This is a genomic window from Sphingomonas sp. (genome assembly GCF_039595165.1).
In the GTDB taxonomy this organism is placed as follows: domain Bacteria; phylum Pseudomonadota; class Alphaproteobacteria; order Sphingomonadales; family Sphingomonadaceae; genus Sphingomonas.
Genome location: NZ_JBCNMA010000016.1, coordinates 1 through 49,151, shown reverse-complemented (window position 1 = coordinate 49,151; position 49,151 = coordinate 1). Strand labels below are relative to the sequence as shown.

Genomic DNA, 49,151 nt, shown 5'->3' with positions numbered 1-49,151 from the left:
TACCCGTTCTATGGCGTGAGCCGCGCTTCGCGCGCGCCTCCTACGAAAGCTATTCGCGCCGCGGCGTGCTCCCGCCGCCGGCCGCGCAGACCGCGCTTTCCAGGGCGCTCGACTTGATCCCGCGCGTGCGCACCCTGCGCTAAATGGTCGCCGCCGACTATGAGGCGCGGGGAATGATCGAGGACGCGATCTCGACGAGCGCGCCCGACGCCTATGGCATCGCCGACGAGACCGAGAAGGACAAGCGCCGGCGCGAGCGGGCGCAGAACCAGTATAAGGAGGCCGAGGATGAGGAGGATCGCGAAACCCCGCGCGAGATGCTCGTCCGGCTGCTCAAGAAGAAGACCGACACATCGGCCGTGAAAGAGGCCGAATAGCGCGCCTCCGGCTTGCCTCCGCGGCGCGCTTTGGCGAAGAGGGCAGCGCAAGCCGGAGAGTGTCAGAGTGAAAGAGCTATCGACCCGATTGCTGCTGGCGCTTGCGCTGCTCCTCGGCGTCACGGCGCCCGCGCGTGCCGACGACATCTCCGCCGCAGGGCGCGGGGTGGTGCGCATCGTCACCATCGCGGTGGTCGAAGGCGAGGTGGTCGGCTTTGGCCATGGCAGCGGCTTCGCGGTCGCGCCCAACCGCGTGATCACCAACGCGCATGTCGTCGAGGCGGCGGAGCGCTACCCCGGCGACGTGGTGATCGGCGTGGTGCCGTCGGAGGGCGACAAATCCTATCAGGGCCGACTGGTCGCGATCGACGCCGATCGCGACCTCGCGCTGATCGAGTTCGGCGGCATCCGTCTGCCCGCGCTCACCTTCTACAACGGCCCGGTGAGCGAAGGCGATGCGATGATCGCGCTCGGCTACCCCGGCAATGTCGATCTCGCGACGGCGCGCTCGGCCGCGGATTTCATCACCCCGCTCTCCCCGGTGCGCTCGCAGGGCGTGTTCTCGGGCCGGCGTAATCTGCAGGGCGTCAACGTGCTGCTCCACACCGCGGGGATCGCGCGCGGCAACTCGGGCGGGCCGCTGCTCGACCCGTGCGGCCGCGTGCTCGGCGTCAACTCGGCGGTCACCCGCGCCGACGACGGCGATGCGAGCTTCGGCTTCGCGATCGGCAATGACGAGGTCGCGGCATTCCTGCGTGAAGCCGGACAGACCATGCCGGCCAACGGCGTCGCCTGCACCAGCATCGCCGACCGGCTGGCGCAGGACCGCAGCGAGGCCGAGCGCATGCGCGCCGCGGACGAGGCGCGCATGCGCGAGGAAGCCGCCAAGGCCGCCGCCGATCGCGAGAGCGCGCTCGACCAGGCACTGGTCGACAATTTCGCGCTGCGCGAGAATTTCATGGCAGCCGCCGCTTTGCTGCTCGTACTCGGCGCGATGGGACTGGGCGCGGGCGCCGTGCTCTACACCGGCGGAAAGCAGCGCGAGGCACTGTGGGCGGCGGGCGGCGGCGGGGTACTGGTGCTCGCGTCCCTGATCACCTTCTTCACCCGGCCCGCATTCGACCCCAAGACGATCGAGAGCGCCGCGCGCGTCGCCGTCCCGCCGCCCGCGCAAGCCGGCGGACTCGGCAAGCTGGTCTGCACGATCGAGCCGGCCCGCTCGCGCGTCACCGTGTCGAGCACGCAGGACGTGAACATCGACATCAACGCCGACGGCTGCGTCAACGGCCGCACCCAATATGCCGAGACCGGGCAGCAGAACTGGCAACGCATCCTGGTGCCCGACGACGAGCAGACCGTGTCGGTGCTCGAATATGCGCCCTCGACTCGGACTTACTCGACCACACGCTACCTGCTCCCCGCCGGCCAAATGGCGGATGCTCGCAAGCTGCGCAGCGACGTGAAGATCAAGGCTTGCTCGACCGACCAGGCGGCGCGCGCCGACCTTGCCGCCAAGCAGCAGGCGATCCGCACCGCCTTGCCCCAGGTGTTCAACGAGCGGCTGGTCTATAGTTGCAAGCCGGCAAGTTAGCCGCGATCGACTCGCGCCGCGAAGCAGCCGCGGCGGCCATTATGGACGTGGAGACAGGCGGCCGCGGGATCGTCGAACATGCACGCGATCTCGGCGTCGAGGCCGGCGCCCTCGAGCACCTCGGCGTCGATCATCATCCCTTCCGCGTCGAATGCGCGGACCGAGAGCAGCCGCGTGCGAAGCTGCTCCGGCACGGCGCCGGCATGGCGCGCGGGCCGCTTCGCGCCCTCCGCGACGGGCGCGGGGTCGAGGCCGGTGATGACGTAGCTCATTCCGCCACGCCTTCGCGCCGGCGCAGTACCTGCTTGCGGTCGACGCCATAGGCATAGCCCCCCATGCTCCCGTCGCTACGCTGCGCGCGGTGGCATGGGATGATCACCGCAACGTTGTTCGAGCCGCACGCCGTGCCGGCGGCGCGCACCGCGCCCGGGCTGCCCGCCGCGACCGCGAGCTGGGCATAGCTCACCGTCTCGCCCTGCGGCACTTCGCGCAGCGCCTGCCACACCGCCTCCTGGAAGGCCGTGCCGCGCACGTCGAGCGGCAGGTCGGTGTGCCGCCCCGGCTGCTCGACCTCGGCCACCACCCGCGCGGCGAGCGCCGCCAGCGCCGCGCCGCCCGGCACGATCTCGGCGCGGGGGAAGCGAGTCGCCAGGCTCAGGCTGTCCTCGTCGAAGGCGACGCGGCACAGCCCCCGGTCGGTCGCGGCGATCAGCAGCGGACCGAGGCTGGTGTCGGCGATGGTCCAGCGGATCGTCACCCCCGCCCCGCCGTTGCGCCACGCGCTCGGCGTCATGCCCAGCCGCGCGTTGCTGGTCTCATAAAAGCGGCTCGGCGCGGAATAGCCCGCCTCGTAGATCGCACTCGTCACATTGTCCTCCGCGGTCAGCGCCTCGGCGGCGCGGCGCGCGCGCAGCGAGCGGGCGTAGGCGGCGGGCGTGACCCCGGTGGCGCGCTTGAACAACCGCTGGAAATGGTGCGGGGCATAGCCGACATGCACGGCGAGTTCGTCGAGCGTCACCGGCTCCTCCGCCGCCTCGAGCAGCGCCACCGCCTCCGCCACCGCGATCCGCTCGCGCCCGATCTCATCGGGCTTGCAGCGCAGGCACGCACGGAAGCCGGCGGCGCGAGCGGCGTCGGCATCGGGATAGAAGGTCACATGCTCGCGCTTGGGATGCCGGGCAGGGCAGCTCGGCTTGCAATAGATGCCCGTGGTGCTCACCCCCGCGATCACCCGCCCGTCATAGGCGCGGTCGCGGCGGTCAAACGCCGCCCAGGCTTCGTCGTCGGAGATCATGTTGCTCATCATGCTGCCGATATAGGCGCTCGTGCCAGGCATCGCTTCCCGGCTTTTGCGCCCAAACCATGGGCAAAGCTTGATGCCGCGCCCACAGCCCATTAGGGGGGCGCTTTCCCGTTCGAGAGGGGGCATGAATGGCGGAAACCCCGCTGGTCGGCATCATCATGGGCAGCACGTCCGACTGGGAGACGATGCGCCACGCCGCTGACGTGCTCGCCGAGCTCGGCGTGCCGCACGAGACCAAGGTCGTCTCTGCCCACCGCACCCCGCAGCGGCTTTATGACTATGCCACCGACGCGGCCGGGCGCGGGCTCAAGGTGGTGATCGCTGGCGCGGGCGGCGCGGCGCACCTGCCCGGCATGACCGCATCGATGACGCACCTCCCGGTGCTCGGCGTGCCGGTCGAATCCAAGGCGCTGAAGGGCATGGACAGCCTGCTGTCGATCGCTCAGATGCCCGGCGGCATCCCCGTCGGCACGCTGGCGATCGGCAAGCCCGGCGCGATCAATGCCGGCCTGCTCGCCGTAGCGATCCTCGCCACCTCCGATGCGGCGCTCGCCGAACGGCTCCAGACCTGGCGCGCGCGCCAGACCGACAGCGTCGCGAGCGACCCGGAGTGACCCGACCCGAATGAGCGCGATCCCCCCCGGCAGCACCATCGGCATCCTCGGCAGCGGGCAGCTCGGCCGGATGCTCGCGGTCGCCGCGGCGCAGCTCGGCTATCGCTGCCACATCTACGCGCCCGAGAGCGGTCCGGCGTGCGACGTCGCGGCGGCGTTCACGCAGGGCGCCTATGACGACTCGCCGGCGCTCTACGCCTTCGCCGGACAGGTCGATGCGATCACCTTCGAGTTCGAGAATGTCGAGCCGGTCGCCATCGCGCAGCTCGGGGCGCGCGTGCCGACGCGGCCGCACAGCCTGTCGCTCGACATCGCGCGCTACCGCGTCGCCGAGAAGGAATGGGCCGCGCAGATCGGCGGACGGACCGCGCCGTGGCGCGGCGTGTCCGACCTGCCCTCGCTCGAAACCGCGCTCGCCGACGTCGGGGCGCCGGCGATCCTCAAGACCACCTTGTTCGGCTATGACGGCAAGGGCCAGGCGCGGATCGACAGCCCAGCCGACGCCACGGCCGCTTGGTCGGAGATCGGCAGTCCGGTGCTCGAGGGCGGTTTCCCGGCGATCCTCGAAGGCCGTGTCGATTTCTTCGCCGAATTCTCGGTGATCGTATGCCGCGGCACCGATGGCGCCACCGTCGCCTGGGACGTGCCCGAGAATCTGCATCGCGAAGGCATCCTCGCGACATCCTCAGTTCCCGCCAGCGCCCCCGTGCTGGCGCAGGCGGAGGAAGCCACCGCCTTCGCCGTCGCGATGGCGAACAAGCTCGGCCATGTCGGCGTGCTGACCTGCGAGTTCTTCGCCACGCCCGACGGCCCGGTGTTCAACGAGATGGCGCCGCGCGTCCACAATAGCGGCCACTGGACGATCGAGGGTGCGGTCACCTCCCAGTTCGAGAACCATATCCGCGCGATCTGCGGCCTGCCGCTCGGCTCGACCACGCTGACCGGCGCGGCGGTGGAGATGACCAATCTGATCGGCGCCGACGCCGGCAGGTGGCCGGCGCTGCTCGGCGAAGGCGACGCGCATCTCCACCTCTACGGCAAGCACGAGGCCCGCCCCGGCCGCAAGATGGGGCATGTCACGCGCGTCCGGCGCTGAGGAACATCAGCGTTTTTTCGTGAACCTTTTCGCCGCGGCCGCGACTACCCCTGGGAATGCTTCGGGGTGAACGATGCAGCGACCGCAGGACGATGGCCGGGGAACGGTAGAGGACGCACGGCTTGTCCTTCGCTGCCAGCTGGGCGAGCGTGCGGCGTTTGACGCACTGATCGAACGCTGGGCCGCCCCGATCGCGGGCTATGCGCGGCGGGTGACGCAGGACGGCGACGCCGCGGCGGAACTGGCGCAGGACGTGTGGCTGCGCGTCTTTCGCGGGATCGGCCGGCTGCGCGAACCGAAGCGCTTCCGCGCCTGGCTGTTCGGCATCGCCCACCGCGCCTTCGCCGACAGCCTGCGGAAGCGTTATGCGGCGCGCGCCATCGCCGAGGCGAGCGAACTGGCCGACGCGCCCGAGCCGGACCATGTCGATGCCGAGCTGGTGGAGCGCGGCCTGGAACGACTTCCGCCGATCGAGCGCGAGATCCTGACCCTCTTCTACCTGCAGGAGCTGTCGATCGCCGAGGTCGCCGAAGCGCTGGGAATTGCGTCCGGCACGGTCAAGTCCCGCCTCCACCGCGCCCGCCACCAGCTCCGCCAGGAACTCGAGACGCAAGGAGAGTTGTCATGAACGTGAGGACGGATCGGGACGCGTACGACGCCGTGCGGCGGCTTGCCGATGCGCAGCTGGCGCCCGCCTCGCGTATCGCGCACGGCGCCCTGCTGGCGGCGGCGCTGGCGATGACGGTGGTGATCGCCTCGCTCGGACTGACCGAGCCCGACCTGCCGCCGCGCGCGGGACTGGCGTTCGCGGTGCTGGCCGCGATCGGCGCGGGCTGGACAGGCTATGCCGCGTGGGTGCTGACGCAGCGGCGCGTGCTCTACGTCCGGCAGCGCATTGTCGCCGGCTGGCTCGCGGTGACGTTCACCTCGATCTTCACCCTCGGCGCCTTCGCGTTCGGAGTCGCTGCGGCACAGCCGGCCGGGCTCGTCGCCGGAGGGCTGGGGCTCATGCTGATGGCCGCCGCGCTGCTGCTGCTGGCGCGCGCCCGGCGGCGGCTCGCGGCACTCACCGCCCGCTTGCGGCAGCTCGAAGCATGATGAGCACGTTTCGCTTTCTTTACGCCGCGCTCGCACTGGCGGCCGGAATCTCTGCCGCCAGCGCGCAGGATGCCGCACCCGCGATCCACCAGGCCGCGACTCGCATCATCGCCGCGCCGGACGGTCGGCAGATGGAGATCGCCACCGGCTTCGTTCGAGTGCCGGAGCAACGCACCGGCGCCAACGCCGGCGCCCGGCAGATCGAGCTCGCGGCGATCCGGCTGCGCTGGGCCGGCGCGTCGGCATCGACCGCGAACATGCTGCTGGCCGGAGGCCCGGGCGATTCGGGCACCCGGCTGCTGTCCGGCCTGCCGCCATCGCAGACAGCCGCCTTGCTCGAGCTGATGGGCGGCGATGTGATCGCCTTCGACCAGCGCGGCACGGGCCGCTCGCAGCCGAGCCTCGTGCTGCCCGAGGCGGTGCCGTTACCGCTCGATGTCCCGGGATCGCCGCAGGCATGGCTCCCGCTCATCGACCGCGCCGCGCGCGTCGCCGCCGCACGGTTCGCCGCGAAGGGCGTGCGGCTCGAATCCTACACCACGGTCGAAAGCGCGGACGATGTGGAGGCGGTGCGCCGCGCGTTCGGCTATGCGCGGCTGAACCTTTGGGGCCGCAGCTATGGCTCGCATCTCGCCCTCGCGACGGCCCGGCGCCACCCGGGCGGCATCGCGCGCATGATCCTGGTGAGCCCGGAGGGCCCCGATCACACGCTCAAGCTGCCCACGCAGACCGACGCGGTAATCGCCCGCATCGCCGCGCGCGCCGGCATGCCCGAGCTGCCCGGAACGATGCGCACGGTGTTCGATCAGCTCCGCCGCGCCCCGGTCACCCTTTCCGTCACCGACTCAGCGGGTGACGCGACGCGGCAGGTGACGATCGGCGAATTCGACCTGCAGCTGCTCACCGCGCAGGCGCTCGGCGATCCCCGTCTGCTCGCGACCCTCCCGGTCGCCTATCGCGAGATGGCGGCCGGCAAGTTCGCACGGATCGGCCCGGCGGTGCTGGTGCTGCGCACGCGGTTCCGCCTCGGGTCAGCAATGAAGTACATGATGGACCTGTCCTCCTATGCCAGCCCGGCGCGTCTCGCCCGCATCCGCGCGCAGGCCGGCAGCGCGTTGCTCGGCAACGCGATGAACTTCCCGGTGATGGATCTTCGCGCGGCATGGCCGGATGCCGATCTCGGCGAGGCATATCGCAGCGACGTCCGCAGCGACGTCCCGACGCTCATCCTCGCCGGCGACCTCGACGCGCGCACCCCGGTCGAGAACGCCCATGAGATCGCCGCCGCCCTTCCCAATGCGCAGGTCGTGGTGGCCGAGAACGCCGCGCATGAATTCGACCTGTTCGGCAATCCCGCGATCCGGCCATTGCTCCAGGATTTCCTGGCGGGCCGCCCGCTTCGCATGAAGCGGATCACGCTGCCGCCGATCCCCTTCCAGCGCTGACGGCGCACACCAATGAAAAGGCCCGCCTCCCTCGTGGGAAGCGGGCCTTGTTCGCGGCATCACCCGATCAGGCGCGCACGCCCTCCATCGGGAAGCTGCCGAACGCGCCGGCGGTGACGGTGCCGGTGAGCTTGTCGCCGTCGACCGTCGCCTCGATGCTCAGCGTCATCGGCATGGGCACGGTGATGTCCACCGTCCAGGTCAGCTTGTCGCCATCGACCCGGCCGCTGACCGCGGTGGTGCCGAGCGCGCCGGCATAGGTGCCGGTGAAGGTGTCGCCCGCGCTCACCACGCTCAGCGTCGCCTTCTGGTCGCCCATCGGCGAGTGGGTGACGGTATCCCAGGTGCCATCGACATTCGCCATGCTCGTCTCTCCTGTAGTCGGGTTACGTCAAAATCCGGCCCCTAGTTCGCGGCGGCCCTGGCGGCGGCACCGACGGACTCGGGCTTCACCACCTCGACAGGCAGGCCGAGACTGTCAAGCTGCCCGCGCACCTTCGACGCGTCGCCCACCACTACCCAGATGAAGCGTTTCGGGTCGATCGCCTCGCGTGCCGCAGCGTCAACCTGCGGCATGGTGAGCGCGCGATATTTTTTCGCGAGCCCGTCCTGATAATCGTCGGGACGGCGCAGGAAGTCGTTGGCCTGCATCGCGCCGAGCACCGCGCCCGCCGTCTCATACTGGCCGGCCATCTTGCGCACGTTGCTGATCACCGAACGATCGAACTCGGTGCGGGTCACGCCCTTGCTGCTCAGATAATCGCCGACCTCCTTCTGGATTTCGGCGATCGCCGGACCGGTCTTGTCGGCCTGGACCGGCGCGGAGACGGTGAAGGGCACCGCATGCTCCATTCGCGCCACGCCGCCGCGCGCGCCGTAGGACCAGCTCTTGTCCTCGCGCAGGTTCATGTTGATGCGCGACAGGAAGTCGCCGCCCAGCACTTCGCTCGCCGTCCCGAGCGCGATCGAATCAGCGAACGGATCCACCGGCGTCATCTGCGCGGCATAGATCAGCGACTGCGGCGAATCCGGCCGGTCGATCAGCACGATCTTGGGCGTGGTCTGTTCGGCCTTGGCGGCGAAGCTCTTGGCGCCCGCCGCGCCCTCGCCCTTCCAGTCGCCGAAGCGCGTCTCGAACGCTGCCTGTATCTCCGCCAGCGGACGGTCGGAGACGACGAAGATCTTCGCCTTGTCGGGCCGGATCCACGCCTTGTAATAGCCGATCAGGTCGTCGCGGCTGAGCTTCTTCACCGCCTCGGGATCGCCGCCGATCGCCGCCGTCTTGGCATAGGGCGACTCCGCGCCGTACAGCAAAGGCGGCATCGCCATCTGCGCGAGGCCCGCGGGGTTCGCCTTGATCTGCGCGATCTGCGCCAGCATCTGGTTGCGCACGCGCTCCAGCTCGGCGGCAGGGAAGCTCGGGTGGCGCGTGATGTCGGCCATCAGCTCGAGCGAGCCGGCAAGGTTGGGGCTCGGCGTGAACATCGAGACATAGGCGCGGTCCGCGTTACTGCCCGCGCTCACCCCCGCACCGAGCCGCTCCTGCGCCTCGGCAATACCGATCGAATCGCGCGTCGCCGTTCCCTCTTCGAGCAGCGCGAGCGCCATGCTCTCGGTGCCGAGCGCGGTCGGCACGTCCGATGCAGCGCCCGCATCGAAGCTGATCACCGCCTGAGTCACCGGCACCGCGTCGCGCTGGGCATAGACCAGCTCGATGCCGTTGGAGAGCTTCGTCCGCGTCACCGCCGGGAAGTCGATGTCCTTGACCTCGGCGACCGCCGGCAGCGCGCCGCGCGTACCCTTGAACGGCGCTTCGGCCGCCGCAACCGGCTTCTTCGCCGTGCCTGCCGCCTCGGCATAGGCGTCGCGCGGCCCCGGCTCGATCGTCAGCGCATAGGCCGGGCGCGACAGCCACTTCGCCGCCACGTCGCGCGCCTGCTGCGGCGTCACCGCCGCGAGGTCGGCGAGCTGCTTCTTATAGAAACCCGGATCGTTCATGTAGAGCGCGCCCGAAGCGAGTGTCACCGCCTTGCCGCCGAAACCGCCCACGGACTCCAGCCCGCGGATGCGCGACGAGGCGGTACGCGTCTTGTAGCGCTCCAGCTCCTCGTTGGTCGGGCCGTTCTTGAGATAGTCCGCGATCAGCTCGTCGAGCCGCTTGCCGACCACCGCCGGGTCGACACCCGGCCGCACGTCGGCGGAGATCAGCACCATCCCCGCCTGCGCCAGGCTCTGGTTGAACGCGCCGACGCCGACCGCGAGCTTCTCCTTCTTGACCAGCGCATTGTCGAGCCGCGAGCTGGCGACGCCGCCGAGCACGCCGGTCGCGATGTCGAGCACGGTCGATTCCTTGTCGCGCATCCCCGGCACCGCCCACATGCGATAGATGCGGGTGACCGCGACACGGTCCTTCATCACCTCGGCCTTGGCCGCGGCGAGCGTCGGCACCTCGACCTTGGGATCGCTGATCGTCGCGCCCCTGGGAATGGCGCCGAAATATTTCTCGACCAGCGGCCTGGCCGTTGCGACGTCGATATCCCCGGCGAGCACCAGCACGGCGTTGTTCGGCCCGTAATATTGGCGGAACCAGTTCTTGACGTCGTCGAGGCTGGCGGCGTCGAGATCGGCCATCGATCCGATCGTCGAGTGGCGATAGGGATGGCCCTCGGGGAACAGCCCCTCGCTCACCTTGTAGCGCAGCAGGCCATAGGGCTGATTGTCGCCCTGGCGCTTCTCGTTCTGGACCACGCCGCGCTGCTCGTCGAGCTTGCCCTGAGTCACCGCGCCGAGCAGATAGCCCATGCGGTCGCTCTCGAGGAACAGCGCGCGGTCGAGCGCCGCGCGCGGCACGGTCTGGAAATAGTTGGTGCGATCCGAATTGGTCGTGCCGTTGTAATCGGTCGCGCCGACTTCCTTGAGCGGCTCGAAGAACTCGCCCGGCGAATTCTCGGAGCCGTTGAACATCAGATGCTCGAACAGGTGGGCAAAGCCGGTCTTGCCCTTGGGTTCGTGCTTGGAGCCGACATTGTACCATACCGCGACGCCCACCACCGGCGCCTTGCGGTCGGTATGCACCACCACGCGCAGGCCGTTGGCCAGCCGGAACTCCTCGTACGGGATGTCGACGCGCTTCACGAGCTCCGACACCGGAACCGGCGCGGGCGCCTGCTGCGCATAGGCGGGCGCGCAAAGGACGACCGCAACCGCGGTCAGGCTGGCAAAGGCTGGCTTCATGGAGAGTGCTTTCCGGAAACTTGTATCGATGGAAACAGCATAGCCGCGCCGTCTTCCCGTGCAACGGACTTGTAAGCGGTTCCGCTTTGGTTACGCTGGCGACAACATAGGGGAATTCATGCGCCATATCCTGCTCACCGCCGCGGTGCTCGCGGCTGCTTCGCCGCTTGCCGCCCAGCCCTCCGACGAGCCGACCTTCTCGCCCGAGCAAGTGCGCGCGCATGTCGAGTTCCTCGCCGACGACCTGCTCGAGGGGCGCGACGCGGGCACGCGCGGCTACGACATCGCCGCGCTCTACGTCGCCGGCCGTTTCGACGCGCTCGGCCTGACGCCCGGCGGCACCAAGGGCTGGTACCAGCCGATCGAGTTCGTCCGCGCCAAGTTCAAGGAAAGCGCGCCCGCGACCGTGACGATCGGCGGAAAGCCGTTCGCGAACGGCGGGGACGTGATGATGACCGCCTTCCCGCGCGAAGCGGACCAGATCGTCGAGGCGCCCGCCATATTCGTCGGCTATGGCCTCGACTCCCCCGAGCACGGGTTCGACGACTATTCGGGGCTCGATGTGCGCGGCAAGATCGTGGTGCTGCTCTACGGCACGCCCGAAGGCAAGGTGTCGAGCGAGATCGCCGCACATCTCAACTCGGAAAAGAGCCGAATGGCGGGGCGACGCGGCGCGGTAGGAGTCATCACCCTCGCCACGCCCAAGCTCACCGCCCAGATGCCGTGGAAGCGGCTCGCCGCGATGTCGGCCAATTCGCGCTATGTGTGGGTCGGCACCGACGGCAAGCCCTTCTCCTCGGCGCCCGAGATTCGCGCCACCGCCTATGCGCATGGCCCCGCCGCCGAGGCGCTGTTCGCGGGCGCGCCGATGAGCTGGAAGCGCGTGCTCGCCGCCGCGTCGCGCAAGGGCACGATGCCGCGCGGCTTCGCGCTCGAGGCGCCGGTGCGGAGCGAACGGCACAGCGTGGTCGAGAAGATGATCAGCCCCAACGTGATCGGCGTGATCCCCGGTTCCGATCCCGTGCTGGCCAAGGAAGTGGTGATGCTCACCGCGCATCTCGATCATGACGGCGTCGACCCCAAGCTCGAGGGCGACAAGATCTATAACGGCGCGATGGACAACGCCGCCGGCATCGCGACGATGATCGAGGTCGCGCGCGCCTTCGCGCAGGGTAAGCAGCGCCCGAAGCGCACCGTGATGTTCGCCGCGGTGACCGCGGAGGAGGACGGGCTGCTTGGCTCGCAATATCTCGCCAAGCACCCGCTCGCGCCTGCCGGTGGCAAGCTCGCCGCGGTGGTCAACCTCGACATGCCGGTGCTGACTTATGACTTCAGCGACGTGATCGCGTTCGGCGGCGAGCATTCGACGCTCGGCCCGATCGCCGGTCGCGCGGTGGCGAAGGCGGAGATCAAGGTCTCGCCCGATCCGCTGCCCGACCAGGGCATCTTCACCCGCTCGGACCATTACAGCTTCGTGGTCGAGGGCGTGCCGTCGATCATGCTCGCCACCGGCTTTGCCGGCGAGGGGCGCGAGAAGTTCATGGGCTTCCTGGCCAAGACCTATCATCGCCCGCAAGACAATCTCAGCCAGAACTTCAACTGGCAGGCCGGCGCCAAGTTCGCCCGGATCAACTATCTGATTGCACGCGAGATCGTCGACGGTCCCGAGGCGCCGCGCTGGTATGCCGGCGACTTTTTCGGCGACACCTTTGCCAAGGGCGCGCCCAAGGCGCTGAAACCGGCAGAGACGGGCGCGCGGAAATAATCCCGCGCGTCCGCCCCGGCCTTTCGATATCGCGACATTCGCCGGATCACGCTGGAGAACTCCCGAGTTTGCTATTCCGGCCGCCCCGGCCCTAAGGTGCGATGCAGCGAGAAATCACCCCCTTGCGTGACAAAAATACAACACCATCTCGCGCGGTGACCAAGCAACAGGGACGTGCATGAACCTCGAGAAATTCACCGATCGCGCCAAGGGCTTCCTCCAGTCGGCGCAGACCGTCGCGATCAGGCTCAACCACCAGCGGATCAGCCCGGAACATATCCTGAAGGCCTTGCTCGAGGACGAGCAGGGCATGGCTGCCGGCCTGATCCAGGCGGCGGGCGGCGACGCCAAGCGCGCGTCGAGCGAAATCGACGCCGCGCTCTCCCGCGTGCCCGCGGTCACCGGAAGCGGCGCGCAGCAGGCGCCCGGCCTCGACAATGACAGCGTCCGCCTACTGGATTCAGCCGAGCAGATCGCGAACAAGGCGGGCGACAGCTTCGTCACCGTCGAGCGTATGCTGCTCGCGCTCACCCTCGCCTCCAACACCAATGCCGGCCGCGCGCTCGCCGCCGCCGGGCTCAAGGCCGAGGCGCTCAACGCCGCGATCAACCAGCTGCGCGGCGGCCGCACCGCCGACACCGCAGGCGCCGAGGACCGTTACGACGCGCTCAAGAAGTTCGCGCGCGATCTCACGCAAGCGGCGAAGGACGGCAAGCTCGATCCGGTGATCGGCCGCGACGAGGAGATCCGCCGCACCATCCAGATCCTCGCCCGCCGCACCAAGAACAATCCGGTGCTGATCGGCGACCCAGGCGTCGGCAAGACCGCGATCGCCGAGGGCCTCGCGCTGCGTATCGCCAATGGCGACGTGCCGGACACGCTCAAGGATCGCCGGCTGATGGCGCTCGACATGGGCAGCCTGATCGCGGGCGCCAAGTATCGCGGCGAGTTCGAGGAGCGCCTCAAGGGCGTGCTCGACGAGGTGAAGGCCGCCGAGGGCGATATCATCCTGTTCATCGACGAGATGCATACGCTGATCGGCGCGGGCAAGTCCGAGGGCGCGATGGACGCCGGCAATCTGCTCAAGCCCGCGCTCGCCCGGGGCGAGCTGCATTGCATCGGCGCGACCACGCTCGACGAGTACCGCAAGTACGTCGAGAAGGACCCCGCGCTGCAGCGGCGCTTTCAGCCGGTGTTCGTCGGCGAGCCGACGGTCGAGGACACGATCTCGATCCTGCGCGGGCTCAAGGAGAAGTACGAGCTGCACCACGGCGTGCGTATCACCGACAGCGCGCTCGTCTCCGCCGCGACGCTCAGCAACCGCTACATCACCGACCGCTTCCTGCCCGACAAGGCGATCGACCTGATGGACGAGGCCGCGAGCCGCATCCGCATGGAGGTGGAGAGCAAGCCCGAGGAGATCGAGACGCTCGACCGCCGCATCATGCAGCTCCAGATCGAGCGCGAGGCACTGAAGAAGGAAAGCGACCAGGCGTCGAAGGACCGGCTCGCCACGCTCGAATCCGAACTCGCCAATCTCGAGCAGCAGTCCGCCGAGCTGACCCAGCGCTGGCAGGCCGAGAAGGACAAGATCGCGGGCGAGGCGAAGATCAAGGAGCAGCTCGATCATGCCCGGCTCGAGCTCGAACAGGCGCAGCGCGCCGGCGATCTCGCCAAGATGGCCGAGCTCAACTACGGCACCCTCCCAGCGCTGACCAAGCAGCTCGAGGAAGCGCAGGCCTCGACCGGCCCGGCGATGCTGCGCGAGGAAGTCACCGCCGACGACATCGCCGCGGTGGTCAGCCGCTGGACCGGCATCCCGGTCGACCGCATGCTCGAAGGCGAACGCGAGAAATTGCTCGCGATGGAGGAACAGCTCGGCAAGCGCGTGATCGGCCAGCAGGCCGCCGTGAAGGCGGTCTCCACCGCAGTCCGCCGCAGCCGCGCCGGGCTCCAGGACCCCAACCGCCCGCTGGGCTCCTTCCTGTTCCTCGGCCCCACCGGTGTCGGCAAGACCGAGCTGACCAAGGCGCTCGCCGAATTCCTGTTCGACGATCCCCACGCGATGGTGCGCATCGACATGAGCGAGTTCATGGAGAAGCACAGCGTCGCGCGGCTGATCGGCGCGCCGCCGGGCTATGTCGGCTATGAGGAAGGCGGCGTGCTGACCGAGGCCGTGCGCCGGCGCCCCTATCAGGTCGTGCTGTTCGACGAGGTCGAGAAGGCGCATGGCGACGTCTTCAACATCCTGCTTCAGGTGCTCGACGACGGCCGCCTGACCGACGGCCAGGGCCGCACGGTCGACTTCACGAACACGATCATCGTGCTCACGTCGAACCTCGGCAGCCAGTTCCTGACGCAATTGGACGAGGGGCAGGACGTCGCGACCGTCGAACCGCAGGTGATGGAGATCGTCCGCGCGCATTTTCGCCCGGAGTTCCTCAACCGGCTCGACGAGATCGTGCTGTTCCATCGCCTCGGCCGCAGCGAGATGGCGCCGATCGTCGATATCCAGGTCGCCCGGCTCGGCAAGCTGCTCGCCGATCGCAAGATCAAGCTCGACCTCACGCCCGAGGCGCGCGACTGGCTCGGCCGCGTCGGCTACGATCCGGTCTATGGCGCGCGGCCGCTCAAGCGCGCGGTGCAGCGCTACCTCCAGGATCCGCTCGCCGATGCGATCCTGCGCGGCGACGTCAAGGACGGCAGCACGGTCAAGGTCGGCGAAGGGGATGGCGAACTGGTACTGACGCCAGGAGGATGATCGGACGAACGCTGCCCGAACTCTCCCCGTTGCCATGTTCCACGCTGCGCAATAAGCTCCGGCATCAATCGCTTACATCTGGAGTAAGGGGACGCCGATGAACGTCTCTTTTCCTGGATCAAGCCACAGGGAAATGATGTCGTGTCGAAGCTTCTGATGCTGTTGCCGCTCCTGCTCGCTTCACCTGCCATGGCAGAATCGAAGAAGGAGCCGGCTGATCCGAACAAGAAGATCTGCAAATACGAGCGCGAGACGAGCAGCCGCATCATCAGCAAGAAAGTCTGCATGACTCGCGCCGAATGGGATGAGCAGGCCCGTCAGGCGGCCGAGGTCATGGAGAAGAGGAACCGGGTGTCGCTCGGCGCCAACCGGCCGTAAGCAGCCGTCGCCTGGGCCGGACGGTCGCTAGCCGATCACGCCGGGCGCGAAGTTCCGCGGCAAGCCGACCTGGTCGGCGATGACACCGGCCCATTGGCCCACCATTGCGATTTCCTCGCCATGCGCGGATTCGGCGCGCGCGCGGTTGGCGGCACGCGCGTCCTCGTCGAAATGTTCGTCGGCGCGCTTGGCGTTGCGCTGGAAGACCGGCCCGTCAGCGATCGCGGCGATTTCGGCGGCGGACATACCCAGCTCGAACCAGTCCGAAATTGCGGTGAGCGCGCGCGCGCGATTCGCCAGCAGATCCTCCGCTAGCAGCCCGCGGTAACGGCCGGGGGCGATGCGCGATAGCTCCGCGAACTGGCCGCGATGCGCGAGCCAGACCAGCGCCGCGATCTGAAGATCGGTCTGCTGGAGCAGGTCCGAATCGGAATAGCCTGGATCGCGCGGCTGGAACGGCCGAAGCCCGGCATAGACGCGGCGTCCCCACAGCCGGCCCCACATCCCCTTGTTCGCGACCGAGCCGAGAAAGCCCTCGATCGGCGAAGACATCAGCAGCGCCCGCGCCGCCGGCAGGCGGGTGAGCAGCGACGGGATCGCCGTGTTCGCCTCGTTGCCGGGCTTCGCGACCATGATTTCACCAGGCGCGAACGGGCGCGCGAGCAGCGCGAGGATGCGGTCGAGGTCGCGTGGATCGAGCCCGCGCCGCGCCACCAGCGCGACGTCGTTGAGGATGACCGGCTCCTTGAGCGCGAACACTCGGCCGGGCACGTCCAGCGCGGCGGCGAGCAGCGTCGAGCAGCAAAAGGCCGAGTGGAAGATGAAGTGAAGGCGGCCGGCCGGCACCGCGTCCGCATCGATCGCGTCGATCGACACGGCCCTGCTCTCCAGCCCTTCTCCCAAATGACGATCGTCGAGAAATGCCGCGGCGCGGTGTTGCTCGCGGGTCAGGCGCACGAACAGGATCTGGCGCCGGGCAGCGTCGAATCGATGGGGAAACCACTGGGGATCGCGGATAATTGCCTCGGTCATCGCCCCCTCCTATAGCCGATGCGCGCAGCTAGGTTAGGGATATCATGCAGCTCGAACTCTCGCCGGAGCACGACGCAAGCGAGCTGAATGCGCGATATCGCGAGCGCGGCAGGCTGCAAATCCGCGACGTGCTGACCGAGTCGTCGGCCGAGGCGATCCTCGCTGAACTCAAGCGCCTGCCGTGGGGCGTCGCGTTCAACACCGACCAGGGCGTGGTGGAGCTCGACGCGGGTCAGTTGTCGCGGCTGTCGCCACAGCAGGCACAGCAGATGCTGGCGCAAGTCCAGCGCCGGGCGCAGAGCAACTTCCAGTTCCTCTATTCCTATTTCCCGCTATTCGCCGCCTATTTCCGGCCGCAGCGCGAGGACATGGCGATCTTCCGCGCCTATGAGTTTATCAACAGCCCCGCGGTGCTGGAGTTCGTGCGGTCGGTCACCGGCCTGCCGACGATCCGCTGGGCGGACGCGCAGGCGACGCGGTTCCGGGCCGGCGACTTCCTCAAATATCATACCGACGAAGCGCCGGGGCTGAACCGCGTTGCCGCCTATGTCCTCAATCTGACCAAGGGCTGGGGCCGCGACTGGGGCGGCTATCTCCAGTTCTTCGACGAACGATATGATGTCGAGCAGGCGTTCCGGCCGGTGTTCAACGCGCTCAACATCTTCACCATCCCTGCCGATCACTCGGTGTCGATGGTCTCCACCTACGCGCCCGAGAACCGCTATTCGATCACGGGCTGGTTCCGCGAAGATGATCCGCCCGGGCCGATCGGGCGATAAAATCAATCGGGAACAAAAAAGGGCGGCCGCGAGGCCGCCCTTTCTGTTTGAGATCGCTACCGGATCAGAAGCGCAGACGCACGCCCGAGAAGAAGCGGCGGCCGAACACGTCATAGACATCCGCAGCGGTGTCGGTGCCCGTGGTGTTGAAGCCCGAACCCGACAGGATGTTCGGTGCATCGTTATCGAGCAGGTTGTCGATACCGAAGAAGAACTCGAAGTTCCGCGACGCACTCCAGTTGATCTGGGTGTCGAGGTAGAACTCCGACGGGATCTTGATCGTGTCGAGCGCTTCGCCAGGGCTATAGATCTGATCGTCCTCGAGCGACTGGCCGATATAGGTGCCGGTAAACGTCCAGCGGAAATCGCCGGTCGAATAGACGGCCGTCGCGGTGAAGCGGTCCTTGGCCGAGCCGATCTCACCCGCGAACGGATCCTTCGGCGCGCCGGGGATCGGCGTCAGAAAGCCTTCCATCAGGCGCGTGTACGAAACCCGCAGACCCAGGTTGGCAGCGTCGCCGAACACGTTCACCGGGGTGCTCCAGTTGAGCACCGCGTCGAGACCGCGAACCTTGAAGATACCGCCATTGACCAGCGGCGCATCGACGAACTCGAGGCTGCCCGCGCTGTTGACGGGGGTCGCGGCGGCGCGGCGATCGACCAGATCGCAGAACTCGTCGTTACCCTCGACATAGCACTGGTTGAGGATGAAGTTGCGCGGCGGCGCAACGATCGCGTCCTCGATCGAGATGTTGAAATAGTCGACCGAGAGCTGCAGCCGGCCCAGGGCACCGCCCATGTGGCGCGGTGCGACGACCACGCCGACCGTCCACGAGGTCGACTTTTCTTCGTTCAGGTCGGGGTTGCCGCTATTGAAGCCGCTGACACCCTGCGCGTCGAGCTGCGTGACGGTGAACGCACCGCCGTTCGCGGCGATGTTCGCCGAGACGCCCGGCGCCGCACGGCAGCGGTCGCCCAGCGCGCCGCCACCCGTCGCGCCGACGCCTTCGCAGGGATCCTGGATACCGGTCGGGAAGGTCTGCGACGGACCCGTGAACAGCTCACCGATGTTCGGCGCGCGGACCGATCGGGCATAGGTGCCGCGGAAGCGCACGCCCTTCACCGGCTCCCAGTCACCGCCGACATTGTAAGTGTAGACCGTGCCGACAGTCGAATAGTCCGAGATACGGCCCGCCGCACGCAGGTTCAGCGACTGGAAGAACGCGGTGTCCGCCAGGATCGGGATGTTGAGCTCGCCGTAGAGCTCCTTCACGTCGAACGCACCCGAGGTATCCGGGATGGCGTTGCCGGCATTGAGGCCCGCATTGGTCAGCGCGTCATTGTCCTCGCGGCTGGTCTCGCGGCGATACTCCGCACCGACCGCGATGCCGACCGGACCGGCCGGCAGATTGAACAGCTCACCGGAAAGGTTGGCCTGGATCTGCTGCTGCGTGATCTCGGTCTGGAAGGTCTGCTCCGCCGCCACATAGGCCGCGGCCGCCGGCGAGATCGAGTTGAAGCCGAACACGTTGATCGGCACGCAGCCCTGCGCGCGCGCATTCGCATCGGCGCAGATCACCTCGCTGGTGTTGCCATCCTGGTCAACGTCGTTGAGGTCGGGGATCGCACGCAGCGCATTGGCGAAGTTGAGCACGTTCACCTGGCCGTTCGACGACTGCGACTCGGTGGTCCGGCCGTAGTTGTAGCTCACGTCCCAGCGGAACTTGTTGTCGAACAGGTCGCCCTCGAGGCCGACCACGAAGCGGTACAGGTCGCGGTTGGTGCGGCCGTTGCGCGTCGCGATGTCCGACAGGCGGCGGGCGAACGCATAGTCGCGCAGGCCGTCGCCGTCGCCGTCCGTGGCGCTGTTGATCACCGCCGTCGGGACGAACGGGTTCGCCACCAGCACGCCATTGACCAGCGTCTCGAGCGGAATCAGGCCGCCGGTCGCCGGCGAGATGTCTTCCGACGCCAGCGCGAACGGCTCGATCTCACGCGACGAACGCGTGTTGGCGTAGGTGCCCTCGGCGAACAGGCGGATCGAGTCGGTGACGTCGAAACGGCCACGCGCCGCGAACAGATAACGCTCGACCGGCACCGCGATGGTGCGGAACGCCTGACGGTTGAAGCCGTTGACCGCCGAGCTGGTCCAGTTGGTCAGGTTGTTGTTGCGGTCGAAGGTGAAGTCGCCATTCTCGGTCGTGAAGCGGCCCTGCGGCGCGAAGCCCGACAGCGCACCCTCGAACGGCACGCCATAGTCCTTCGGATCGCCGGTCACGAAGAAGAAGGTGTCGAGATCGTCGAGATAGGTGTTGCGGCGCTGCGACGACTTGACGCCCTCTTCCTTCGAATAGCCGAAGTGGATCATCACGTTGCCGCGGTCGTCGGCGAAGTTGCCGCCGGCGGTCAGGCTCGCCTGGTAGCGCGCGTCATCGCCGCGCTCGGTGATGCCGTACTGGCCGGTCGCCTCGATACCTTGGAAATTGTCCTTGTAGATGAAGTTCACGACGCCGGCGACGGCGTCCGAACCGTACAGCGACGAGGAGCCGCCCGTGAGGATGTCGATGCGCTCGATGAACTGGGTCGGGATGACGTTGAGGTCGACCGTGGCGGTGCCCGGCACGCCCGCGACGACGCGGCGGCCGTTGATCAGCACCAGCGTGCGATCCGAGCCGAGGTTACGCAGATCGACCGTGGCGACGCCGGTGCCCGAGGTCAAGAACGCCGAGTTGGTGCGCGACAGCGCCGGCGTACCGAACGCCGGGTTCTCGAGCAGCAGCTCCTGCACGTTAGTGATGCCCGAATCCTGGATCTGCTCCACACCGACCGACTGGACCGGCGCGACCGACGTGATGTTCGGCGAAAGAATGCGCGAGCCGGTGACAACGACCGTCTGTTCGTCAGTGGGCTGCTCTGCCGTCTGCTCCGCCGTCTGCTCGGCCGGCGCGGCCTCCTGGGCATGAGCCGGCACGACGAAAATCGCGCCGCTCAGCAGCAGCGTCGACGTCAGCAGACGCGTACGATTGAGTGAAAGCATGTCTGAGCACCCCTTGGTATGGCCATCGCCCCTGCCGGGCGATACGCAGCCTCGTTGGCGATGCGCAGGAGAAACCTGACGCAACATCGCGCCTGCATAAATGCGACGCACCTCGGTCTTCAATCATATTACTGTCATGATGACTTGTTTGCCGCGACCCGTGGCAAAATCGTCACACTTGGAACGTCTTTGCGCTACGGCGGCGATCGTCTAACGTGGTGGCGCGCGTTGAGGGGTTGTGATGTTCAAGACGACAGGCACACTGATTGCGGCGACTGTGATCCTAGCAGCCTCGCCCGTTGAGGCACAGGAAAGTGGGAGTAATGCCGCCGATGCGGTGGCAGGCTGCCGCAACATCACGGACTCGGCTGAGCGCCTCGCCTGTTTCGACCGCGCCGCCGCCGAGTTCGTTGCCGCGCGTGAGCGAAAGGATCTGGTCGTGCTCGACCGGTCGGACGTGCAGAAGACACGGCGCTCGCTGTTCGGGTTCGCATTGCCGCGGATCAAGCTGTTCGGCGGCGGGGACGAAGCGGAACGGGAACAGGTCAGGGAAATCGACAGCAAGGTCGTGAGCGCCGCACAAGTCGCGCCGGATCGCTGGTCGGTCACGCTCGACGACAAGACTCAGTGGGTGACCTTGGAGGGCGCGCGCGGTTTCCCGCCGCGGGCCGGCGAAAGCGTGAACATCAAACGCGGCGCGCTTGGGAGCTATCTCGCGATGTTCGACAAGCGGCGTTCAATCCGGGTGCGTCGCACCGAATGACGCGCACCGCGGTCGGGCGCCCGCCGTGGTCAAACCGGACAGGCAACGTCGAACGCCACCGTTAGGCGTTCGCCCCGATCAAACGGAAGGGTTCCGTGCCACATCGTCGAGGGAAAGAGCACCAGCCGCCCTCGTCTCGGCTCGATCAGCCGCAATGCCGGCAGGTCGATGCCAAGCTCATGCGGCGCCTGCCCGAGCGCCAACCAGCCCCGGGGCGCCGGGCCCATCTCGATTTCCGACGGCACGTGCACATAAAAGGCGGAGCTGAGCCAGCCGAGCGGATGGACGTGGTTGCTATGTCTTCCACCGCTGGTCAGGCGCACCGACCATGCCCCGGCGAAGCGAAGCCGCGCGGGCCGGTGGCGGAGCGTGGGATGGCGCGGATCGGGCGGCGGGAGTTGCGCGACATGCGTGGCGACGGCATCGAGAACCGCAGCACGTAGGCGTCGAATCTCGGGCTCGGCGCGCGCGAACAGCGGACCGTCGGTCTGCGTGCCGCCGCGCACCGACTGGCCGAGCGGCGGCGCTCGCATCCCGTGCAGCGATCGCAGACAGCCGGCGAGCGCATCGAGATCGCCGACCGCTTCGCCCAGGTCATAGACGCCCACCAGCCGGGCGTCGCCTTCCAGCCATTCGGCCCGGGCGTCGCCGGTCAAGCGCCAAGCCAGCGCCGCATAGGGCCAGAGCTGGTCCGCATCCGGCCGGTCCAGCAGCGGCTCGATCCGGGCGGCCGCCAGTTCGGGCTCCCCCATGCGCAACAGGTGCCTGACGTGGCGCACAGCATGCGCGGTATCGGCCACGTCGGCCAGCGCGGCGAAAAGCCGGTCGGCGCGCGCCCCGTCGCCGAGTTCGGATGCGATCACCGCTTCGAACCGTTCGAAGCCGATGCCCGTCGCGGGCTCTGCCCTGCGCAACGCCGCGTCCGCTTCCGCGAACCGCGACGCCTCGATCAGGACGTTCAGCAGTTCGGTCCACAATGCGGCCTCGCGCGGCAGCCGGGCGACCGCGGCTTCCAGCGATTGGGTGGCCGTCGCCCCGCCGTCCAGCATCACGCTGATCCGCGCAAAGGTGGCGTGCCCCGCGATCCACAGCGGATTGTTGGCAAGGATCAGCGCAAGGTCCGCGACGGCGGCATCGCCCCGCCCCTCCGCAAGCTGCGCCGCGGCGCGGCCGATCAGCAAATCGGCATCGGCGGGTGCCAGCAGGCGCGCACGCTCGAACAGCTCGAACGCGGGATAGCCCGCTTCGAGGCTCGCCTGGGCAAGTCCGTGCGCCGCTTTGAGATCATTGGGCGCGCGCCGCGCCGCCTCGCCGAACGCGCGCGCCGCCTGCTCGGCGTCGCCGAGCGCGCGATGCATCAGCCCAAGAACATGCCACAACCGCGCATTGTCGCGATGCCGCGCCAGCGCAGCGGCGAGGATCGGCACGCCTTCCTCCGCCAGGCCCGCGTCGCGCGCCCTGAGCGCGGCATCGATCGCCAGTTCAGGGTCGTGCGGAGCCATCGTGGTTTTCTGCCAGTCTCCCGCCCGCCATGCAAAGAAAAGGGGGCGAACCGAAGTTCGCCCCCTTCCCCGCCGTTTCGAGTCGTTCGATTCAGAACTTCAGGCGACCGCTGATCGTGAAGGTCCGGCCGACCGCGTCGTAGAGCGACGGGAAGGTGTTCGCGTTGTTGAACGCGGTGCCACCGATCGTCGCGCCCACGACGGGCGGATCCTTGTCGAACAGGTTGTCGACCGAGAAGTTCAGGGTGAAATGCTCGTTGACCTCCGTCGCGATCGCCAGGTCGAAATAATCATAGGCTGGGATCCGCTCATACGCATCGAAGATCCCTGCGGGATTCGGACCACCGGTCATGGTCGCGCCCGGAACCAGCGTCGCATTGAACGGCTCGAGCTTGACCGCCGAGAGGTGCGTCCAGCTCAGCGACACGTCGAACGGCCCCGACGAATAGGTCAGGCGGCTGTTCCACTTCCATTCCGGACGCGGGTTGGTGCAGCTCGTGCTGTAATAGCCCGTGCAATCGCGGTTGATCGAAACCGGCGGGAGCGTCGATGCCTGGAAGTGATAGTAATCGAGCCAAGTGCCGTTGAACGAGAAGCGCAGCGAGCCGGCCTCGTTCAGGCCGAGCCGGTCCAGATCGAGGCGATAGGTCAGGCCGAGGTCGATACCCGCCGTCTCGATCTTGCCCAGGTTCGAGCCCGCCAGGATCACGCCCGGCGTCTCGCCCGCGCCGTTGAGCGAGCCGTTGTTCGGGCTGCGGCGGATCAGGTTGCACAACGGGCTCGGTGCGGCCGCGGTCGAGCTGTAGCAGCCGGTCAGGACGTCCTGCACGGTCGCGTTGCTGATCGCGTCCTTGATAACGATGTTGAAGTAATCGACCGTCAGCGCCAGCCCCGGGATGAAGCGCGGCTGGAAGACGCCGCCCAGCGTGTAGGTGTGAGCCCGTTCGACGTCGAGGTTCGGGTTGCCCGAAGTGGTGACGTTGATCTGGCCCGACGTCGGCGTCGGAATGCTGCCGATCGTGCCCGCCGGAGCGCCCGTCAGGATGCAGAGCGCCGTCAGGTTGGCATTGCCGACCGGGAGCGCGCCCTGGCAGGGATCGGGGTTCAGGTTGTTGAGCGCCACCACCGGAGCCTGGAACAGCTCCTGGATGTTCGGCGAGCGCACCGCGACCTGATACATGCCGCGCAGCTTGACGCCCTCGACCGGCTCCCAGCTGCCGCCGGCTTTCCAGGTCAACGCGTCATATTGCGTCCGGACCACCGGCGTACCGCCCTCGTTCTTGTAGTCCGAGTAACGGATGCCAGCTTCGATCGTCAGGTTGTGGAAGAACGGCTTGTCCGTCACCAGCGGCACGATCAGCTCGCCAAAGACTTCCCTGGTCTCGATGCGGCCGCGGTCGGGCGGGGTACGCGCGCCGGTGCCCAGCACCTCGCCCTGGATCTGCGACGGGTTGTCGGGCAGGCTCTGCGCCGAAAGCACGCGGCGCTCGACGCCTGCCGAGAACGCGATATTGCTCTCCGAGAACGGGCTGGCGAGGCCGAACAGGTCCCCGCTGAGGTTGGCGCCGACGACGCTCAGCTTCACGACGCGACGGATCTGCGCGTCGAGGTCGATAAAGGTCAGCATCTCCGGCGTGATCGAGCCCTGGGGGCCGAACAGGTTGATCGGAACGCAGCCGTTGCTGGTGTCGTAGCAGACCGGGTTGCCGGCAGCGTCGCGATACGAGCGGATCGCCTGCTGCAGACGGGTGTTCGAACCCCAGTTCTCGCGCGTCTGGTTCTGCGTGGTCTCGCCATATTGCGCGAACACATTGTAGTTCAGGCCAGGCAGCGCCTCGCCGCGCAGGCCGAAATCGATCTGGAACTGGTTGGTGTCGACCTGGTTGCCGCGCGCGCCGAACTCGGTCATGCGCCGGCCGGGCGACAGGACCTTCTCGCGATAGTTCGGATCGGTGCGCGACGTCACCGTCGCCGCAGCGGCGCACTCCGCCGCGCTGAGCGGCTGAACGCCGGCGACAGCGGCGTTCCAGTCAAGCATGCAGAGCTGGTTGCGCGCCGCGGGGGTCAGGTAGGCGTTGCTCAGCGGAATCGCGAACGGGTTGCTGAACGTGCCGGTGGAGGCGAGCTGGATGCGCGCCGAGTTCCGGGTGAACATGCCCGACATATAGGCTTCGACGCCATCGGTGATCTCGTAGCGCGCCTTGGCATAGGCGTTGAAGCGCTCGAGCGGCGCCTGGATATACTGGAACTCGTTGGTGTTGTAAGTGTCGGACTGCAGCGCGGAGCGGAACCGTCCGAGCGCGGGATCATAGACCGCGCCGAAGGTGCTGGCGGGCAGGCCCATCGCGGCGTTGTCGTTGCCCTGCAGGATCGTCGGCACCGCGGCGGTCGCGCCCTGGAAGTTGCCGTTGGCGATCGAGCGCGGGAAGCGGCCGACTTCGCGGTTGGTCGAGAAGACCGGGCGACGGTCGGTATAGCCGAGCGCCAGCACCACGTTGCCGCGATCGTCGTCGAAGCTCGCGCCCATCACCACGTCGCCACGGAACTGCGCGCCGTCGCCGCGCTCGGCGATGCGGTATGAAGCCGACGCGTCGAAGCCCTCGAAGTCGCGCTTGGTGACGAAGTTGACCGCACCCGCGACGGCGTCGGCGCCATAGACGGTCGAGGCGCCGCCGGTCAGCACGTCGACGCGCTCGACCAGCGCGATCGGAATGTTGTTGAGGTCGGTGAAGCCGTCGAGGCCGAACGGCACGATGCGCCGGCCGTCGAGCAGCACCAGCGTGCGCTGCGAGGTGTTGGTGCCGGCCTGGTTCAGACCGCGCAGGTCGACGGTCGACGAGCCGTCGCCGCCGTTGTTGACCGACGGACCGAGCGCCGGGCGGACCGCGGGCAGGTCACGCAGCAGATCTTCGGCGGTATTCGGCTGCTTGAAGCCGATTTCCTCCGCGCCGACGACGGTGACCGGGCTGGAGATCTCAAGATCGGGACGCTGGATGAGCGTGCCGGTCACGACGACCGTTTCTTCCGCGGGTTCGGCGGCCGCCGTTTCCTGCGCTTGCGCAGGCGCGACGAAGACAGCGCCGGTCAGCAGCAGCGTCGATGTGAGCAGCCGCGTTCGAGTGAATGAGATCATTGATGAGCACCCCTTTTGTGTCGGCGGTTTTTCCGCCTTCGTTACGGCGCGCGGAGGGACCTGCGCACCATCTTGAATGCATAATTCGCCCGAGCGCTTGCTCACAATGATGTTAAAGGCCCCTCCAACGCTTTGCCGCCCAACGTGATAAAATCGTCACACTTGGAACTAACTTCATGAGATACCTATAATTATCAGGGACTTTGCAGCCGCTTGAGCACAAGTTAGGGTTATTCGGTCTCCTGTTTTCCCCGGGGGGAGGAAACAATGCCCAGAACATCGGTCCCGCTGCTTGCGATCCTGGTCGCCTCGGTCGCGCCCGCCGCCGCGCAGGAAAGTCAGGCCGGCGGCGCCATCGACGCGGTCACCGCGTGCCGCGACGCCCCGGACGCCGCCGCCCGGCTCGCCTGCTTCGACCGGACGGTGGAGGCGCTGGCGCGCATCCGCGCCAAGGACGACGTGGTCATCCTCGACCGCGCCGAGGTGCGGAAGACTCGTCGGTCGCTATTCGGCTTTGCCTTGCCCAGGATCAAGCTGTTCGGCGGCGACGACGACGATGGCGAGGAGCTGAAGGAGCTTACTGCCAAGACGACCAGCGTCGTGCCGTTCGAGCGGGACCGGTGGCTGCTGAATCTTGACGACGGCTCGCGCTGGCAGACTATCGAGCCCCTTGGAGGATCTTCGCCGAAAGCGGGTAATACCGTGCGGATCAAGCGCGCCGCGATGGGCAGCTTCATGGCGACCTTCAACAGCGGCCGCTCGGTCCGCGTCAGACGGGTCGGCTAGTCAGTCGGCCGTCACCGGCATCGATCCGGCGATCAGCAGCGGGTCGATCCGCGCCCCGTTCCACTTCATCCCCCAGTGGAGATGCGGCCCGGTGGCGCGCCCGGTCGCGCCCACCGCGCCGACGGTCTGGCCGCGCCGCACCACATCGCCGACCTGCACGTCGATGCGCGAAAGGTGCAGGAACGCGCTGTTGAGCCCCATGCCATGGTCGAGCATCAGCAGCCTGCCCTCGAGCGTGAAGGGCGTCTGCGCGGCGAGGATCACCACCCCGTCCGCCGGCGCGATCACCGGCGTGCCGCTGGGCCGGGCGACGTCGACGCCCGAATGGTACGAGCCCGGTTCGCCCTTGTAGATGCGCTGCGATCCAAACAGGCCCGAGATGCGCCCGGTCACCGGCCACATGAAGCGCTGGCGCCAGCCCTGCGAGGCCGAGCGGATCGCGCGCGCGGCGTTGATCTGCGCGACCTCGCCCGGGCGGCGGCGCTGAAACTCAGCGCTCGGCTGCGAAATGCGCGGCAGCGTGTTGAGCCGCTCGATCCGCCACGCGCGTGGCTGAACGGCGAGCGCTCGCCGCACCGTGCTGCCGTCGACGCGCGTCGCGATGATCGTCGCCGACGGCTCCGCGTCGCGGTCGAAGGCGATGAGGAAGCGGCCGTCCGGCGCGACCTGCACGTCCTGGCCGTTGAAGGTCAACCGGCTGGTCAGCGCCGGCGCGGTGCCGAGCACGGTGCCGCCCTGGATCATCGGCCCGTCGAACGCGAAATCGTTGCGCGACGCCGCCGCCCGCGCCTGCCCGCGCGCAGCATCCGCCGGGACCAGCGCAGCCACCGCGGCAGCGATCGAAACCAGGGCGGCGCTCGCGACGACAAGCCCCCCTGCCGCCTTCATGGCGTCATCATCGCCTTGGTCGCGATCTCGGCCGAGGCATAGGGCTCCTGCCTGGCGACGCTCCAGTAGCGCAGCGCCTCGAGCGGGATCTTCTCGCCGCTCACCGCGCACACGACATGGTCGCCGGGCGCGAGCACGCGAAAGCCGTTCGCCATGTAATGGAGCCGCGCCGGGCGGGCGGTGTTGGACGACATCAGCATTGGCGTACTCGTTTCGCTACGGACCGATCAGAACAGGTCGGGCTGTTCGGGCTTGGATGGAGCATAGGGTTTGCCGCCCCCGCGCTCAACCCGCGCATCGACCGTGCCGTCACGGAAATGCAGCGTCACCGCGCCCGCCGCGCGTGCGTCGGCGGCGCTCGCGATCACCTTGCCGCTCGCCTTGGCGCCGACGCGGACATAGCCGCGCTGGAGCAGATTGTCGGGATTGACCGCATCGAGCAGCTTGCCCGCGCCCTCCAGCCGGTGGCGCAATGTGTCGAGCTTGCGCTCGAGCACCGCCGGCCGCAGCGCCCCCGCCGCGCGGTCGAGCACGCCACGCGCCACCGTCACCCGCCGCTCCAGCGCACGATCGAGCCGGGCGCCCATATCGTCCGCCTTCTGCCGCTGCGGGCCGAGCAGCGCGTCGCGCCGCGGTAGGACGCGCACCAACGCCTGCAAGCGCTCGCCGCCGCGCTCGTGGTAGCGTCGTGCGCAGCGCTCGGCGCGCAGGCCCATCGTGGCCACCGCATTGGCGAGCTCGGCGCGCACCGGCACCGCCATCTCCGCCGCCGCGGTCGGGGTCGGCGCACGCATGTCGGCGGCATAATCGCACAGGCTGGTGTCGGTCTCGTGCCCCACCGCCGAGATCACCGGGATCGAGCACGCCGCCACCGCACGCACCACGACCTCTTCGTTGAATGCCCACAGATCCTCGATCGAGCCGCCGCCACGCGCGACGATCACCAGGTCGGGCCGCCGCACCGGCCCATCCGCGGGCATCGCGTCGAAGCCGCGCACCGCCGCCGCCACTTCTTCCGCCGCGCCCTGGCCCTGCACCTTGACGGGCCACACCAATACATGCGTCGGGAACCGGTCTTCGAGCCGGTGGAGGATATCGCGGATCACCGCCCCGGTGGGCGACGTCACCACGCCGATCGTCTGCGGCGCGAACGGCAGCGGCTTCTTGCGCGCGGGATCGAACAGCCCTTCGCCCGCCAGCTGCGCCTTCAATTTCTCGAACAGCGCCATCAGCGCGCCCTCGCCGGCGAGCTCCATCCGCTCGATCACGATCTGGTATTTGGACCGGCCCGGATAGGTGGTGAGCTTGCCGGTCGCGACCACCTCGATCCCGTCCTGCGGGCTGAACGGCACCAGCGCCGCCGGGCCGCGCCACATCACCGCGTCGATCACCGCATCGGCATCCTTGAGGCAGAGATAGGCGTGCCCCGACGCCGCGCGCTTATAGCCCGAGATCTCGCCGCGCAGCCGTACATGGCCGAACTCGCCCTCGACCATGCGCTTGAGCTTCATCGACAATTCGCCGACCGACAGCGGAGCAGCGTTGTCCCCCTCCCGCCCCTCGGCTACGAGCCGCGGCGAAGAGAAATCGTCGAAGGGGTCTGACATGAACGTCCTGCTGTTGGGTTCGGGTGGCCGCGAACATGCGCTCGCCTGGAAGCTCGCGCAATCGCCCCGGCTCGATAGCCTCCACGCCATCCCCGGCAACCCCGGAATCGCCCAGTATGCCACCTGCCACGACGTGACGCTCACCGATCACGCCGCGGTGATCGACTTCTGCACCCGGCAGTCGATCGGCTTCGTCGTCGTCGGACCGGAGGCCCCGCTGGTCGACGGTCTCAGCGACAGCCTGCGCGCCGCCGGCCTGCCCGTATTCGGCCCGAGCCGTGCCGCCGCTCAGCTCGAGGGGTCCAAGGGCTTCACCAAGGACCTCTGCGCGCGCGAGCGCATCCCGACCGCGGGCTATGTCCGCGTCACCGATCTCGCCACCGCCCGCGCCGCGCTCGCCCGCGACTTTCCACGCCCGGTGGTGATAAAGGCCGACGGCCTGGCCGCGGGCAAGGGCGTGACGATCGCCTTCACCGACGAAGAGGCCGAGGCGGCGGTCGCCGCGATCTTCGAGAAACCCGGCGGCGAGGCGGTGATCGAGGAATTCCTGGAGGGCGAGGAAGCCAGCCTGTTCATCCTCACCGACGGTGTGAACATCGTGCCGATGGGCTCGGCGCAGGACCATAAGCGCGTCGGCGACGGCGACACCGGCCCCAATACCGGTGGCATGGGCGCCTACAGCCCCGCCCCCGTCCTCACCCCCGCGCTCGAGGCCGCGGCGATCGACACGATCATCCGCCCCACGGTCGCGGCGATGGCCAAGGACGGCATCCCCTATTCGGGCGTGCTCTATGCCGGGCTCATGCTCACGCGCGCCGGCCCCAAGCTGATCGAGTATAACGCCCGCTTCGGCGATCCCGAATGCCAGGTGCTGATGCTCCGGCTCGAAGACGACCTGCTCGACCTCATGCTCGCGACCGAGACCGGCGAGCTCGGCAGCCGTCCCGCCCCGCGCTTCGGCGCCGAGACCGCGCTCACCGTGGTGATGGCGGCGAAGGGCTATCCCGGCACGCCCGAGACCGGCGGCGCGATCCGCGGCCTCGACGCCGCCGAGGAGACCGGCGCGCAGGTCTTCCAGGCCGGCACGCGCCTGGATGGCGACAGCCTGGTTGCCGCGGGCGGCCGCGTGCTCACCGTCACCGCCACCGGCGCGAGCGTGACCGAGGCGCAGGCCGCCGCCTATCGTGCGGTCGATGCGATCGACTTCCCCACCGGCTTCGCCCGCCGCGACATCGGCTGGCGCGAGGTCGCGCGCGAAAACGGCTAGGCCACTATTCCCACGAACCTTTTCCCGCGCCTGAGCATTCAGGGTTGGTCAGGTGAGTGAGATACATGGACGAACCCCAGCAAGCCGAATCCGCCGCCGGCACCGCGGCGATGTTCGAATGGGTGACGGTGACTCACCTCGTCATCGTCGCGCTGTGCGCGGTCGGCGCGATCGCGATCATCGTGGTCGGCCGGCGCCTGCTCCGACGCCGGATCGAGTCGCAGCGCGAGTTGGAGGAGCGCAATCCGGCGGACGACGAGCCGCGCGGCTGAGCCGCCTCAGTCCAGCTCGCTCACCAGCAATTTGTCGATCTTGTGCCCGTCCATGTCGACGATCTCGAAGCGCCAGCCCTGCTCGGTGAAGCTCTCGCCCTCCTGCGGCAGCCGCTTCAGCACCGCGAGCGCGAGACCCGCCACGGTCGCATAGTCGCGGTCCTCGGGCAGCTCGATCTTGATCCGCTCGGCCAGCGCATCAGCCCCGAGCTGTCCGGAGACGAGCAGCGAGCCGTCGTCGCGCACCGTGATCGCCGGATGGTCGCCGGAATCCGCGTCCGAAGCGAACTCGCCGGCGATCGCGGCGAGCAGGTCGGCGGGGGTCACGATCCCCTCGAAATGCCCGTATTCGTCATGAACGAAGCCCATCGGCACCGCCGCGCGGCGCAGCGCGCCGAGCGCGTCCATCGCGTCGACCTGATCGGGCAGCACCGGCGCGGTGTGCATCAGCGCGCGCAAGTCGAGTGCATCGCCGCGGATCAATGCCGCGACCACGTCCCGCGCCTGCACCACGCCGATCACCGCGTCGACCGATCCCTCGGCGACCGGCATGCGCGTGTGCGGATTCTCGGCGAGCGTGGCGCGGATGCCGGCTTCGTCGAGATTGACGTCGAGCCACTCGACGTCGGTGCGCGGCGTCATCACCTCGCGCACCGGCCGGTCGGCGAGCCGCACCACGCCCGAGATGATCGAGCGCTCATGCTCCTCGATCACTCCCGAATGCGTCGCCTCGGCGACGAGCATGTGCAGCTCCTCGGCGGTGACGCGGTTCTCCGATTCGCGGTTCATGCCGAGCAGGCGGAACACCAAGGCGCTGCTCTGATCGAGCACCCACACCACCGGCGCGGTCACCCGCGCGAGCCACTTCATCGGCGTCGCCATCACCATCGCGATCGGCTCGGGCGAGCGCAGCGCGAACTGCTTGGGCACCAGCTCGCCGATGATCAGCGAGGCATAGGTGGTCAGCGCGATGACGATCGCGAAACCGACTGTCTGCGCCGTCTGCGGCTCGACCCCCAGCGCGGCGATGCGCGCACCCACCGGCATGCCGAGGCTCGCCCCCGAATAGGCGCCGGCGACGATGCCGATCAGCGTGATGCCGATCTGCACGGTCGACAGGAACTTGCCGGGATCGGCGGCGAGGTCGATCGCGGTCTGCGCGCCACGCCGTCCGGTGCGCACCATCGCCTCCAGCCGCGCCTTGCGCGCCGAGACGATCGCGAGCTCGGACATCGCGAACACGCCGTTGAGCGCAACCAGCGCCAGGATGATCGCGACGTCGATCCAGGGAAATGGGGGGAGCGGGTCCATTGGCCTGCAATCCCATAGTCGCATTCAGCTGAGTTTCACAACGCCCGTCTACATCGCGGGTCGATGCGAGGACGGAACAACACCATCGCTCGCGCGATTCTGGGTCACGAATTCAAGAGGAGGAAGTTCATGCGTAACCTCGGCAATTGGCCGCTCGTCCCCGCCATCGCGGCGCTCGCGCTCACCGGCGCCTGCGTCACCGATCCGGTGACCGGCGAGCAGCGCATGTCCAAGGCCGGGATCGGCGCGATCGGCGGCGCGCTCGGCGGCTATATCCTGGGCGACATCGTCGGCGGCCGGCGCGACCGGTCTGAAAAGATCATCGGCGCCGGCATCGGCGCGATCGGCGGCGCCGCGATCGGCAGCTACATGGACCGGCAGGAGCGCGAGATCCGCGAGCGCACCGCGGGCACCGATGTCGAGGTGATCCGCCGGGGCGACGACCTCATCCTGTCGATGCCGTCGGGCATCACCTTCGCCACCGACAGCTCGACGATCGAGCCGCAGTTCCGTCCCACGCTCGACAAGGTCGCCGACGTCCTCGACCGCTACAACCAGACCTATGTCGACGTCTACGGCCACACCGATTCGACCGGGTCCGACGCCTACAACCAGTCGCTGTCGGAGCGCCGCGCGGACGCGGTCGCCAGCTACCTCTCGATGCGCGGCGTCGAATCGGCACGGCTCGAAGCGGTCGGCTATGGCGAGACCCAGCCCGTCGCCGACAACGCCACGCTTGAAGGCCGCGCCCAGAACCGCCGCGTCGAGATCAAGATCGTCCCGGTCCGCGACAGCGACATGCGCTAGTCGTCAAGGCCGCAAACTAACGCCGCGCCGCGAAGAAGTCTCTGAGCAGCGCCCGCGCCTCGCTCTCGCCGATCCCGGAATAGACCTCCGGCCGGTGGTGGCAGGTGGGTTGCGCGAAGAAGCGCGGGCCGTGCTCGACCGCGCCGCCCTTGGGATCGGGTGCACCGTAATAGACGCGCGCAATGCGGGCGTGCGCGATCGCCCCGGCGCACATCGCGCAGGGCTCGAGCGTCACCCAGAGGTCGCAATCCTCGAGCCGCTCGCGGCCGAGCTTCGCCGCCGCGGCCCGAATCGCCAGCATCTCGGCATGCGCGGTCGGATCGCTCAGCCGGCGCGGCGCGTTGGCCGCCACCGCTACGATGGTGACGCCCCGCATCACCACCGCGCCCACCGGCACCTCCCCCGCGGCCGCAGCGTCGCGGGCGGCATCCAGGGCGGCGCGCATCGGGTCGGGCAAGGGGAACATCGCCCCGCTATGCCCGCGTGCGCCGTCCTTGGCCACCGTCGCGAATCAGCGTCCGCTACTGCGCCTTCGCCGCCGGCTGAGCGGGCTGCGCCTTCTCGACCTCGACCCTCGGCACCTGGATGGTCTTGTTCTCCATCACCACCGTCGGCACCTGAATCGTCTCATTGGTGTAGCCCATGCCGACCTTGCCGACATCGGCCTTCACCTCGGGCGCCTTGCCGCCTTCCAGCTTGACCTCGGGCAGCGAGCCGGACTGCATGTTCACGCTCAGCATGCCGAGCGAGATCATCACCACGATCACAACGGCGGCGAGACCCAATATGGCCAGGATTGCACGCATCGTTTCAGTCTCTCCAATTGAATCGTTTGCGTAATAACGCCGCATGGCAGATCGAAGTTGCACGCGACCGGTCGAACGAGGTTGACGAAAAGCCCCCGCCCCGGTATCGGGCCGCACTTTCCGGGACAACCGGAACAGGCATAAACCTAGGAATCAAGCGATGTCGCGCATTTGCGAGCTGACCGGCAAGGGCCGGCAGGTGGGACACAATGTTTCCCACGCCAACAACAAGACCAAGCGCACCTTTCTGCCCAACCTGCAGAATGTGACGCTGATGTCGGAGTCGCTGGAGCGCTCGGTGCGCCTGCGCGTCTCGACTCACGGCCTGCGTTCGGTCGAGCATAATGGCGGCCTCGACAACTGGCTGCTCAAGACCAGCGACGAGAAGCTCTCGCTCAAGGCACGCCGTCTGAAGCGCGAGATCGCCAAGAAGGCGACTGCCGCCGCGGCCTGAACCCGCAAGGGTTTCGCGGTATCGACCCGCCCGCTCCCGCAAGGGACGCGGGCCGTTCGGCGTTCTGGCCCCGCTACACATCCAGCCGGAACTTGAGCAGCAGCGAGCGCTGGAGCCACCACTGATTGTCGTCCGACGCGATCCACAGGATCGTGTCGCGTCCCTCGCGAGTCACCGCCACCGCCTCGAAGTTATCGTGCACCACCGGCGCGGCGAAGCGCGCGATCTCCCGACCGGTGGCGATTCGACCCGCACCCAGGCTGCCCCGCTCGATGATCGTCACCACCGCGGTGAACATCTCGCGTAGCGACGCCTTGCGGTTGAGCACCACCAGCCGCCCGTCGGGCAGCTCGGCGATGTCGGTCGGCTTGAACCCCCTGGGCGGACGGTAGCTGAACGCGAAGCCGCGCTGCCCGGCGCGCGCCGGATCGCCCGCGAACCAGAGACCGCGCCGCGTGCCCCTGGCGCCGCCGTCCTCGCTCTCCGCGAGCACGATGAAGCTGCCGTCGCGCAGCCGCACCATTGCTTCGGCACCGCCATTTTCGGGCCATTTCCTCATCGCCGGCGGCGCGGAATGTGCCTCCGCCCGTACAAAGCCCGGGGCGAAGCGCCAGATCTGGTTCGCCCGCTCGAACCCGACCCACAGCTGCCCGGTCGCGGGATCGCGAGTCAGCGATTCGCTGTCGCGCTCGGACTTGTGCCAGCCGCGTCCGGGTCCGGCGGGCAGCTCGGCGAAGCGCGGCTCGCGCACCTGCCAGTCGCGCCCCATGCGGAAGCTGACGATGTTCCCCCCGTCGCTCAGCAGCGTGAAGCGATCGCCGTCGACGGTCATCGCCGAGAATCCGCCGAACGCCGGGCGCGGACCCGTCAGATACACGCCGCCCATGAAGGTCAGCCCGCCGAGCTTCACCCGCGCCGGATCGCGCCAGTCGAGCGCCACCCGATGCGCTGCCATCTCGACCCTATCGGGCAGCAGCGGCAACCGCTCGTCCCCCGACCAGCTCGGCACGAACAGCAGCAGCAGGAGGACGGAAAGCAGGATGCGCATCGCGCTCCTCATAGCGGCCCGATTCCTGCCGCAAAGCTGAACCTTGGATAACGCAGATGTTCAGCCAGCGCTCAACCCTGTTCATCTAGGAGCAAGCGCAACGGGTCGTGCGCGCGTATTGCGCATCCCGCCGAACAGCCGGTGCGCGTCTTGAGAGACGCCCCGCCCGTGTTTCCCCGCGTTGCGTATCGGGGAATGGGCGCTTTCCCCCTCGGGCCCTCCTTGCCGCACCGGCCAATTCCCGTTCCCGCCCTCGGCTCGTTCGCTGAACGGAAGATAACCGCCGCATTCAGGCGGGGCTCAATGCCGATGTGCGAATCCTTGTTCAACGATCGCGGCAAGGGGCCGCATCGCACGAAACGGCAGAACAAGGAGAAAACCGATGTTCAAGAAGCTTTCCCTGATCGGCGCCGCGCTGGCGATGACCGGTACCGCGCTGATCCCCGCCACGCCCGCCGCGGCGCAGCGCTACGAGTATCGCGACGACCGCGGCTATGGTGATCGCGGCTACCGCAGCTATCGCGGCTATGACCGCCGCTACAACAACCGCTACAACCGCTATCGGGCGCGCGAGAAGTGCCGCGACGGTGACGGCGGCACGATCGTCGGCGCGATCGCCGGCGGCCTTGCCGGCAACGCCATCGCCGGCCGCGGCGATCGCACGCTCGGCACGATCCTCGGCGGTGCGGTGGGTGCTATCGCCGGCCGCGAGATCGACCGCTCGGACCGCCCGGGCTATTGCCGCCGCTAAGCCGTTAGCGGCTTGAACAAGGAGGCCGGCTCCCGCGAGGGGGCCGGCCTTACTTGCATCGGATACCAAGTGTATCAGTTGAGCAACACTCTGCGGCCAATCGCGCGATTCGAACGTCTTGGCGCTTGTTTCTGCCACATTCGCCACCCAGATGCGCCCTCCCCGAGGCACGGAGAACACGCGCCCAGGGCTGTAAAAAGGAATATAGAACAACATGAAGAAGATTGCTCTGGCGCTCGTCGCTCTGACTGCCGCCGCGACCCCGGCTTTCGCCCAGGACGAAGCTGCTCCCTTCACCGGCGGCCACATCACCGCGATCGTCGGCTACGACATGCTCGACCTCAATACCTCGGGCCTCGATAACCCCAACGGCCTGACCTATGGCGCTGCCCTGGGCTATGACTATCAGAGCGGCAACGTGCTGTTCGGCGTCGAGGGCGAAGTGATCGGTTCGACCGCCAAGATCGAGGCCGGCAACACCACCGTCGCGCGCGCGGGCCGCGATCTCTATGCGGGCGGCCGCATCGGCTACGTCTTCGGCCGCACCGCGGTCTACGGCAAGGTCGGCTATGCCAATGCGCGCGTCGAGACGATCGCGGGCGACGAGAATGGCGACGGCATCCGCTTCGGCGGCGGCGTCGAGCACAAGTTCACCGACAAGCTCTTCGTGAAGGGCGAGTACCGCTACACCAACTACGAAGCGGACGTTGAGCGTCACCAGGTCGTCGCCGGCGTCGGCGTGCGCTTCTGATGCGCTGATGCCGCGGTTTGGACAGCGCCGCGGCGTGAGATGAAGGAGGCCGGTTTCCGTGAGGAAGCCGGCCTTTTCTGTGACGGGAGCATATGCTCCACTTGTCGTCACCCGGCCTTGAGCCGGGACCCGGCTTCTTCACTGCACCCCGCAGCACGGGCAAAGCCCGCGCTGGCGTCGGACGGGTTCCGCCAAGGCGACGCCCCCCCGCGCCCAGCCCGCCCCGGCGAAAGCCGGGTCAGTACATATGCTGCCCGCCGTTGATGCTCAGCGTCGATCCGGTGACGAACCCGCCCTCCTCCGAGCAGAGGAACGCCACGCCGCGCGCGATCTCGTTGGCTTGGCCCAGGCGGCCGACCGGGATCTTGGCCACGATCTTCTCGAGCACCTCGGCCGGCACCGCCGCCACCATGTCGGTGTCGATATAGCCCGGCGCGATCGCATTCACCGTCACCCCGGCGCGCGCGCCTTCCTGCGCCAGCGCCTTGGTGAAGCCGTGGATGCCGCTCTTCGCCGCAGCATAGTTGACCTGGCCGTACTGCCCGGCCTGGCCGTTGATCGAGCCGATGTTGACGATCCGCCCCCATTTGCGCTCGCGCATGCCGGGGAAGGTGCCCTTGGCCATGTTGAAGCAACCGCCGAGATTGGTATCCATGACCTCCTTCCACATCTGGTAGGTCATCTTGAGGATCGTGCCGTCGCGCGTGATGCCGGCATTGTTGACCAGCACGTCGACCGGCCCCAGCGCGCTCTCGACCTGCGCGATCCCGGCCTGGCACGCGTCATAGTCGGCGACGTCCCATTTGAACGCCTTGATCCCGGTGCGCTCGGTGAATTCGGCGGCGCGCTGGTCGTTTCCGGCATAGTTGGCGGCGACCTCCATCCCCATGTCCTTGAGCGCGACGCTGATCGCCTCGCCGATCCCGCGCGTGCCGCCGGTTACGATCGCTACCCGTGCCATGAACCTCTCCCGAAATGGTTGAAGGAAAGGCTAGGCAAGCTCCGTCCAGCCCGCAAGCTCCCTTGCGAGAATGTTGCGCAACATGAACAGCCCCGGCGCGCTATCGTTGAGGCACTCGAGATAGGCGAAGCGCTCGCCCCCCGCCGCCTCGAAGCTCGCCCGCCCGCGGATCGCCAGCTCCTCCAGCGTCTCGAGGCAGTCCGCGGCAAAGCCCGGCGCGACCACCGCGACCCGCTTGACGCCCTTGCCCGGCAACGCCGCGAGCGTCGCATCGGTCGCTGGCTCCAGCCATTTCGCCCGCCCGAAGCGCGACTGGAACGCGACGATCAGCTCGCGCCCCAGCGCCTCGCTCAGCAGCCGCGCCGTCTTCACGCAATGGCAATGATAGGGATCGCCCAGCTCCAGCGTCCGCTGCGGCATCCCATGGAAGCTCGCGACGAGCGCCTGCGGCTCGAAATCGAGCGCGGCGAGCTGCGCCTCGACCGAGTCCTTGAGCGCAGCGATATAGGCCGGGTCGTCATGATAGGGCGGCAGCGTCCGCACCGCCGGCTGCCAACGCATCCCCGCCAGCGCCGCGAATGCCGCGTCGTTGGCGGTCGCGGTCGTCGCCGCGCAATATTGCGGATAGAGCTGTGCGATCAGGATGCGCTCGCACCCCGCTTCCTTCATCGCCGCGAGCCGATCGCCGATCGCCGGATTGCCGTAGCGCATCGCCCAGTCGACGCGCACCTTCGGCCACGCGTCCTGCAGCGCCTTCGCCTGCCGCGCGGTGATCGCCGCCAGCGGCGACCCCTCATCGGTCCACACCAGCCCATAGGCGTGCGCCGACTTCCTCGGCCGCGTGCGCAGGATCACGCCGCGCAGGATCGGCTGCCACACGATCTGTGGGATCTCGACCACGCGCCGGTCCGACAGGAACTCGGCGAGGTAGCGCCGCACCGCCGGCGCATCGGGCGCGTCGGGCGTGCCAAGATTGACCAGCAGCACCCCGACCTTGCGCTCGGGGATCATGGGGTGTCCGGCCGGGGTCATTCGCCGCCCGGGATCAGTGGAAGCTGGCGCAGCCGCACGCCGGTCGCGGCGTGCAGCGCATTGGCGATCGCCGGCGCGACGGGCGGCACCGCGAGCTCGCTCACCCCCCCGGGATCGGCGTCGCTCGCGATCAGCTCGACCATGATCTGCGGCGAGTCCGCCAGCCGCGGCAGCTCGAGATCGCGCAAGCTGCGCGCATCGGGCCGGTTGCCGGTGAAGCCGGTCGTCGCGCCCAGCGCCGCGGCCATGCCGAAGATCAACCCGCCTTCGATCTGCTGCTCGACCACGCTCGGGTTGACCACGCGCCCGCAATCGACTGCGGCGACCAGCCGGTCGACCTTGACGCGCTGGTCGCCGCCGACCGAGGCCTCGGCCATCACCGCGATATAGCTCCCGCGAAAGGCGTGGCAGGCCAGCCCCTGTCCGCTCCCCGGCAATCCACCCTGCCACCCGCCGAGCGAGGTCACCGTCGACAGGCAGCGCGCCAGCCGCGGCTCGGCCGCCAGCATCGCGATGCGGAACGAGAAGGCCTCGACCTCGGCGACATGCGCCAGCTCGTCGATGAAGCTCTCGGTGAAGAAGGCGGTGTAGCTGTGTGCGCCCGAGCGCCAATAGCCGGTGGGCACGCCGATCTCCGCGGGATGGTGGTCGATCGCGAGCGCCGGGATGCGATAGGGCGGCCGCGCCCCTGCCACCGCCGACGCGTCGCCGATCCCGCTCATGGCGAGGCTCGCCCCGACCGTCCCGCCGCCACCGGTGAGCCGCTTCGCCAGCTCGTGTCCGGTCGACGGCGCCGCGATCTTGGCGAGCCAGCCCGCGATGCTGCCGTTCGACCCCAGTTTCGCCGTCATCCGCGCCGCCGCCGGCGCGCGGAAGCGGTCATGCGCGCTGGTCTCACCGCGCGACCAGGTTAGTTGCACCGGCTTCTTCACCGCGCGCGCGATCAGCGCCGCCTGCTCGGCGACCTGATGCTCCAGATTCTGGCCAAACGATCCGCCCGCCAGCACCGGGTGCACCACCACCTCGCCGGTGCCGATCCCCAGCACCCGCGCCACCGCGGCGCGCGCCAGCCCCGGCGCCTGAGTCGGGAGCCACAGGCGCGCCCGGCCATCCTCCCACACCGCGGTCGCGCTCATCGGCTCGATCGCGGCATGCAGCGCCAGCCCGGCGCGATACTCGGCCGTCACCACCCGCGCGCCCGCGAACGCCGCGGCGAGATCCCCCGCCGACGCCATCCGCTCGCCTTCGCCGTCGAGCGCGGCATCGAGCGCGGCCTGGATCGTCTCGCTCTCCACCCGGCCCGCCACCTCGAAGCGCGGGTTGAGCGCCTCCAGCGCCTGGCTCGCCGCCCACCAATTGTTGGCGACCGCCGCGACCCACATCTCGTTCTTCACGATCTGCAGCGTCCCCGGCACGTCGCGCGCCGCCGCCTCGTCGATCGCAGCAAGCTTCACGGTTCCGACCGGTCCCTGGCGCAGCGCCGCGAATACCATCCCGGGCAAGCGGATGTCGCCCGCGAAATTCGCGCTGCCGTCGACCTTGCCCGGCGCGTCGAGCCGCGGCAGCGGTTCGCCGCTCAGCCGCCCGGTCTCGCCGTCGCGCAACGGCAGATCGTCGGGCACCTTCTCACTGGCGGCCGCGGCCGCGAGCTCGCCGAAGCGCAGCCGCTGCTGGCCGTGCACGACATGGCCGCCGGTGGTATCGCAATCCTGCCAGTCGACGCCCCAGCGCCGCGCCGCCGCCTTGCACAGCATCGCCCGCGCCGCCGCGCCTGCCGCGCGCAGCGGCGCCTCGAAGCTGCGCAGCGAGGTCGATCCGCCGGTCAGCATCACCGCGTTGCGCACCGCCCAGCTCCGCTCGAGCCGCTCGGGCAGCACGCCGGGGAACAGCTCGCCCAGCGCCAGCGCATTGGCATAGAGCGGATTCAAGGGCGCCTGCTCGACCCCGACCATGCGCCAGTCGGCGCCAAGCTCGTCGGCAAGCATTTGCGGCAAGGTCGTGAACACGCCCTGGCCATATTCGCATTGCGGGATCGCGACGGTGACCTGGCCGTTGGTGGCGATCTTGAGCCATGCGCCGAACGCGGTCTCGTTGTCGCGTGCGCTCAAATTGGGAAGATAGGCGCGCGGCCATACGGCCCAGGCGACGACCAGCCCGATCCCCGCGCCGCCGCCGATCAGCAGCGTGCGCCGATCGATGCCCTTCCTTCGCTCCATCGCCCACGCTCTACCCGCGGTTCAATCGGCACGCCAGCCGTGGCAAGCGACAATAATCCTCCCCCGCCAGGGGGAGCTGGCAGGCGCCGCCTTACGGAGGGGGCGGAAGCACGCCGCTATGTTCTGGAATCCTCCCTCCGTCGCGCTACGCGCGCCACCTCCCCCTGGCGGGGAGGATGGAATCGAGCCGCCGCATCCAAGTCTTGGGTTTGCCGTGATATGCGGATAGGACAGCGCCGAACCCCCGGGAGGCATCCACTTGATCCTGTCCACCGCCGCTGCCGCCGCTGCGAACCATATCCAGTTCAGCCAGCTCGGCCTCGATCCGGTCGCGCTCGACCTCGGCTTCTTCCAGCTCAAATGGTATTCGCTCGCCTATATCGCGGGCATCCTGATCGGCTGGTGGTACCTGCTCAAGCTGCTCGCCCAGCCTGGCGCGCCGATGGCCCGCCGCCATGCCGACGACATGGTGTTCTATGCGACGATCGGCATCATCGTCGGCGGCCGCCTCGGTTATGCGATCTTCTATCAGCCGCAGCTGTTCGTCGAGCCGTTGAAGCTGCTGCAGTTGTGGGAAGGCGGCATGTCCTTCCATGGCGGCGTGATCGGCGTCACGCTCGCCATCCTGTGGCTGTGTCGCAAGGAAAAGCTCAGCTGGCTGCGCGTCCACGATTACGTCGCCTGCTGCGTCCCCTTCGGCCTGTTCTTCGGCCGCCTCGCCAATTTCGTGAACGGCGAGCTGTGGGGCCATCAGACCAATGTCGCCTGGGCGATCGTGTTCGAGCGTACCGGCGGCAATGTGCCGCGCCATCCGAGCCAGCTCTACGAAGCGGGACTCGAGGGACTGCTGCTCTTCGCCGTGCTGTGGTTCCTGTTCTGGAAGACCGAGGCACGCTACCAGCCGGGCAAGCTCGTCGGCACCTTCCTGCTCGGCTACGGCCTGTCGCGCTGGTTCGTCGAATTCTTCCGCGAGCATGACTCGCAGTTCGACGGCACGATCTTCGCGACCCCGGGCCTGCACATGGGCCAGCTGCTCACCGTGCCGATGATCGTCGGCGGCCTCTACCTGATCGCGACCGCCAAGAAGCGCCGCGAGCGGGTCGAGCCGATCGCCGGCGGCCCCAGCGTCGCCTGAGACATGTCGGAGGAAGGTCCGCTCCCCGAACGGATCGCCCGCGCCATCACGCTCGCGGGGCCGATCCCGCTGTCGCAATTCATGGGCGCGGCGAACACGCATTATTACGCCACGCGCGATCCGCTGGGCACGCGCGGCGACTTCACCACCGCCCCTGAGATCAGCCAGATGTTCGGCGAGCTGATCGGCCTCGCGCTGGCGGACCTGTGGGATCGCGCGGGACGCCCGCGGTCGCATTATGTCGAGTTCGGCCCCGGCCGCGGCACGCTCGCCGCCGATGCGCTGCGCGCAATGGCCAGCGCGGGCCTGACGCCGCCGGTCCATTTCGTCGAGAACAGCCCGGTGCTCCGCGCCGAGCAGGCCAGGGCGGTGCCCCATGCCGAGTGGGCGATCGACCTGGTCGGTCTGCCCGACGATGCGCCGCTGCTCGTCGTCGCCAACGAATTCTTCGACGCGCTCCCGATCCGGCAGCTGGTCAAGACCGCCGAAGGGTGGCGCGAGCGGCTCGTCGCCTGCCAGGACACGCTGTTCCTGCCGGTGGTCGGCAATACCGTGTTCGACCCGATCATCCCGCCCGAGTTCCGCGACGCGCCCGCGGGCTCGATCCTCGAGACCTCGCCGCCCAGCGTCGCCGTGCTGCGCGCGCTCGCCGCGCGCCTGCTCGCCCAGGGCGGCGCGGCGCTGATCATCGACTATGGCTATGCCGGCCCGGCGATCGGCGACACGCTCCAGGCGGTGCGCGGCCACGCCTATGCCAACCCGTTCGAGGATCCGGGCGAGGCCGACCTCACCGCGCATGTCGATTTCGGCACCCTGGTCGAGGCGGCGCGCGTCGAGGGCCTCGTCGCGCACGGTCCGGTCACCCAGGGCGCCTTCCTCGACGCGCTCGGCATCGCGCCTCGCGCCGCCGCGCTCGCCAAGGCGTCGCCCGACCGCGCCGACGAGATCGCCGTCGCCCGCGACCGCCTGACCGGCGACGAGGCGATGGGCGAGCTGTTCAAGGTCATCGCCCTCACCGCGCCCGATTGGCCAACCCCCGCAGGCTTCGCATGATCACTTACGACACGCCCGCTGCGCACGATGCCGACGCGCTCGACACGATGGCGCGCGACGCCTGGGTCCGCACTTTCGGTCATGGCTATAGCGACGCCGATCGCGACGCTTATGTCGGCTATGCCTACGGCCCGACCGGCCAGCTCCGCGCGCATCTCACCGATCCGGCCACCTCCTGGCAGGTCGCACGCGATGGCGACGAGATCATCGGCTATGCCAAGCTGGTGCCGCCCTGGCTCGACCAAGCCGGCCCCGGCGATCTCCAGCTCGCGCAGATCTACGTCGCGCATGGCTGGCACGGCCGCGGCATCGCCAAGGCCTTGATGGACTGGAGCATCGCCACCGCCCGCGCCCGCAACGCGCCTGCGCTGCTGCTCACGGTGTTCGAGGAGAATGCGCGCGCGATTCGCTTCTACGCCAAGTACGGCTTCGTCCATATCGGCGACTATGCCTTCCCGGTCGGCAAGAAGATCGACCGCGACCTGATCATGAAGCTCGACCTGTGAGCGAGCGGGTCGAGGTCGTCCGCGCGCGCGCCCTCGAAGGCGTCGCCCACGGCTTCCTCGGCCGCACCGGCGGCGTTTCGACCGGTCCCACCGCCAGCCTCGACATGGGCCGCCGCGGCCGCCCGCCCACGCCCGAGTTGATCGAGAACCAGCGCCGCGCCCTCGCCGCTGTCGCGCCGGGCACGCAGCTGGTCGGCCTCTACCAGGTCCATAGCGCCGACGCCGTTACCGTGCTCGAGCCGTGGAGCGACGAGCTCCGCCCGCATGCCGACGCGCTGGTCACCAACCGTCCCGGCCTCACGCTGGGCATCCTCACCGCCGACTGCGCGCCGGTCCTCCTCGCCGATCGCGAGGCGGGTGTCATCGGTGCCGCGCATGCCGGGTGGAAGGGCGCGATCGGCGGCGTCACCGACTCGACCATCGCCGCGATGGAAGCGCTCGGCGCGCGCCGCGAGCACATCACCGCCGCGGTCGGCCCCTGCATCGCCCGCGCGAGCTACGAGGTCGACGAGGGCTTCCGCATCCGCTTCGCCGAGCTCGATCCCGTCAACGCCCGCTTCTTCATCCCCGGCCGCGACGGCCGCCACCAGTTCGACCTCGAAGCCTATGTCGTCCACCGCCTCGCCGCCGCCGGCCTGCGCAGCGTCGAGGCGCTCGGCGAGGACACCTATTCCCAGCCCGAGCGCTTCTACAGCTTCCGCCGCGCCACGCATCGCGGCGAACCCGATTACGGCCGTCAGATTTCGCTGATCGCCCTGACTTGATCGCATTGACCAGTTGAAGCGTTGGTGCGAGTGCAGCTTGAAAGACGTTTCAACTGATACGATCCCGTGAGAGGCATCCAGCAATGACCGACAAGCCCGTCAAGCCCGACGAAGCCGCCCTCACCGGCACCACCCCGCGCCGCCGTCCCAAGCCTTCGGTCGACAAGGTCGGCGATCGCCAGCTCAGCCCCGCGACGCTGATGATGGGCCATGGCTACGACCCGATGCTGTCGGAGGGATCGCTCAAGCCCCCGATCTTCGCCACCTCGACCTTCGTCTTCCCCAACGCCGCCGCGGGCAAGCGCCATTTCGAGGGCGTCACCGGCAAGCGCCCCGGCGGCGCCGAGGGCCTGGTCTATTCGCGCTTCAACGGCCCCAACCAGGAGATTCTCGAGGATCGCCTCGGCATCTGGGAGGAGGCGGAGGACGCGCTCGCCTTCTCGTCGGGCATGTCCGCCATCGCCACGCTGTTCCTCGCCATGGTCAAGCCCGGCGACACGATCGTCCATAGCGGTCCGCTCTATGCCGCGACCGAGACGCTGATCGCGCGCATCCTCGGCAAGTTCGGCGTCCATTGGCTCGACTTCCCCGCCGGCGCCACGCGCGAGGAGATCGACGCGGTCCTGGCCAAGGCCGCCTCGGGCAATGTCGCGCTGATCTATCTCGAAAGCCCCGCCAACCCGACCAACGCGCTGGTCGATGTCGAGGCGGTCGCCGCCAGCCGCGACGCGATCTTCACGGGCGCCAACAAGCCGCCGATCGCGATCGACAACACCTTCCTCGGCCCGCTCTGGGCCAAGCCGCTCCAGCAGGGCGCCGACCTCGTCGTCTATTCGCTCACCAAATATGCCGGCGGCCACTCGGACCTCGTCGCGGGCGGCGTGCTCGGGTCGAAGGAACTGATCAACACCATCCGCCTGATGCGCAACACGATCGGCACGATCTGCGATCCCAACACCGCCTGGATGCTGCTCCGTTCGCTCGAGACGCTCGAACTCCGCATGTCCCGCGCGGGCGAGAACGCGGTCAAGGTCTGCGAATTCCTCCGCACCCACCCCAAGGTCGAGAAGGTCGGCTATCTCGGTTTCCTCGAAGAGGGCAGCCGCCAGGCCGACATCTACCAGCGCCACTGCACCGGCGCCGGCTCGACCTTCTCGCTCTATTTGAAGGGCGGCGAGAAGGAGGCGTTCGTCTTCCTCGACAGCCTCAGGATCGCCAAGCTGGCAGTCTCGCTCGGCGGCACCGAGACCCTCGCCTCCGCCCCCGCGGCGATGACCCACCTCTCGGTCCCCGACGCGCGCAAGAAGGCGCTCGGCATCACCGACAACCTCGTCCGCATCTCGATCGGCGTCGAGGACGCGGACGACCTCATCGCCGACTTCGAGGAGGCGCTGAAGGCGGTGTGACGCGCGGCGCGGGCGAGCTATGAACCCGCCGCGCCTCGTGCCGCGCGCCGCCGCAGTATCAGGCCCAGGACGACCATCGTCGCGAGCCACAGCCCGACCAGCATCACCAGCACCCGCCCCAGCGGTCCCGCGATCTCGCCGGTGTGCACCGGATAGGGCAGCGCCATGAACTTGTAGGCGGCGCTCGCCTTCTGCAGCGGCCATGCGCCACGCACGCTGGCGTCGTTGCCGTTCACCACGACCAGGCTGCCGCCATAGCCGTCCGCCCGGAAATACTCGCCTGGCTGGTTGACCCACAGGCGGAAGGAGGCGTCGGTGGCGGTCGGCATCGTCCCACCGACGAAACGGCTGCCCGGCACCGCCGCCTCCGCCGCCCGCGCGGCTGCCGCGAATCCGGCGCCGTCGCCTGCGGGCGGAATCGCCGGCGTGGTGATCGGCGGGGCGCCGATCGGCCCTTCGATACTATGCTCGAAATGGATGACCACCGCGGCCGCCACGACGACGAAGGCGGGTATGACGCCGGCCAGGCCGATCCGGCGGAACCATGCCCCTGTACGCCCGCTGCGATCCGGCTCCAGCAGCGCTTGCCATCGACCCGAACGCCGCAATGACCCGATGGCCCCGATCGACAGGCTGGCCAGCAGGAGGATGCCGCTGATCGCCAGGATCCATTCTCCCGTCTTCCCTGCTGCCAGCGACAGATGGACTTCGCGAACCCATTCGAGCGCGGTCCGCTCGCCATCGGGCATGTCGAGCAGCACCGTGCCGTCGCCCGCGATGCGCGCATTGCGCAGGGTCCCGTCGGTGGCAGTGTAGTTGAGGAAGAAGCGGTCCTTCATCCCTGCGGTGGTCCAGATCCAGTTGGCCTTCGCCTTGCCGCCCGCCGCCTCGATCGCCGCGATCCGCCGTTCGATCCCGGGAAAGTCCTTGGACGGTGCGATGGGGGAGACGATCCGGTCGTTGAGCTCGAAATGATAGGCCAGCATGATCCCGGTGACGGCGGTCAGCAGCCAGATCAACGCTGCCCCGACGCCAAGCGCGTTCAATATGCGAATCCCGACCGGCTTCGCGCCTCCCTCGGCCTGCATCGCTCTCTCCCCTCAGCTTCTCGTTATGGTTTCGCGTCACGCCGCGCGCGCTGGCCCTCCAGCTCCGCGACCCATTGCGCCGCCGTGGTCGGTCCGCTCGCCTCGAAATGCACATGGTCGGCCATCTCTTCGCGCACCGATACGAAGTAGAGCGCTCCCGTCGGCAGTTTCAGCTCGGCGATCTTCGCGGCCATCGCCGCTTCCTGGGCCGGTGTCGGCTTCGGGCGGGCAGGCTTGTAGAGCAGAACATCCCAGCCCTCACCGCCGGCGTGCAGGAACAGCTGCGTCGGCGGCTGGCCGCCCGCGACATTGACCTTGTCCCATTCGGCCATGCTGCGGATGAACGCCTCGGTCTTGCCGGGCGCCAGCCTGAACATCTCGAACACCGGTTGCGTCAGCTCGGCAGGCGGTGTCGCGCGTGCCGGCGCCAGCATCGCCGCGATGGTGATTGCGATCAGGATCGAAAGCCTTCGGTGCATCGTCGCCCCCGTTGCTTGGATCCGATGTTGCAACCCCCACGAAGCCGCGGGCAACCGGTGAAAACGGGTCAGGCCATGTCGAACCGGGTAACAGTTCCGCCTCTTGAGAACGGGTCGCGTTGCGGCTGGCCCCCGCGACCGCGCTCGCCTATCACCCACGCAGTGCCCGACGAGTTCGCCTTCCTCACCGCCTTGCGCGCGATCGCGACGCATCCTGCCGCCGCAGGACTCGCCGACGACACCGCCGTGCTCGACGTCGTCGCCGGCCGCCTGATCCTGACCAGCGATACCATGGTCGAGAGCGTCCACTACCGCCCGCACGACCCGGCGGACTCGATCGGGTGGAAGCTCGCCGCGGTCAACCTCTCCGACCTCGCCGCCAAGGGCGCGACGCCGACCGGCTGCCTGCTCAACTATGCCCTGTCGGGTGACGCCGATTGGGACCGCGCCTTTCTCGCCGGCCTCGACGAAGCCCTCACCCGCTTCGCCATGCCGCTGCTCGGCGGCGACACGGTGGCGGTGCCCCAAGGCGCACCACGCAGCCTCACCCTCACCGCGATCGGCACCGCGCAACCGAACACTCCGCTCCGTACCGGCGCTCGGCCCGGCGACGCTTTATGGGTCACCGGCCAGATCGGCAGTGCGGGCTTCGGTCCCGACGGCGAGCCGCGCGATCTCGCCCGCTACCTCCGCCCCCAGCCGCGCCTCGCGGCGGGCCAGGCGCTCGCGCCCGTCGCCACCGCGATGATGGACGTCTCCGATGGCCTGCTCATCGATGCCCGCCGCCTGGCCGAGGCCAGCCGCGTCGCGATCACGATCGACCTCGACGCCGTCCCGCTCGCCCTGCCCGGCCTCGATCCGCTCGCGGCCGCCACCGCCGGCGACGATTACGAGCTGCTCTTCACCTTGCCCGCCGGCATCGAACCGCCGGTGGCGGCGACGCGCATCGGCGTTGCCGGTGTGGGCACGGGCCTGACCTTGACCGCGGGTGGCGACCCTGTCCCGCTACCCGAACGGCTCGGCTATCGCCACGGCGGCTGAGCCAATCCTCCCTCGCCAGGGGGGATTGATTGACTGTCTCGCCCCACACCCCTTCATTTGCGTCAGCTTCGACAACTGGCCCCGGGCTGCTTGACAGCCCCCAACCCCGCTCTAGGCTCCGCCCCGACCACCGGCCGCACCGGACGAAGAACCGGGCGGCGGGCGGAGTTCTAGGGGAAGGATACCAGATGACGATTGTCTATATCGCCATCGCGTGCGGCGTACTCGCCGTGCTCTATGGTTTGGTGACATCGCAGCAAGTGCTGCGCGCGCCCGCGGGCGACCAGAAAATGCAGGACATCGCCGCCGCCATCCAGGAAGGCGCCAAGGCCTATCTCGGCCGTCAATACACCACCATCGCGATCGTCGGCGTGATCGTCGCCGTCGTGCTGTTCTTCACCCTCGGCGGGCTCTCGACCGCCGCCTTCCTGCTCGGGGCGGTGCTCTCGGGGGTCGCGGGCTATGTCGGCATGCACATCTCGGTGCGCGCCAACGTCCGTACCGCCGAAGCTGCGCGCAGCTCGCTGCAGGGCGGCCTCACGCTCGCCTTTCGCTCGGGCGCGATCACCGGGATGCTCGTCGCGGGCCTCGGCCTGCTCTCGATCTCGGCGCTTTTCTGGTATCTCGTCGGCCCCGCGCGAGCCGAGCCCAATGGCGAGGAGATCATCCACGCGCTCACCGCGCTAGCCTTCGGCGCCTCGCTGATCTCGATCTTCGCGCGCCTCGGCGGCGGCATCTTCACCAAGGCCGCCGACGTCGGCGCCGACCTGGTCGGCAAGGTCGAGGCCGGCATCCCCGAAGACGATCCCCGCAA

46 protein-coding genes are annotated in these 49,151 nt (G+C 68.5%); 26 read left to right on the top strand and 20 right to left on the bottom strand.

All coding sequences use genetic code 11. From position 1 onward, the window contains the following. Nucleotides 1–173: 173 nt before the first annotated feature. Entirely contained in the window at nt 174–377 is a 204-nt protein-coding gene (locus ABDV68_RS04980) for a hypothetical protein (protein WP_343518566.1), read from the top strand. 67 nt (nt 378–444) lie between these two features. Next, a complete protein-coding gene (locus ABDV68_RS04975; protein ID WP_343518565.1) occupies nt 445–1,968 on the top strand; it encodes a trypsin-like peptidase domain-containing protein in 1,524 nt (507 codons plus the stop codon). Here ABDV68_RS04975 and ABDV68_RS04970 read toward each other — a convergent pair. Next, complete coding sequence (locus ABDV68_RS04970) at nt 1,965–2,240, bottom strand: DUF1203 domain-containing protein (RefSeq protein ID WP_343518564.1); 276 nt, start codon at nt 2,238–2,240, stop codon at nt 1,965–1,967. The two genes, ABDV68_RS04975 and ABDV68_RS04970, sit on opposite strands and share 4 nt — an antisense overlap. Then, a complete protein-coding gene (gene ada / locus ABDV68_RS04965) occupies nt 2,237–3,304 on the bottom strand; it encodes a bifunctional DNA-binding transcriptional regulator/O6-methylguanine-DNA methyltransferase Ada (protein WP_343518562.1) in 1,068 nt (355 codons plus the stop codon). Before ada ends, ABDV68_RS04970 begins: the two co-directional genes overlap by 4 nt. A 95-nt stretch (nt 3,305–3,399) precedes the next feature. Here ada and purE point away from each other — a divergent pair, with 95 nt between their 5' ends. The 5 genes from purE to ABDV68_RS04940 all read left to right on the top strand — a co-directional run bounded on the left by purE (nt 3,400) and on the right by ABDV68_RS04940 (nt 7,524). Further along, on the top strand, nt 3,400–3,885 hold the full coding sequence (purE, locus tag ABDV68_RS04960) for a 5-(carboxyamino)imidazole ribonucleotide mutase (protein ID WP_343518561.1): 486 nt from the start codon (nt 3,400–3,402) through the stop codon (nt 3,883–3,885). A 10-nt stretch (nt 3,886–3,895) separates the two neighbouring features. Beyond that, entirely contained in the window at nt 3,896–4,981 is a 1,086-nt protein-coding gene (locus ABDV68_RS04955; RefSeq protein WP_343518560.1) for a 5-(carboxyamino)imidazole ribonucleotide synthase, read from the top strand. Nucleotides 4,982–5,054: 73 nt separating this feature from the next. Then, nucleotides 5,055–5,609 (top strand): RNA polymerase sigma factor, encoded by a 555-nt coding sequence (locus ABDV68_RS04950; protein ID WP_343518559.1) that lies wholly within the window; start codon nt 5,055–5,057, stop codon nt 5,607–5,609. Then, entirely contained in the window at nt 5,606–6,079 is a 474-nt protein-coding gene (locus ABDV68_RS04945; RefSeq protein ID WP_343518558.1) for a hypothetical protein, read from the top strand. Before ABDV68_RS04950 ends, ABDV68_RS04945 begins: the two co-directional genes overlap by 4 nt. Further along, nucleotides 6,079–7,524 carry an alpha/beta fold hydrolase gene (locus ABDV68_RS04940; RefSeq protein WP_343518557.1) on the top strand — a complete coding sequence of 482 codons (1,446 nt, stop codon included), beginning with the start codon at nt 6,079–6,081 and terminating at the stop codon, nt 7,522–7,524. The genes ABDV68_RS04945 and ABDV68_RS04940 overlap by 1 nt, the downstream gene beginning before the upstream one ends. A gap of 67 nt (nt 7,525–7,591) precedes the next feature. Here ABDV68_RS04940 and ABDV68_RS04935 read toward each other — a convergent pair whose 3' ends face one another. Then, nucleotides 7,592–7,888: a hypothetical protein gene (locus ABDV68_RS04935; RefSeq protein ID WP_343518556.1), complete on the bottom strand. Its 297-nt coding sequence runs from the start codon at nt 7,886–7,888 to the stop codon at nt 7,592–7,594. A 41-nt stretch (nt 7,889–7,929) separates the two neighbouring features. Next, nucleotides 7,930–10,758 (bottom strand): pitrilysin family protein, encoded by a 2,829-nt coding sequence (locus ABDV68_RS04930; protein ID WP_343518555.1) that lies wholly within the window; start codon nt 10,756–10,758, stop codon nt 7,930–7,932. Between the two features lie 118 nt (nt 10,759–10,876). Here ABDV68_RS04930 and ABDV68_RS04925 point away from each other — a divergent pair, with 118 nt between their 5' ends. The 3 genes from ABDV68_RS04925 to ABDV68_RS04915 all read left to right on the top strand — a co-directional run bounded on the left by ABDV68_RS04925 (nt 10,877) and on the right by ABDV68_RS04915 (nt 15,662). Further along, nucleotides 10,877–12,523, top strand: a complete 1,647-nt coding sequence (locus ABDV68_RS04925) for a M28 family metallopeptidase (RefSeq protein ID WP_343518553.1) — start codon at nt 10,877–10,879, stop codon at nt 12,521–12,523. Between the two features lie 178 nt (nt 12,524–12,701). Next, nucleotides 12,702–15,284 carry an ATP-dependent chaperone ClpB gene (gene clpB, locus ABDV68_RS04920; protein ID WP_343518552.1) on the top strand — a complete coding sequence of 861 codons (2,583 nt, stop codon included), beginning with the start codon at nt 12,702–12,704 and terminating at the stop codon, nt 15,282–15,284. 141 nt (nt 15,285–15,425) lie between these two features. Next, nucleotides 15,426–15,662 carry a hypothetical protein gene (locus ABDV68_RS04915; RefSeq protein ID WP_343518551.1) on the top strand — a complete coding sequence of 79 codons (237 nt, stop codon included), beginning with the start codon at nt 15,426–15,428 and terminating at the stop codon, nt 15,660–15,662. A gap of 27 nt (nt 15,663–15,689) precedes the next feature. Here the strand turns inward: ABDV68_RS04915 and ABDV68_RS04910 are convergent, their stop codons facing one another. Continuing rightward, the gene (locus tag ABDV68_RS04910; RefSeq protein WP_343518550.1) at nt 15,690–16,694 is read right to left on the bottom strand and encodes a hypothetical protein; all 1,005 of its coding nucleotides are present in this window, start codon (nt 16,692–16,694) and stop codon (nt 15,690–15,692) included. A 44-nt stretch (nt 16,695–16,738) separates the two neighbouring features. On the opposite strand from ABDV68_RS04910, the gene ABDV68_RS04905 reads away from it, so the two are divergent. After that, complete coding sequence (locus ABDV68_RS04905) at nt 16,739–17,473, top strand: 2OG-Fe(II) oxygenase family protein (protein ID WP_343518549.1); 735 nt, start codon at nt 16,739–16,741, stop codon at nt 17,471–17,473. Between the two features lie 64 nt (nt 17,474–17,537). On the opposite strand, the gene ABDV68_RS04900 is transcribed toward ABDV68_RS04905, so the two are convergent. Further along, on the bottom strand, nt 17,538–20,510 hold the full coding sequence (locus ABDV68_RS04900) for a TonB-dependent receptor (protein WP_343518548.1): 2,973 nt from the start codon (nt 20,508–20,510) through the stop codon (nt 17,538–17,540). A gap of 241 nt (nt 20,511–20,751) precedes the next feature. On the opposite strand from ABDV68_RS04900, the gene ABDV68_RS04895 reads away from it, so the two are divergent. After that, nucleotides 20,752–21,273 (top strand): hypothetical protein, encoded by a 522-nt coding sequence (locus tag ABDV68_RS04895; protein ID WP_343518547.1) that lies wholly within the window; start codon nt 20,752–20,754, stop codon nt 21,271–21,273. 29 nt (nt 21,274–21,302) lie between these two features. On the opposite strand, the gene ABDV68_RS04890 is transcribed toward ABDV68_RS04895, so the two are convergent. After that, complete coding sequence (locus ABDV68_RS04890) at nt 21,303–22,775, bottom strand: putative 2OG-Fe(II) oxygenase (protein ID WP_343518546.1); 1,473 nt, start codon at nt 22,773–22,775, stop codon at nt 21,303–21,305. 91 nt (nt 22,776–22,866) lie between these two features. After that, complete coding sequence (locus ABDV68_RS04885; RefSeq protein ID WP_343518544.1) at nt 22,867–25,908, bottom strand: TonB-dependent receptor; 3,042 nt, start codon at nt 25,906–25,908, stop codon at nt 22,867–22,869. 267 nt (nt 25,909–26,175) lie between these two features. On the opposite strand from ABDV68_RS04885, the gene ABDV68_RS04880 reads away from it, so the two are divergent. Next, on the top strand, nt 26,176–26,694 hold the full coding sequence (locus tag ABDV68_RS04880; RefSeq protein ID WP_343518542.1) for a hypothetical protein: 519 nt from the start codon (nt 26,176–26,178) through the stop codon (nt 26,692–26,694). Here the strand turns inward: ABDV68_RS04880 and ABDV68_RS04875 are convergent, their stop codons facing one another. From ABDV68_RS04875 to xseA, 3 genes are read right to left on the bottom strand one after another with little or no spacing between them, the layout of a single operon-like run. Beyond that, complete coding sequence (locus tag ABDV68_RS04875) at nt 26,695–27,582, bottom strand: M23 family metallopeptidase (RefSeq protein WP_343518540.1); 888 nt, start codon at nt 27,580–27,582, stop codon at nt 26,695–26,697. Next, the gene (locus ABDV68_RS04870; protein WP_343518567.1) at nt 27,579–27,779 is read right to left on the bottom strand and encodes a DUF2093 domain-containing protein; all 201 of its coding nucleotides are present in this window, start codon (nt 27,777–27,779) and stop codon (nt 27,579–27,581) included. The genes ABDV68_RS04875 and ABDV68_RS04870 overlap by 4 nt, the downstream gene beginning before the upstream one ends. A 30-nt stretch (nt 27,780–27,809) precedes the next feature. After that, the gene (gene xseA, locus ABDV68_RS04865) at nt 27,810–29,189 is read right to left on the bottom strand and encodes an exodeoxyribonuclease VII large subunit (RefSeq protein ID WP_343518539.1); all 1,380 of its coding nucleotides are present in this window, start codon (nt 29,187–29,189) and stop codon (nt 27,810–27,812) included. Between xseA and purD the strand changes: the two genes are divergently transcribed. Both purD and ABDV68_RS04855 read left to right on the top strand, forming a co-directional pair. Then, nucleotides 29,188–30,456 (top strand): phosphoribosylamine--glycine ligase, encoded by a 1,269-nt coding sequence (purD, locus tag ABDV68_RS04860; protein WP_343518537.1) that lies wholly within the window; start codon nt 29,188–29,190, stop codon nt 30,454–30,456. The genes xseA and purD overlap by 2 nt on opposite strands. Nucleotides 30,457–30,521: 65 nt before the next feature. Continuing rightward, the gene (locus ABDV68_RS04855; RefSeq protein WP_343518536.1) at nt 30,522–30,728 is read left to right on the top strand and encodes a hypothetical protein; all 207 of its coding nucleotides are present in this window, start codon (nt 30,522–30,524) and stop codon (nt 30,726–30,728) included. Nucleotides 30,729–30,734: 6 nt separating this feature from the next. Here the strand turns inward: ABDV68_RS04855 and ABDV68_RS04850 are convergent, their stop codons facing one another. Next, complete coding sequence (locus ABDV68_RS04850) at nt 30,735–32,039, bottom strand: hemolysin family protein (RefSeq protein WP_343518534.1); 1,305 nt, start codon at nt 32,037–32,039, stop codon at nt 30,735–30,737. A 129-nt stretch (nt 32,040–32,168) separates the two neighbouring features. Between ABDV68_RS04850 and ABDV68_RS04845 the strand changes: the two genes are divergently transcribed. Next, nucleotides 32,169–32,846, top strand: a complete 678-nt coding sequence (locus tag ABDV68_RS04845; RefSeq protein WP_343518532.1) for an OmpA family protein — start codon at nt 32,169–32,171, stop codon at nt 32,844–32,846. Nucleotides 32,847–32,862: 16 nt separating this feature from the next. On the opposite strand, the gene ABDV68_RS04840 is transcribed toward ABDV68_RS04845, so the two are convergent. Beyond that, nucleotides 32,863–33,291, bottom strand: coding sequence for a nucleoside deaminase (locus ABDV68_RS04840; RefSeq protein ID WP_343518530.1), 429 nt, complete (start codon nt 33,289–33,291; stop codon nt 32,863–32,865). Nucleotides 33,292–33,367: 76 nt separating this feature from the next. Beyond that, nucleotides 33,368–33,652 (bottom strand): hypothetical protein, encoded by a 285-nt coding sequence (locus ABDV68_RS04835; protein ID WP_343518529.1) that lies wholly within the window; start codon nt 33,650–33,652, stop codon nt 33,368–33,370. Nucleotides 33,653–33,812: 160 nt separating this feature from the next. On the opposite strand from ABDV68_RS04835, the gene rpmB reads away from it, so the two are divergent. Further along, a complete protein-coding gene (gene rpmB, locus ABDV68_RS04830; protein WP_343518528.1) occupies nt 33,813–34,106 on the top strand; it encodes a 50S ribosomal protein L28 in 294 nt (97 codons plus the stop codon). A gap of 73 nt (nt 34,107–34,179) precedes the next feature. Here rpmB and ABDV68_RS04825 read toward each other — a convergent pair whose 3' ends face one another. Further along, entirely contained in the window at nt 34,180–35,154 is a 975-nt protein-coding gene (locus ABDV68_RS04825) for an esterase-like activity of phytase family protein (RefSeq protein ID WP_343518527.1), read from the bottom strand. A gap of 382 nt (nt 35,155–35,536) precedes the next feature. Between ABDV68_RS04825 and ABDV68_RS04820 the strand changes: the two genes are divergently transcribed. Both ABDV68_RS04820 and ABDV68_RS04815 read left to right on the top strand, forming a co-directional pair. Then, the gene (locus tag ABDV68_RS04820) at nt 35,537–35,905 is read left to right on the top strand and encodes a glycine zipper 2TM domain-containing protein (protein WP_343518526.1); all 369 of its coding nucleotides are present in this window, start codon (nt 35,537–35,539) and stop codon (nt 35,903–35,905) included. 214 nt (nt 35,906–36,119) lie between these two features. Further along, nucleotides 36,120–36,656 (top strand): porin family protein, encoded by a 537-nt coding sequence (locus ABDV68_RS04815; RefSeq protein ID WP_343518525.1) that lies wholly within the window; start codon nt 36,120–36,122, stop codon nt 36,654–36,656. 238 nt (nt 36,657–36,894) lie between these two features. Here ABDV68_RS04815 and phbB read toward each other — a convergent pair whose 3' ends face one another. From phbB to ABDV68_RS04800, 3 genes are read right to left on the bottom strand one after another with little or no spacing between them, the layout of a single operon-like run. After that, nucleotides 36,895–37,617, bottom strand: coding sequence for an acetoacetyl-CoA reductase (phbB, locus tag ABDV68_RS04810; RefSeq protein WP_343518524.1), 723 nt, complete (start codon nt 37,615–37,617; stop codon nt 36,895–36,897). A gap of 30 nt (nt 37,618–37,647) precedes the next feature. Next, nucleotides 37,648–38,649 carry a ferrochelatase gene (gene hemH / locus ABDV68_RS04805; RefSeq protein WP_343518523.1) on the bottom strand — a complete coding sequence of 334 codons (1,002 nt, stop codon included), beginning with the start codon at nt 38,647–38,649 and terminating at the stop codon, nt 37,648–37,650. Continuing rightward, entirely contained in the window at nt 38,646–40,865 is a 2,220-nt protein-coding gene (locus ABDV68_RS04800; RefSeq protein ID WP_343518522.1) for a molybdopterin cofactor-binding domain-containing protein, read from the bottom strand. Before ABDV68_RS04800 ends, hemH begins: the two co-directional genes overlap by 4 nt. 259 nt (nt 40,866–41,124) lie before the next feature. On the opposite strand from ABDV68_RS04800, the gene lgt reads away from it, so the two are divergent. From lgt to ABDV68_RS04775, 5 genes are all read left to right on the top strand, one after another. Further along, on the top strand, nt 41,125–42,000 hold the full coding sequence (lgt, locus tag ABDV68_RS04795) for a prolipoprotein diacylglyceryl transferase (protein ID WP_343518521.1): 876 nt from the start codon (nt 41,125–41,127) through the stop codon (nt 41,998–42,000). Between the two features lie 3 nt (nt 42,001–42,003). After that, nucleotides 42,004–43,053 (top strand): SAM-dependent methyltransferase, encoded by a 1,050-nt coding sequence (locus ABDV68_RS04790; RefSeq protein WP_343518519.1) that lies wholly within the window; start codon nt 42,004–42,006, stop codon nt 43,051–43,053. After that, a complete protein-coding gene (locus ABDV68_RS04785; protein WP_343518517.1) occupies nt 43,050–43,559 on the top strand; it encodes a GNAT family N-acetyltransferase in 510 nt (169 codons plus the stop codon). The genes ABDV68_RS04790 and ABDV68_RS04785 overlap by 4 nt, the downstream gene beginning before the upstream one ends. Further along, on the top strand, nt 43,556–44,323 hold the full coding sequence (gene pgeF, locus ABDV68_RS04780) for a peptidoglycan editing factor PgeF (protein ID WP_343518516.1): 768 nt from the start codon (nt 43,556–43,558) through the stop codon (nt 44,321–44,323). The genes ABDV68_RS04785 and pgeF overlap by 4 nt, the downstream gene beginning before the upstream one ends. 83 nt (nt 44,324–44,406) lie before the next feature. Further along, entirely contained in the window at nt 44,407–45,729 is a 1,323-nt protein-coding gene (locus tag ABDV68_RS04775) for a cystathionine gamma-synthase family protein (protein ID WP_343518515.1), read from the top strand. Between the two features lie 17 nt (nt 45,730–45,746). Here ABDV68_RS04775 and ABDV68_RS04770 read toward each other — a convergent pair whose 3' ends face one another. Next, nucleotides 45,747–46,817 carry a PepSY-associated TM helix domain-containing protein gene (locus tag ABDV68_RS04770; protein ID WP_343518514.1) on the bottom strand — a complete coding sequence of 357 codons (1,071 nt, stop codon included), beginning with the start codon at nt 46,815–46,817 and terminating at the stop codon, nt 45,747–45,749. Between the two features lie 23 nt (nt 46,818–46,840). Beyond that, nucleotides 46,841–47,296, bottom strand: a complete 456-nt coding sequence (locus ABDV68_RS04765) for a hypothetical protein (RefSeq protein WP_343518512.1) — start codon at nt 47,294–47,296, stop codon at nt 46,841–46,843. A 162-nt stretch (nt 47,297–47,458) separates the two neighbouring features. Between ABDV68_RS04765 and thiL the strand changes: the two genes are divergently transcribed. After that, nucleotides 47,459–48,337 carry a thiamine-phosphate kinase gene (thiL, locus tag ABDV68_RS04760; protein ID WP_343518511.1) on the top strand — a complete coding sequence of 293 codons (879 nt, stop codon included), beginning with the start codon at nt 47,459–47,461 and terminating at the stop codon, nt 48,335–48,337. A 188-nt stretch (nt 48,338–48,525) separates the two neighbouring features. Beyond that, nucleotides 48,526–49,151 (top strand): sodium/proton-translocating pyrophosphatase (locus ABDV68_RS04755; protein ID WP_343518510.1); only part of this gene is annotated, 626 nt, incomplete at its 3' end.

Coding starts and splice junctions, on each gene's coding strand:
- ABDV68_RS04980 (WP_343518566.1), top strand. CDS start 174: ATGATCGAGGACGCGATCTCGACGAGCGCGCCCGACGCCTATGGCATC.
- ABDV68_RS04970 (WP_343518564.1), bottom strand. CDS start 2,240: ATGAGCTACGTCATCACCGGCCTCGACCCCGCGCCCGTCGCGGAGGGC.
- ada (WP_343518562.1), bottom strand. CDS start 3,304: ATGCCTGGCACGAGCGCCTATATCGGCAGCATGATGAGCAACATGATC.
- purE (WP_343518561.1), top strand. CDS start 3,400: ATGGCGGAAACCCCGCTGGTCGGCATCATCATGGGCAGCACGTCCGAC.
- ABDV68_RS04955 (WP_343518560.1), top strand. CDS start 3,896: ATGAGCGCGATCCCCCCCGGCAGCACCATCGGCATCCTCGGCAGCGGG.
- ABDV68_RS04950 (WP_343518559.1), top strand. CDS start 5,055: ATGCAGCGACCGCAGGACGATGGCCGGGGAACGGTAGAGGACGCACGG.
- ABDV68_RS04945 (WP_343518558.1), top strand. CDS start 5,606: ATGAACGTGAGGACGGATCGGGACGCGTACGACGCCGTGCGGCGGCTT.
- ABDV68_RS04940 (WP_343518557.1), top strand. CDS start 6,079: ATGAGCACGTTTCGCTTTCTTTACGCCGCGCTCGCACTGGCGGCCGGA.
- ABDV68_RS04935 (WP_343518556.1), bottom strand. CDS start 7,888: ATGGCGAATGTCGATGGCACCTGGGATACCGTCACCCACTCGCCGATG.
- ABDV68_RS04930 (WP_343518555.1), bottom strand. CDS start 10,758: ATGAAGCCAGCCTTTGCCAGCCTGACCGCGGTTGCGGTCGTCCTTTGC.
- ABDV68_RS04925 (WP_343518553.1), top strand. CDS start 10,877: ATGCGCCATATCCTGCTCACCGCCGCGGTGCTCGCGGCTGCTTCGCCG.
- clpB (WP_343518552.1), top strand. CDS start 12,702: ATGAACCTCGAGAAATTCACCGATCGCGCCAAGGGCTTCCTCCAGTCG.
- ABDV68_RS04910 (WP_343518550.1), bottom strand. CDS start 16,694: ATGACCGAGGCAATTATCCGCGATCCCCAGTGGTTTCCCCATCGATTC.
- ABDV68_RS04905 (WP_343518549.1), top strand. CDS start 16,739: ATGCAGCTCGAACTCTCGCCGGAGCACGACGCAAGCGAGCTGAATGCG.
- ABDV68_RS04900 (WP_343518548.1), bottom strand. CDS start 20,510: ATGCTTTCACTCAATCGTACGCGTCTGCTGACGTCGACGCTGCTGCTG.
- ABDV68_RS04895 (WP_343518547.1), top strand. CDS start 20,752: ATGTTCAAGACGACAGGCACACTGATTGCGGCGACTGTGATCCTAGCA.
- ABDV68_RS04890 (WP_343518546.1), bottom strand. CDS start 22,775: ATGGCTCCGCACGACCCTGAACTGGCGATCGATGCCGCGCTCAGGGCG.
- ABDV68_RS04885 (WP_343518544.1), bottom strand. CDS start 25,908: ATGATCTCATTCACTCGAACGCGGCTGCTCACATCGACGCTGCTGCTG.
- ABDV68_RS04880 (WP_343518542.1), top strand. CDS start 26,176: ATGCCCAGAACATCGGTCCCGCTGCTTGCGATCCTGGTCGCCTCGGTC.
- ABDV68_RS04875 (WP_343518540.1), bottom strand. CDS start 27,582: ATGAAGGCGGCAGGGGGGCTTGTCGTCGCGAGCGCCGCCCTGGTTTCG.
- purD (WP_343518537.1), top strand. CDS start 29,188: ATGAACGTCCTGCTGTTGGGTTCGGGTGGCCGCGAACATGCGCTCGCC.
- xseA (WP_343518539.1), bottom strand. CDS start 29,189: ATGTCAGACCCCTTCGACGATTTCTCTTCGCCGCGGCTCGTAGCCGAG.
- ABDV68_RS04855 (WP_343518536.1), top strand. CDS start 30,522: ATGGACGAACCCCAGCAAGCCGAATCCGCCGCCGGCACCGCGGCGATG.
- ABDV68_RS04850 (WP_343518534.1), bottom strand. CDS start 32,039: ATGGACCCGCTCCCCCCATTTCCCTGGATCGACGTCGCGATCATCCTG.
- ABDV68_RS04845 (WP_343518532.1), top strand. CDS start 32,169: ATGCGTAACCTCGGCAATTGGCCGCTCGTCCCCGCCATCGCGGCGCTC.
- ABDV68_RS04840 (WP_343518530.1), bottom strand. CDS start 33,291: ATGCGCGCCGCCCTGGATGCCGCCCGCGACGCTGCGGCCGCGGGGGAG.
- ABDV68_RS04835 (WP_343518529.1), bottom strand. CDS start 33,652: ATGCGTGCAATCCTGGCCATATTGGGTCTCGCCGCCGTTGTGATCGTG.
- rpmB (WP_343518528.1), top strand. CDS start 33,813: ATGTCGCGCATTTGCGAGCTGACCGGCAAGGGCCGGCAGGTGGGACAC.
- ABDV68_RS04825 (WP_343518527.1), bottom strand. CDS start 35,154: ATGCGCATCCTGCTTTCCGTCCTCCTGCTGCTGCTGTTCGTGCCGAGC.
- ABDV68_RS04820 (WP_343518526.1), top strand. CDS start 35,537: ATGTTCAAGAAGCTTTCCCTGATCGGCGCCGCGCTGGCGATGACCGGT.
- ABDV68_RS04815 (WP_343518525.1), top strand. CDS start 36,120: ATGAAGAAGATTGCTCTGGCGCTCGTCGCTCTGACTGCCGCCGCGACC.
- phbB (WP_343518524.1), bottom strand. CDS start 37,617: ATGGCACGGGTAGCGATCGTAACCGGCGGCACGCGCGGGATCGGCGAG.
- hemH (WP_343518523.1), bottom strand. CDS start 38,649: ATGACCCCGGCCGGACACCCCATGATCCCCGAGCGCAAGGTCGGGGTG.
- ABDV68_RS04800 (WP_343518522.1), bottom strand. CDS start 40,865: ATGGAGCGAAGGAAGGGCATCGATCGGCGCACGCTGCTGATCGGCGGC.
- ABDV68_RS04790 (WP_343518519.1), top strand. CDS start 42,004: ATGTCGGAGGAAGGTCCGCTCCCCGAACGGATCGCCCGCGCCATCACG.
- ABDV68_RS04785 (WP_343518517.1), top strand. CDS start 43,050: ATGATCACTTACGACACGCCCGCTGCGCACGATGCCGACGCGCTCGAC.
- ABDV68_RS04775 (WP_343518515.1), top strand. CDS start 44,407: ATGACCGACAAGCCCGTCAAGCCCGACGAAGCCGCCCTCACCGGCACC.
- ABDV68_RS04770 (WP_343518514.1), bottom strand. CDS start 46,817: ATGCAGGCCGAGGGAGGCGCGAAGCCGGTCGGGATTCGCATATTGAAC.
- ABDV68_RS04765 (WP_343518512.1), bottom strand. CDS start 47,296: ATGCACCGAAGGCTTTCGATCCTGATCGCAATCACCATCGCGGCGATG.